General features: G+C 55.7%; 50 protein-coding genes (2 of these 50 running past the window's edge). 23 read left to right on the top strand and 27 right to left on the bottom strand.

Going from position 1 to position 57671, the window contains the following annotated elements; translation table 11 throughout:
* From SERS4_RS0121300 to SERS4_RS0121280, 5 genes are all read right to left on the bottom strand, one after another.
* Window positions 1-233: the beginning of a YqgE/AlgH family protein gene (locus tag SERS4_RS0121300; RefSeq protein WP_026142523.1), read on the bottom strand. 331 nt of this gene lie to the left of the window's left edge; 233 of the gene's 564 nt are visible here — the first part of the coding sequence; the start codon lies at window positions 231-233; the stop codon falls past the left edge of the window.
* A gap of 132 nt (window positions 234-365) precedes the next feature.
* A complete protein-coding gene (gene gshB / locus SERS4_RS0121295) occupies window positions 366-1316 on the bottom strand; it encodes a glutathione synthase (protein WP_012146728.1) in 951 nt (316 codons plus the stop codon).
* 10 nt (window positions 1317-1326) lie between these two features.
* Window positions 1327-2058, bottom strand: a complete 732-nt coding sequence (rsmE, locus tag SERS4_RS0121290) for a 16S rRNA (uracil(1498)-N(3))-methyltransferase (RefSeq protein WP_017893959.1) — start codon at window positions 2056-2058, stop codon at window positions 1327-1329.
* A gap of 62 nt (window positions 2059-2120) precedes the next feature.
* The gene (gene endA / locus SERS4_RS0121285) at window positions 2121-2816 is read right to left on the bottom strand and encodes a deoxyribonuclease I (RefSeq protein ID WP_017893958.1); all 696 of its coding nucleotides are present in this window, start codon (window positions 2814-2816) and stop codon (window positions 2121-2123) included.
* 101 nt (window positions 2817-2917) lie between these two features.
* Complete coding sequence (locus SERS4_RS0121280; protein ID WP_012146725.1) at window positions 2918-3430, bottom strand: SprT family zinc-dependent metalloprotease; 513 nt, start codon at window positions 3428-3430, stop codon at window positions 2918-2920.
* A gap of 370 nt (window positions 3431-3800) precedes the next feature.
* Between SERS4_RS0121280 and fumA the strand changes: the two genes are divergently transcribed.
* Entirely contained in the window at window positions 3801-5447 is a 1647-nt protein-coding gene (gene fumA / locus SERS4_RS0121275) for a class I fumarate hydratase FumA (RefSeq protein ID WP_017893957.1), read from the top strand.
* Between the two features lie 169 nt (window positions 5448-5616).
* Window positions 5617-6483: a helix-turn-helix domain-containing protein gene (locus SERS4_RS0121270; RefSeq protein ID WP_017893956.1), complete on the top strand. Its 867-nt coding sequence runs from the start codon at window positions 5617-5619 to the stop codon at window positions 6481-6483.
* Here the strand turns inward: SERS4_RS0121270 and SERS4_RS0121265 are convergent.
* Window positions 6407-7459, bottom strand: a complete 1053-nt coding sequence (locus tag SERS4_RS0121265) for an XdhC family protein (RefSeq protein WP_012146722.1) — start codon at window positions 7457-7459, stop codon at window positions 6407-6409. The two genes, SERS4_RS0121270 and SERS4_RS0121265, sit on opposite strands and share 77 nt — an antisense overlap.
* A gap of 7 nt (window positions 7460-7466) precedes the next feature.
* Window positions 7467-8051, bottom strand: a complete 585-nt coding sequence (locus tag SERS4_RS0121260; RefSeq protein WP_017893955.1) for an NTP transferase domain-containing protein — start codon at window positions 8049-8051, stop codon at window positions 7467-7469.
* Window positions 8052-8254: 203 nt separating this feature from the next.
* Here SERS4_RS0121260 and SERS4_RS0121255 point away from each other — a divergent pair, with 203 nt between their 5' ends.
* The 3 genes from SERS4_RS0121255 to SERS4_RS0121245 are packed head-to-tail and all read left to right on the top strand — an operon-like array spanning window position 8255 to window position 12827.
* Window positions 8255-11044: a xanthine dehydrogenase family protein molybdopterin-binding subunit gene (locus SERS4_RS0121255; protein ID WP_017893954.1), complete on the top strand. Its 2790-nt coding sequence runs from the start codon at window positions 8255-8257 to the stop codon at window positions 11042-11044.
* Entirely contained in the window at window positions 11041-11595 is a 555-nt protein-coding gene (locus SERS4_RS0121250; RefSeq protein WP_012146719.1) for a (2Fe-2S)-binding protein, read from the top strand. Before SERS4_RS0121255 ends, SERS4_RS0121250 begins: the two co-directional genes overlap by 4 nt.
* Window positions 11592-12827, top strand: a complete 1236-nt coding sequence (locus tag SERS4_RS0121245) for a c-type cytochrome (RefSeq protein ID WP_017893953.1) — start codon at window positions 11592-11594, stop codon at window positions 12825-12827. Before SERS4_RS0121250 ends, SERS4_RS0121245 begins: the two co-directional genes overlap by 4 nt.
* A 198-nt stretch (window positions 12828-13025) precedes the next feature.
* Here the strand turns inward: SERS4_RS0121245 and SERS4_RS0121240 are convergent, their stop codons facing one another.
* The 3 genes from SERS4_RS0121240 to SERS4_RS0121230 all read right to left on the bottom strand — a co-directional run bounded on the left by SERS4_RS0121240 (window position 13026) and on the right by SERS4_RS0121230 (window position 16966).
* Window positions 13026-13976 (bottom strand): family 43 glycosylhydrolase, encoded by a 951-nt coding sequence (locus SERS4_RS0121240; protein ID WP_017893952.1) that lies wholly within the window; start codon window positions 13974-13976, stop codon window positions 13026-13028.
* Between the two features lie 10 nt (window positions 13977-13986).
* Window positions 13987-15387: a glycoside-pentoside-hexuronide (GPH):cation symporter gene (locus SERS4_RS0121235; RefSeq protein ID WP_017893951.1), complete on the bottom strand. Its 1401-nt coding sequence runs from the start codon at window positions 15385-15387 to the stop codon at window positions 13987-13989.
* A gap of 196 nt (window positions 15388-15583) precedes the next feature.
* Window positions 15584-16966 (bottom strand): amino acid permease, encoded by a 1383-nt coding sequence (locus SERS4_RS0121230; RefSeq protein ID WP_017893950.1) that lies wholly within the window; start codon window positions 16964-16966, stop codon window positions 15584-15586.
* 633 nt (window positions 16967-17599) lie between these two features.
* On the opposite strand from SERS4_RS0121230, the gene pdhR reads away from it, so the two are divergent.
* The 6 genes from pdhR (at window position 17600) to yacL (ending at window position 28505) form a co-directional block, all read left to right on the top strand.
* Window positions 17600-18364 carry a pyruvate dehydrogenase complex transcriptional repressor PdhR gene (pdhR, locus tag SERS4_RS0121225; RefSeq protein ID WP_012146714.1) on the top strand — a complete coding sequence of 255 codons (765 nt, stop codon included), beginning with the start codon at window positions 17600-17602 and terminating at the stop codon, window positions 18362-18364.
* 170 nt (window positions 18365-18534) lie between these two features.
* On the top strand, window positions 18535-21198 hold the full coding sequence (gene aceE / locus SERS4_RS0121220) for a pyruvate dehydrogenase (acetyl-transferring), homodimeric type (RefSeq protein WP_012146713.1): 2664 nt from the start codon (window positions 18535-18537) through the stop codon (window positions 21196-21198).
* Window positions 21199-21211: 13 nt separating this feature from the next.
* The gene (aceF, locus tag SERS4_RS0121215; RefSeq protein WP_017893949.1) at window positions 21212-23095 is read left to right on the top strand and encodes a pyruvate dehydrogenase complex dihydrolipoyllysine-residue acetyltransferase; all 1884 of its coding nucleotides are present in this window, start codon (window positions 21212-21214) and stop codon (window positions 23093-23095) included.
* A gap of 233 nt (window positions 23096-23328) precedes the next feature.
* Entirely contained in the window at window positions 23329-24753 is a 1425-nt protein-coding gene (gene lpdA / locus SERS4_RS0121210) for a dihydrolipoyl dehydrogenase (protein WP_012146711.1), read from the top strand.
* Window positions 24754-25405: 652 nt separating this feature from the next.
* Complete coding sequence (acnB, locus tag SERS4_RS0121205; protein ID WP_017893948.1) at window positions 25406-28003, top strand: bifunctional aconitate hydratase 2/2-methylisocitrate dehydratase; 2598 nt, start codon at window positions 25406-25408, stop codon at window positions 28001-28003.
* A 139-nt stretch (window positions 28004-28142) separates the two neighbouring features.
* Window positions 28143-28505, top strand: a complete 363-nt coding sequence (gene yacL, locus SERS4_RS0121200) for a protein YacL (protein WP_012146709.1) — start codon at window positions 28143-28145, stop codon at window positions 28503-28505.
* A 43-nt stretch (window positions 28506-28548) separates the two neighbouring features.
* On the opposite strand, the gene SERS4_RS0121195 is transcribed toward yacL, so the two are convergent.
* The 7 genes from SERS4_RS0121195 to SERS4_RS0121165 form a co-directional block, all read right to left on the bottom strand.
* Window positions 28549-29784, bottom strand: coding sequence for a phosphopentomutase (locus SERS4_RS0121195; protein ID WP_017893947.1), 1236 nt, complete (start codon window positions 29782-29784; stop codon window positions 28549-28551).
* The gene (locus SERS4_RS0121190; protein ID WP_017893946.1) at window positions 29777-30943 is read right to left on the bottom strand and encodes a YhfX family PLP-dependent enzyme; all 1167 of its coding nucleotides are present in this window, start codon (window positions 30941-30943) and stop codon (window positions 29777-29779) included. The genes SERS4_RS0121195 and SERS4_RS0121190 overlap by 8 nt, the downstream gene beginning before the upstream one ends.
* Window positions 30944-31003: 60 nt before the next feature.
* The gene (locus tag SERS4_RS0121185) at window positions 31004-31372 is read right to left on the bottom strand and encodes a PRD domain-containing protein (protein WP_017893945.1); all 369 of its coding nucleotides are present in this window, start codon (window positions 31370-31372) and stop codon (window positions 31004-31006) included.
* 15 nt (window positions 31373-31387) lie between these two features.
* Complete coding sequence (gene yhfZ, locus SERS4_RS0121180; protein ID WP_017893944.1) at window positions 31388-32287, bottom strand: GntR family transcriptional regulator YhfZ; 900 nt, start codon at window positions 32285-32287, stop codon at window positions 31388-31390.
* A gap of 187 nt (window positions 32288-32474) precedes the next feature.
* Window positions 32475-33269 carry an adenosylmethionine decarboxylase gene (speD, locus tag SERS4_RS0121175; RefSeq protein ID WP_012146704.1) on the bottom strand — a complete coding sequence of 265 codons (795 nt, stop codon included), beginning with the start codon at window positions 33267-33269 and terminating at the stop codon, window positions 32475-32477.
* Window positions 33270-33296: 27 nt separating this feature from the next.
* Window positions 33297-34160 (bottom strand): polyamine aminopropyltransferase, encoded by an 864-nt coding sequence (gene speE, locus SERS4_RS0121170; protein ID WP_026142522.1) that lies wholly within the window; start codon window positions 34158-34160, stop codon window positions 33297-33299.
* 110 nt (window positions 34161-34270) lie between these two features.
* The gene (locus tag SERS4_RS0121165) at window positions 34271-34618 is read right to left on the bottom strand and encodes a YacC family pilotin-like protein (RefSeq protein ID WP_037410781.1); all 348 of its coding nucleotides are present in this window, start codon (window positions 34616-34618) and stop codon (window positions 34271-34273) included.
* A 221-nt stretch (window positions 34619-34839) separates the two neighbouring features.
* Here SERS4_RS0121165 and cueO point away from each other — a divergent pair, with 221 nt between their 5' ends.
* The 4 genes from cueO to hpt all read left to right on the top strand — a co-directional run bounded on the left by cueO (window position 34840) and on the right by hpt (window position 37690).
* Window positions 34840-36459: a multicopper oxidase CueO gene (gene cueO / locus SERS4_RS0121160; protein WP_017893942.1), complete on the top strand. Its 1620-nt coding sequence runs from the start codon at window positions 34840-34842 to the stop codon at window positions 36457-36459.
* Window positions 36460-36562: 103 nt separating this feature from the next.
* Window positions 36563-36754, top strand: coding sequence for a hypothetical protein (locus tag SERS4_RS0121155; RefSeq protein ID WP_017893941.1), 192 nt, complete (start codon window positions 36563-36565; stop codon window positions 36752-36754).
* Window positions 36754-37041 carry a type II toxin-antitoxin system RelE/ParE family toxin gene (locus SERS4_RS0121150; RefSeq protein WP_017893940.1) on the top strand — a complete coding sequence of 96 codons (288 nt, stop codon included), beginning with the start codon at window positions 36754-36756 and terminating at the stop codon, window positions 37039-37041. Before SERS4_RS0121155 ends, SERS4_RS0121150 begins: the two co-directional genes overlap by 1 nt.
* Before the next feature lie 112 nt (window positions 37042-37153).
* A complete protein-coding gene (gene hpt / locus SERS4_RS0121145; RefSeq protein ID WP_012146700.1) occupies window positions 37154-37690 on the top strand; it encodes a hypoxanthine phosphoribosyltransferase in 537 nt (178 codons plus the stop codon).
* 37 nt (window positions 37691-37727) lie between these two features.
* Here hpt and can read toward each other — a convergent pair whose 3' ends face one another.
* Window positions 37728-38384 (bottom strand): carbonate dehydratase, encoded by a 657-nt coding sequence (gene can, locus SERS4_RS0121140; protein ID WP_012146699.1) that lies wholly within the window; start codon window positions 38382-38384, stop codon window positions 37728-37730.
* Window positions 38385-38620: 236 nt separating this feature from the next.
* Here can and SERS4_RS0121135 point away from each other — a divergent pair, with 236 nt between their 5' ends.
* The 3 genes from SERS4_RS0121135 to SERS4_RS0121125 all read left to right on the top strand — a co-directional run bounded on the left by SERS4_RS0121135 (window position 38621) and on the right by SERS4_RS0121125 (window position 41813).
* Complete coding sequence (locus SERS4_RS0121135; protein WP_017893938.1) at window positions 38621-39544, top strand: ABC transporter ATP-binding protein; 924 nt, start codon at window positions 38621-38623, stop codon at window positions 39542-39544.
* Window positions 39541-40311 (top strand): ABC transporter permease, encoded by a 771-nt coding sequence (locus SERS4_RS0121130; protein ID WP_012146697.1) that lies wholly within the window; start codon window positions 39541-39543, stop codon window positions 40309-40311. The genes SERS4_RS0121135 and SERS4_RS0121130 overlap by 4 nt, the downstream gene beginning before the upstream one ends.
* A 221-nt stretch (window positions 40312-40532) precedes the next feature.
* Window positions 40533-41813 (top strand): polysaccharide deacetylase family protein, encoded by a 1281-nt coding sequence (locus tag SERS4_RS0121125; RefSeq protein ID WP_017893937.1) that lies wholly within the window; start codon window positions 40533-40535, stop codon window positions 41811-41813.
* 39 nt (window positions 41814-41852) lie between these two features.
* Here the strand turns inward: SERS4_RS0121125 and panD are convergent, their stop codons facing one another.
* The 3 genes from panD to panB form a co-directional block, all read right to left on the bottom strand.
* Entirely contained in the window at window positions 41853-42233 is a 381-nt protein-coding gene (panD, locus tag SERS4_RS0121120) for an aspartate 1-decarboxylase (RefSeq protein ID WP_012146695.1), read from the bottom strand.
* A gap of 298 nt (window positions 42234-42531) precedes the next feature.
* Window positions 42532-43386 carry a pantoate--beta-alanine ligase gene (gene panC, locus SERS4_RS0121115; RefSeq protein ID WP_017893935.1) on the bottom strand — a complete coding sequence of 285 codons (855 nt, stop codon included), beginning with the start codon at window positions 43384-43386 and terminating at the stop codon, window positions 42532-42534.
* Between the two features lie 24 nt (window positions 43387-43410).
* On the bottom strand, window positions 43411-44205 hold the full coding sequence (panB, locus tag SERS4_RS0121110) for a 3-methyl-2-oxobutanoate hydroxymethyltransferase (protein ID WP_017893934.1): 795 nt from the start codon (window positions 44203-44205) through the stop codon (window positions 43411-43413).
* Between the two features lie 169 nt (window positions 44206-44374).
* On the opposite strand from panB, the gene qseB reads away from it, so the two are divergent.
* Both qseB and qseC read left to right on the top strand, forming a co-directional pair.
* Window positions 44375-45037, top strand: coding sequence for a quorum sensing response regulator transcription factor QseB (gene qseB / locus SERS4_RS0121105; RefSeq protein WP_017893933.1), 663 nt, complete (start codon window positions 44375-44377; stop codon window positions 45035-45037).
* The gene (gene qseC, locus SERS4_RS0121100; RefSeq protein WP_017893932.1) at window positions 45034-46392 is read left to right on the top strand and encodes a quorum sensing histidine kinase QseC; all 1359 of its coding nucleotides are present in this window, start codon (window positions 45034-45036) and stop codon (window positions 46390-46392) included. The genes qseB and qseC overlap by 4 nt, the downstream gene beginning before the upstream one ends.
* A gap of 26 nt (window positions 46393-46418) precedes the next feature.
* Here the strand turns inward: qseC and folK are convergent, their stop codons facing one another.
* The 6 genes from folK to thpR all read right to left on the bottom strand — a co-directional run bounded on the left by folK (window position 46419) and on the right by thpR (window position 51399).
* A complete protein-coding gene (folK, locus tag SERS4_RS0121095) occupies window positions 46419-46919 on the bottom strand; it encodes a 2-amino-4-hydroxy-6-hydroxymethyldihydropteridine diphosphokinase (RefSeq protein WP_017893931.1) in 501 nt (166 codons plus the stop codon).
* On the bottom strand, window positions 46919-48469 hold the full coding sequence (gene pcnB / locus SERS4_RS0121090; protein WP_071593043.1) for a polynucleotide adenylyltransferase PcnB: 1551 nt from the start codon (window positions 48467-48469) through the stop codon (window positions 46919-46921). The genes folK and pcnB overlap by 1 nt, the downstream gene beginning before the upstream one ends.
* 61 nt (window positions 48470-48530) lie before the next feature.
* The gene (gene gluQRS, locus SERS4_RS0121085) at window positions 48531-49442 is read right to left on the bottom strand and encodes a tRNA glutamyl-Q(34) synthetase GluQRS (protein ID WP_026142519.1); all 912 of its coding nucleotides are present in this window, start codon (window positions 49440-49442) and stop codon (window positions 48531-48533) included.
* A 71-nt stretch (window positions 49443-49513) separates the two neighbouring features.
* The gene (dksA, locus tag SERS4_RS0121080; RefSeq protein ID WP_012146687.1) at window positions 49514-49969 is read right to left on the bottom strand and encodes an RNA polymerase-binding protein DksA; all 456 of its coding nucleotides are present in this window, start codon (window positions 49967-49969) and stop codon (window positions 49514-49516) included.
* A gap of 183 nt (window positions 49970-50152) precedes the next feature.
* Window positions 50153-50860, bottom strand: coding sequence for a DNA/RNA nuclease SfsA (sfsA, locus tag SERS4_RS0121075; protein WP_017893929.1), 708 nt, complete (start codon window positions 50858-50860; stop codon window positions 50153-50155).
* Window positions 50857-51399 carry an RNA 2',3'-cyclic phosphodiesterase gene (gene thpR, locus SERS4_RS0121070; RefSeq protein WP_012146685.1) on the bottom strand — a complete coding sequence of 181 codons (543 nt, stop codon included), beginning with the start codon at window positions 51397-51399 and terminating at the stop codon, window positions 50857-50859. Before thpR ends, sfsA begins: the two co-directional genes overlap by 4 nt.
* A 79-nt stretch (window positions 51400-51478) precedes the next feature.
* On the opposite strand from thpR, the gene hrpB reads away from it, so the two are divergent.
* The 3 genes from hrpB to SERS4_RS0121055 all read left to right on the top strand — a co-directional run.
* Entirely contained in the window at window positions 51479-53917 is a 2439-nt protein-coding gene (hrpB, locus tag SERS4_RS0121065; protein WP_017893928.1) for an ATP-dependent helicase HrpB, read from the top strand.
* Between the two features lie 99 nt (window positions 53918-54016).
* Complete coding sequence (gene mrcB, locus SERS4_RS0121060; RefSeq protein WP_017893927.1) at window positions 54017-56533, top strand: bifunctional glycosyl transferase/transpeptidase; 2517 nt, start codon at window positions 54017-54019, stop codon at window positions 56531-56533.
* A 181-nt stretch (window positions 56534-56714) separates the two neighbouring features.
* Window positions 56715-57671 carry the 5' portion of a DUF1996 domain-containing protein gene (locus tag SERS4_RS0121055; protein ID WP_017893926.1) on the top strand. 438 nt of this gene lie beyond the right edge of the window, so only the first 957 of its 1395 coding nucleotides appear in the window; the start codon lies at window positions 56715-56717; its stop codon lies off the right edge, out of view.

Raw genomic sequence — 57671 nt, 5'->3', positions numbered from 1 at the left:
AACGGGCCACCGGCAAACACCGGTTTATCGAGGCTGATCGCCGGATCACGTGCCTGTGGCATGATCTTCAGTTTGCTCAGCACCGTTTCCACCGTGAACTGCTCCACCGGTTTATTGATCACCAGGCCCATGGCGCCGTCTTCATTGTGCTCGCAGACGTAAATCACCGAGCGTTTGAAGCGAGGATCCTGAAGTGATGGCATAGCGATAAGAAAATGGTGCTGTAAATTCATGGTGTTATTTAAAATAATCAAGTGGTGGTAAGTTGAACAGCCGCCAGTATGCGGCCATCCCCGTCGCCTTTCAAGCTGATAGCGCCAGTTCGGGGGCAGGGTGGCGGGCGGCAACGCCGCCCGCACTGCGGATTACTTCGCTGCCAGACGCTTTTCGATCGCGTCCATCAGCATACCGGTGACAGACACCGGGAAGGCCGCTTCGATTTCGCGTGCACAGGTTGGGCTGGTGACGTTGATTTCGGTCAGTCGATCGCCAATCACGTCCAGGCCAACGAAAATCAGCCCTTTTTCTTTCAGCGTCGGCGCTACCGCGCGCGCAATTTTCCAGTCGCTTTCGCTGAGCGGACGTGCTTCGCCCCGGCCACCGGCCGCCAGGTTACCACGGGTTTCGCCCTGCGCCGGAATACGCGCCAGGCAGTAAGGCACTGGCTCACCGTCCACCACCAGAATGCGCTTATCGCCTTCCTTGATCGCCGGAATGAAGTTCTGCGCCATGCAGAAACGACTGCCGTGTTCGGTCAGGGTTTCGATAATCACCGACAGGTTAGGGTCATCCTGCTTCACGCGGAAAATCGACGCGCCGCCCATGCCGTCCAGCGGCTTGAGGATGATGTCGCCATGCTGCTGGTGGAATTTACGGATGTGCGCCGCACTGCGGCTGACCAAAGTGTCCGGCGTCAGTTCCGGGAACCAGGCGGTGAACAGCTTTTCGTTGCAGTCACGCAGGCTCTGCGGCTTGTTGACCACCAGCGTGCCCTTGACCTCTGCGCGCTCGAGAATATAGGTCGCGTAGATGTATTCGGTATCGAACGGCGGATCTTTACGCATCAGGATCACGTCCAGATCCTGCAGCGCCAGATCCTGCTCGCTGCCAAAGCTGAACCAGCTCTCTTTATCTTCTTTCACGCTCAGCAGGCGGGTGCGGGCGCGGCCGTCACCGGCGTGCAGATAGAGATCGTCCATCTCCATATAGTGCAGTTCCCAGCCACGGCGCTGCGCTTCGAGCAGCATGGCGAAGCTGGTGTCTTTCTTGATGTTGATGGAAGCGATAGGGTCCATCACGATGCCGAGCTTAATCATCTTTTCTCCTTTAACCCAGATCGCCGAAACGTACCTGCAAAGCGGTAATTGCGGTGAGCGCTGTGGTTTCTGTACGCAGAACGCGTGGCCCCAGCAGGATATCAGTAAATCCGTGGCCTGTGGTCATCGCAATTTCGCCTGTTGATAAACCGCCTTCCGGCCCAATCAGTAACCGGACGTGTTCCACCGGCAGCGGCAGGGTATTAATGCTGTGGCTGGCGCGCGGGTGCAGGTTCAGCTTGAGGCTGCCATCCTGCTCGGCACACCAGGCTTCCAGCTGCATGGCCTCGCGGATTTCCGGGATGCGGTTGCGGCCGCACTGCTCGCAGGCGGCGATGGCAATCTTCTGCCACTGCTGAATTTTTTTCGCCAGGCGTTCTCCGTCCAGCTTCACGCCGCAGCGTTCGGAAAATAGCGGGGTAATGACGTTAACCCCCAGCTCGATGGATTTCTGAATGGTGAACTCCATCTTCTCACCGCGAGAAATCACCTGGCCCAGATGCAGATTGAGCGGTGATTCGCGGTCTTCCAGCTGGCCGGCGCTGAGCTGCACCTGCACGCTTTTCTTGTCGACCTGGGCGATCACGGCGTCAAACACCTGATTGCTGCCGTCGAATAACTGCAGCGCCTGGCCGGCGTTCATGCGCAGTACACGCCCGATATGGTTGGCGGCGTCTTCGCTTAAGAAGATTTCCGCGTTGTCGATCAACGGCTGCGGATGATAAATACGGGGTATGCGCATATGAAAATTCGATCCTGACTAAAGGGTGTAGGCGGCTTGAAAGCGACGGCTATTATAGTAGGTTAGCCCTTTCGTTGCTGGCAAGCCTGCTGAATATACGGATTATGGTTGCCCTGTACCTTAGCGATGCGTGCCTCGCGCAGGCATTCCCATTGGTTGACCGGGTATTGGCGATCCCATACCTCAAAAAGCTGGGTCTGCTGGCGTGAAAGCCGCAGTTGATAACGGTCGCGCATATAGAAGTAGGTGCGGGCGATCGTACCGCGGGCGCGGGCCGGCGGTTCGGCCTGCTTATTTTTGAAGTCCACTTTCATCGGGCACTGGCCGTACTGGCCCTCGCCGCCTTTCCATTGGCTGTACATAAAGTTATTACGATCGCCGTTCACTTCACCTATCGCCGGCTGCAGGTTGTGCAAATCGGTTTCGATTTGGCGGTAACCGGCGTCTTTATTGCAGTTTTTGCGCCCGCCCTGTTGCCAGCACTGTAATTGGTGACCGAATTGCCAGGCCGGTACCACATGTTCCCATTCGATACGTTGCGCACGTTGGGCGTTTTTACGCGCCTGGTAGCCACAACTGTTGAGATCGGGGATGCCTTTTTTACCCTGCCAGTCTATCCGGCAGCCGCAGTAGAAGGAGCCGGGGGCGTCCTGATTGATTTTGGCGGCAGCCGCCTTGGCCTGAGAAAAGTTGTTGATACCCTGCGCCTGTGCGGCACCGGCAGTGAGAACCACCATAAATAAAATTTTGCGAAGCATATTCCAAAACAGCTCAAAATTGGAAAAGCAGGCAGGGTAGCGGAAGTTTGAAGCCGTAGCAAATGGCGATATTTACTTGTTTTAACGTATAAATCGTTACGCTAAACAGGCTCGCCGGCGAAAAATTTCAGTTTGTCGCCACACTGACGGCAGCGATATTCACTTTCTCCGCGCATCACCCGATTGTGGCGGCGCACGGTAAGCTGGTGCAGTTGGCAACCGCAGCGGTAGGGGTAGGTTTTGCTCTGCACCGAGGCAATCTCAAACTGATGGGTACGGCTGGCCGATACCTGTAATACGCTTTCCATCATCCAGCGCCATTCGTTGCCGTGTGGTGGCACGCGGCCAAACTGGCGAAATACCAGCAGGTGCGCCAGTTCATGCGGTACCACTTCATCGATAAACGGCTGCTGATTTTCCATCAGCAACACCGGATTCAGCCGGATTTCCCAGGCTTGCAGCCAGGCGGTGCCAGCGCTGGTTCCGCGTTGCTGGTAAAGGATTTTTGGCTCAGGGAACTCGACGGAAAAATGCTGACGGGCCAGCTGCAGTTTTTCTCGCAGACAGCGCATCACCGCCTGTTGCAGCGCAATGGGGATTCTTGCTTTGTTCATTGTGGCTAGCTTAAGCAAAGGCGCGCCGGCTGGCAATAAGAGGCAAAGCTAATTTGTCAGGGGTTTACCAGGCAGGTTTTTCACCGCATTGATAACCCGATCGACGCTGATGGATTGTAATCATTGTGTTAACTGCGGGATAATGAACCGTACATGCTGAGTCCCTGCCTGTAGGGGACGAATATATTCGTCCCGATTAACACGGGCGCAGTATACAGCGCCCCTACAAATCAGAGGGAATTATGCGATTTAGCGCAATAACCGACTGATTAAAAATACGTAAGGTGTGGGGAGTTTTTTGACGCGGCCTGCCCCGAGCTGGCTGAGTAAGTGTGAATTTAACGCAGCTGATGTTGCAAGTGAGAGATTAATGTCGAATAAACCGTTCCATTATCAAGATCCGTTCCCACTGAAGAAAGACGATACTGAATACTATCTGTTGAGCCGTGACCACGTTTCCGTGAGTGAGTTTGAAGGCCAGGAAGTGCTGAAAGTAGCCCCCGAAGCGTTAACCCTCCTTGCTCAACATGCATTCCATGACGCCTCATTCATGCTGCGCCCGGCGCATCAGCAGCAGGTGGCCGATATCCTTAAGGATCCGGACGCCAGCGAAAACGACAAGTACGTTGCGCTGCAATTTTTACGTAACTCAGAAATCGCCGCCAAGGGTATTTTACCGACCTGTCAGGATACCGGTACCGCCATCATCGTCGGCAAAAAAGGCCAGCGCGTCTGGACCGGCGGCGGTGACGAAGCGGCATTGTCGCGTGGGGTGTACAACACCTTTATCGAAGACAATCTGCGCTACTCGCAAAACGCCGCGCTGGATATGTACAACGAGGTCAACACCGGCAGCAACCTGCCGGCGCAGATCGATCTCTACAGCGTCGACGGTGAAGAATACAAATTCCTGTGCATCGCCAAGGGCGGTGGTTCAGCCAATAAAACCTATCTCTACCAGGAAACCAAAGCGTTGCTGTCACCGGGCAAGCTGAAGGATTATCTGGTCGAGAAAATGCGCACGCTGGGTACCGCGGCCTGCCCGCCTTACCACGTGGCATTCGTTATCGGTGGTACCTCGGCCGAAGCGACGTTGAAAACCGTCAAACTGGCCTCGACCAAGTACTATGACGGCCTGCCGACCGAAGGCAATGAGCACGGTCAGGCATTCCGCGACGTGGTGCTGGAAGAAGAGTTACTCAAAGAAGCGCAGAATTTGGGGTTGGGCGCGCAGTTTGGCGGCAAATACTTTGCGCACGACATTCGCGTGGTGCGTCTGCCGCGCCATGGTGCTTCCTGTCCGGTAGGTATGGGTGTTTCCTGCTCCGCTGACCGTAACATCAAGGGCAAGATTAACCGTGACGGCATCTGGCTGGAGAAGCTGGAGCACAATCCGGGCAAGTTTATTCCGCAAGAACTGCGTCAGGCGGGGGAAGGCGAAGCCGTCAAGATTGACCTCAACCGCCCAATGGCCGATATCCTCAAGCAGCTGTCGCAATTCCCGGTGTCCACCCGCCTGTCGCTGAGCGGCACCATTATCGTGGGGCGTGACATCGCACACGCCAAGCTGAAAGAGCGGCTGGATAACGGCGAAGGTCTGCCGCAGTACGTTAAGGATCATCCGATTTACTACGCCGGCCCGGCCAAAACGCCGGACGGTTACGCTTCAGGTTCTCTGGGGCCAACCACCGCCGGGCGTATGGACTCTTACGTTGATCTGCTGCAGTCCCACGGCGGCAGCATGATCATGCTGGCGAAAGGCAACCGCAGCCAGCAAGTGACCGACGCCTGCCACAAACACGGCGGTTTTTACCTCGGCAGTATTGGTGGCCCGGCGGCGGTGTTGGCGCAACAAAGCATCAAAAGCCTGACCTGCGTCGAATACCCTGAACTGGGGATGGAAGCCATCTGGAAAATCGAAGTGGAAGATTTCCCGGCGTTCATTCTGGTGGATGATAAAGGCAATGACTTCTTCCAGAAGATCCAGGCCGGTCAGTGTTCACGCTGTGTGAAATAACTTTCGTCAATACTTGCCGTCCGCTTTCGGGCGGCAAGTTTCAGGCTTGCTCAGGCCCTGTGTAAAGTCCTGTAGCCCGCTGGACGCCGCGTTTTAACCTGTATACCCTACGTGCGCAGCAGTAATACACGAATAAAGGCATATTTGGCACAGAAGGCTCGGCAACTACATGGAAACGCAAGAAAATCATATCAGGGAACTACTGGTCTGGATTGAAGACAACCTGACCAACCCGCTATCATTGGATATCGTTTCTGCCAAATCAGGCTACTCGAAATGGTATCTGCAGCGAATGTTCAAGACGCAGACCGGTCTGTCGCTGGCCTCCTATATTCGCGCCCGCCGTTTGTATCTCGCCGCTTTTGCCCTGCGCTTCACGCAAAAGAGCATTCTTGATATTTCCATTGAATATCAATTTGATAACCAGCAAACCTTTTCCCGCTGCTTCAAAAAGCACTTTGCCGAATCTCCCAGTGTCTATCGTCATGCCCGCAAGCAGGACTTCAGTCATCTGGTTCGTTCGCTGTCAGCCAACCATCCTGGTGATATTCAGGTTGACCGCATCAAGGTGGCCAAAGGGCAGTATGCGATCAAGGGGAAAAGTTACGCTTACCACCTCGATATTGCCGATTTGGATAAGTCGCATCTGCACATCCGCAGCAAAATCAGAGAGCAGTTCTATCACTCGGTGGCCAGCCGACCGGCGTTGACCTATGCATTGACCCAGTTTATTCCAGATGGAGAGCAGGTCAGAGTGGAATATGCGCTTGGCGTTGCCGAGGACTGCCCGGCCAGTGATGCCGCCGGGCTTGAGCCATGGCCGGAAATTCACGGCGATTATTGCCGCTTTTGTTACTCCGGCAAGCCGGTGGCCTTGCACGACCATGTGGTGCAGATTTACACCCAGGCACTACCGGAATTGGGCCTGGCCCGAAGAGTAGGGCCAGACCTGACGATGTTCAACTATTCGCTGAACGAGCGGGAGGAGTTGCAGCTTGAGCTCCAGCATCTGGTGCCAGTGACTCCAATTGGTTGACCGATCGGACCGCGGTAGTGCGGTTTTTCTGCTGCACGATATCCGCCATTACCGCCAGCGCGATTTCCGCCGGGGTTTTACTGCCGAGTGGTAACCCGATCGGAGCATGAATACGTTCCAGTTCCTGTGGGCTGAATTCGGCAATCTGCTGCAGACGCTGGCGGCGGCGTGCGCTGTTGCGCAATGACCCCATGGCACCGATGTAAAATGCCGGGGTGTGGATCGCTTCCATCAGCGTCAAATCGTCCATGCGCGGATCGTGGGTCAGCGCCACAATCGCCGTATTGGCGTGGCAGCCGCCGTCTTCAATAAACTTGGCCGGGAACTGGCGCAACAATGTGACGTTGCCTCTGAGCTGAGGGGCGAAATTATCCAGCGCCTCCGGCCGATTCTCACAAACCAACACTTCAAAGCCCAGTGAGCTGGCGAAGTCGGCGCAGTACAGCGCTACGCTGGACAGCCCGGCGATCAACAAACGCGGTGCCGCGGCGATATGCAAAGTGACCTGCGGACCACGACGTTCCACCTGGGTGGCGCTGGCGAAATCGGTCAATGTCAGGCTGGTACAGGCATCGGGCAAGGTCAGGCGTTTGACCAGCGCGTGGTGTCCGTTCAGTGCACCGGCAATTTTTGTCAGATAGGCAATACTGTCGTCACCGGCTGGCAGGGATTCGATCAGCACTTCCAGTACGCCGCCGCACGGCAGTGCTACATTCGGCTCCAGACCCCCTTCACCATAACGGATCACCTGGCTGGCCGCCTGATATTCCCCGGCCGCTACGCGCCGCAGAAAATCCTCTTCCACGCAGCCACCCGACAGCGAACCACAGTAATGCCCATCCTGGGTGGCCACCAGCAGCGCTCCTGGCGATCGCGGTGAGGAGCCGTAGGTGTTCAGTACGGTGCACAGCCACACCGGCTGTTGCTTCAGCCAGCTTATCGCCTGGTTGACCACGGTGATATCGAGATGTTGCATAGATGATTTACTCGCTGGCCGGTAGCTGTGACGGAAGATCAATATCCTGCACCACTTCGGACGTTTCAAGAGAAAGCAGGAACACTGGCTGCCCTTTAAGCAGCTCACGTGCGCCATTATCACCGCGCAATTGGCCCAGTTGTTTGCGCAAAATGGCGGAAAACCCGACCGGGTGGCCCGGCTGCTGCTGGAAAGCGGGGCGGACGATGGCGTGTTGCCGTAGGGCGGCCGCCACCTGCCGGAAAACCGTCGGCGTAACGAAGGGCATATCCGCTAAATGGATTAGCCAGCCTTGCCAGTACGGGGTGGCGTTAACGCCGGCGGCGATGGATTCTCCGAGGCCAGAGCTTGGCAGTAGTGTGAACGGAACCTGATAGGCCGCGCAGACCTGCTGTACCAGAAGATTGTCCGGGCGGGTGACCACCCATACCGGCAGATCAGAGGCCAGCGCCTGACGCAGCGTTTGTTCAAATATCGAGCGTCGCTGACCAGAATTATCCGCAAACTCGGCATTCAATTTATTGCCCTCGCCCCCGGCCAGAGAGAAACGCTCTCCACGTCCGGCAGCGGCGATCACTATGCCCGTTGTCATCTTATCCGCCCGAATTTGCGCAACTTATATTACCTTACTAAAAATATGTGTTCTTGAGATGTGTTTTTCTTGAAAACAGCATGTTAATCATCACATAATTTTAGTTATAAGCATATGCTTATGACGTCTACGGCAAGGTCGTCAGCGTTTGCGCAACACCACCGCTGAATACAAAAATACAATAAAGAAGCAAAGGACTTTTTATGAGCAATTTTAGCCCGTCGCGGCGCCGCTTTATCAAAAGCGCCGTGATTGCGGGGGTATCCGTGTACCTCGCGCCACTGTACAGCCGTGCTTATGCCGCGCTGTTTGAGCAAAAAATCCTTCAGTCCCCGAACTGGGATGCCCATGAAAAGCGTATTCGCTTTCGCATCGATGGTCGTGCCAAGGTGATGGGGCAAAAGGTGTTCGCCCGCGACATTCGCGCGGTCGATATGCCGCACTGGCCGCAACAACAGGCGCACGCCTTTATTTTACGCGTCACCAAGGCCGACCGGCTGTTCGAGGGCATCGATCTCTCGTTGCTGGGAGACGATCTGCAGCCCGACCGGCTGGTAACAGCAGAGGATCTGGCGCGTGACGGCCTGGCCTTTCCGGCGTTCTACGGCGACGACATGCTGCTGCCGATCGGCAAAACTCCGGCCTATCTTGGCCAGGCGGTGGCAATTCTGATTTATCACGATTTCGCCCGTTTCCGCTTTGCCAAAGACAAGCTGAAATTCCGTGAGGAAACTCTCAAGTACGGGGCGGAAACCGGCCCGCTGGAGCGGGATCCCTGGGGCACTTTCCGCTATGTGCGCGTGGGTGGCGATAAGCCGTTCGACGACGATCGCTTCTCCAGCCTGAAAGACACGCCGATTTTCCCGGTATCGATGAAGAAACACCTGCCGGTCTGGCCGGAAGGTCGCGAGGGCGGCAAGCTGGATCAGGAAGGGATGTATTACGCCGGCATGATAGCCAATGAGCTGCAAACGCCACCGGAAGACTGGCTGGTGATGTCGCGTCGCTATACTACGCAATCCGTTGATACTTCGGCGCTGGAGCCGGATAACGCCAACGGCTGGTACGATGCCACGACGCAGACCCTGCATCTGGTGGTGCCTACCCAGTCGCCGCAGGAAGTGGCCGACGAAATGCCACGCATGTTGGCCAAACACAATCCGCCGGTGAAACAGCTGATTTTGCACCCGTGCTACACCGTCGGTTACGGTTCGAAAGATCACTTTAACTTCCCGTACTACGGTGCGGTGGCGGCGATGTACGGCGACGGGCACCCGGTACGCCTGGCCAATGACCGTTTCGAACAGTTTCAGACGGCGCTGAAGCGCCATGCCTTCGATATGAATTACCGTATTGCGGTCAACCGTCAAACCGGCGTACTGCAATCATTCCACGGCGAGATGACGGCAGATGGCGGTGGTCGCAGCAACTTTACGCCGTCGGTGGTGATGGTAGCGGCGACGGCGGCACAGTCGATTTACTACTTCCCGAAAAGCGATTTGTCGGCGGTGGGGCTGGCTTCACGCGCCATTGATGCCGGCTCTGCTCGTGGCTACGGCACGCTGCAAAGCATGGCCGCTACCGAGATGATGGTGGATGAACTGGCTGCCGAGCTGAAGATCGACCCGATCGAGTTCCGTTTGCGCAACGTACTCAAATCCGGCATGAAAAATACCCAGGGCGCTATCCCGGCCGGGGCCATTCGTGCCGATGAAGTGCTGGAAAAGGCAGCGAAGCATGAGATGTGGTTGCAACGTGCCCAGCGGAAGGCGGAGTTTGAGAGCCGGCACCCGGGCAAGCGTTATGGCGTTGGCTTTGGCTGCGTGCAAAAAGACTTCGGCACCGGGGCCGAGACCTCGTTCGCTCGCGTCGAGCTGGGGGAAGATGGGCGCATCATGCTGCATCACAGCGGTGCCGAAATGGGAACCGGCATGTCGACCTCACAATCGGTGCTGTGCGCACAGTGGCTGGGCAAACCGGCGGATGAGGCGCACTTCTCGGTGACCGACTGGTCGGTACTGCCGATGGTCACCAGCGGCGATCCTTACATTATGTCGCAGGCCGAACAGGACAAGTTGCAAGCCAACCCGGCCTGGACGCCAAGCTATTGCTCACCGTCCAGCGCCAGCAACTCGGCGTATTACTTTTCCCACAGCACGCGCGAAGCGGCACGTCTGATATTCGATCACGGCCTGTGGCCGGCGGCGATGGCCATTTGGCAATCCGGCCCCGGTGGCGGCCAGGCAGCACCATTAGTGGTGCGCAGAGAAGACGCACGTTGGGTGGAAGGCGGGCTGACCGCGGCCGGCATGGAAGTGCTGAGTCTGGAGCGGTTGGCGAAACAAGCCTACCAGATGGGCGGTATCACCGGTGCGGCGGTACACGTATTTAACCGCTGGCAGTGGGCCGAGGCGGAGTTCACCCTGAGCGCTAAAAGCGAGCGTCTGCCGATTGACGGGCTGGCGGTGCGCAATGCCAATGGCGAGTTTAAAACCTTGTCGCGCAGCCAGGCCTACTATCCACCGACCCAACGCAATAACGCGGCGGTCACCTATTACAGCGCCGTCGGTACCCTGGCGGAAGTGGCGGTGGATATCGCTACCGGTCAGGTGGAGCTGCTGAACCACCATTCAATCATGGAGTGCGGCAATCTGATTGTGCCTGAGCTGGTTTCCGGCCAATTGCAGGGCGGCCTGGCAATGGGGATTGGCCATGCACTGCACGAATATTTACCGCTGTACGAAGACGGGCCTGGTAACGGTACCTGGAACTTTAACCGTTACCATCTGCCGCGCGCCAGCGATGTGGCGGTCTGGAAACAGACCGATGACATCCTGCCCGCGCTGTCGGAAACCGATCCACCCAAAGGCATGGCCGAAGTGGTGATGATCCCGGTAGTTGCGGCACTGGTTAACGCTATCGCCGACGCTACCGGCCACCGTTTCCGTGATTTGCCCGTTCGTGCAGAAAATATTCGTGAGGTATTACAATGAGCATTAAAACCCAGCCGATTTCCCTGACCATCAATGAAAAACAGTACGGCCCGATCGAAGTACCGGAAGGGCTGATGATGATCGACTTCCTGCACGAATATCTCGACCTGACCGGTTCGCGTCTTGGCTGCGGTCAGGGGATCTGTCACGCCTGCGTGGCGATTGTCGATCACCCGAGCGGCACCAGTGAGGAAGTGCGTACCTGTATCACCGGCGCGCATTTCTTCAGCGGCAAGAAAGTGCGCACCGTCGAAGGCCACGCCAAGGTGGATGATCAGGGAGAAGTGGTCGAGCTTTCGCCGATCCAGCAGGCTTTCCTGGAGCATTACAGTTTCCAGTGCGGTTACTGCACGCCGGGCTTTGTTAACGCCGCCACTATTTTTGTCGAGAAGCTCAAGCGCGAGCCGATTGCCCGCGATCAACTGGAAAGCGCGATTGAACAGGCGCTGGACAGCCATATCTGCCGCTGTACCGGCTATGTGCGTTACTACGAAGCGGTACGCGACGTGGTGCTGAAGACCCCAGGTCTGGTGAAGGAGACGGCGCAATGAAAAAACGTCTCGCACTGCTGATCCTGCTGGTGGTGATTATCGTCATCGCCGTGCTGTGGTGGCGTGAAAATCGCCATTACGACGGCCCGGTACAGCAGGTAACCGCCAGCACCGAACAGGTTGCCCGTGGCCGCTATCTGGCTCAGGCCGCCGACTGTGCCGCCTGCCATACCGCCAGTGGTGGCGCGCCAATGGCAGGGGGGTATCCGCTGGATACGCCGTTCGGCACTATCTATGGCAGTAACCTGACGCCTTCGGCCGATCAGGGGATCGGCCGCTGGACCAAGGACGATTTCTTCCTGGCGGTGACCCAGGGCGTGGCACCGGGCGGTCGTCATCTGTATCCGGCGATGCCTTATACCTCGTATAAAGGCATGTCGCGTCAGGATGCTGATGATATCTATGCCTATCTGATGACCCGTCCGGCGGTGGATGTTGCCATTCCGGAAAATGCCATGCCGTTCCCGTTTAACCAACGCATGGCGCTGATTGGCTGGAATCTGTTGTTCCGCAGTCAGGATCCGCTGCCGGTCAGTTCGCAGGGTGATTCGGCGCAGTGGCAACGCGGCCGTTATCTGGCGGATACGCTGGGCCACTGTGGGGAATGCCACACGCCACGCGGTATGCTGGGTCAAATGAATCTGACTAAACCTATGCAGGGCGGTGATCTTGGGCGCTTTATGGCACCGGACATCACCCCGCACGGGTTGGCGCAGCGCGGCTGGACGCCGGACGATCTGAACCGCTTCCTCTCGACCGGCCTGGCACCGCAGGGTTCCGCCTTTAGCGAGATGCATATGGTGGTGAGTCTCAGCACCCGTCATCTGACGCCGGAAGATGGTCAGGCGCTGGCGACCTATCTGATGGGTGAACAGCCGCCGGCGGCTGTGCCGGTTAAAATCGGTCAGGGCAGCGATGCCGGACGCATCAGTTATCAGGATCAGTGCTCCGGTTGCCATGCGCGTGAAGGCCAGGGTAAGCCTCATGTGGCGGTCGCGATGCGTGATAACGCTACGCTGCGCCAACCGGACGCTAAAAACCTGATTGTCTCGATACTGGACGGTTTACCGGCCCAGCAATTCCCTAACGGCGAAAGCATGCAGAGCATGCCGGCCTTTGGCGAACGTCTCGATGATGCACAGGTGGCGGAACTGGTGAACTACCTGCGTGTGACCTGGGGCGGGTTGCCGGCGGATGTGACGGCCGAGCAGGTGAAAGCGCTACGTAAGTAAGGTTCAATGGAAAAATGGCTCGGCATATCGAGCCATTTGAGTTTGATGACAAAGTTGTCTTTGAATCCGAGATACCCGGGCCTAGCGCACCGAGGGGCGCTCCGGCGGGCAAGCCGCTACGACCCCTTCGGCACGTTCTCCCTAATAACGGGCTTTGTCAGTAGTCTGAAATGGCTCGGCATATCGAGCCATTTTTTATTAACGATTATCTGCCGGGGGTTCACCCAATACCGGCATTCCTTCCTCATCCCATTCCAGCGGTTTAATCCGTGTATGACGATTTGGGTCATAGAGCGGATCCCCTTCGATTTCCGTGTAATTACGCGCATGGTAAACCAAGATATCTCGCCCCTGTTCATCCAGGGTAAAACTGTTGTGCCCGGGGCCGAACTGGCGGTTTTTTACGCTGGTGCGAAACACGGGCTGTTCGAGCTTATGCCATTGGGCGGCATCGGTGATGTCGCTGTCGATATCGGCCCATAACAGACCGAGGCAATAATTCTCGTCGGTCGCGCTGGCGGAGTAGCTGATAAATATTCTTTGGCCATGGGCGATCACCGCCGGTCCTTCATTGACCGAGAACCCGACGGTTTCCCAAGGGAGTTCAGGTTGGCTGAGCATCACCGGCCGGCCCTTCAGCGTCCAGGGATCTTCCATTTCGGCCAAATACAGGTTGGAGTTGCCGTGGATCGCAGGATCCTTCTGCGCCCAAAGATAATAGTGTTTGCCACGATGTTCGAAGTGGGTGGCGTCGAGGGAGAAACTGTCGATATGGGTATAAATTCGGCCTTTTTCCTCCCACTCTCCGGTCAGCGGGTTGGCAGCGCTGCATTCCAGAGCAAACATTCGGTGCTGGAACAGGCCATTGGCAATCTCCGGGCTATGGGCTGCGGCGAAGTATAAATACCATTTGCCGTTAATAAAGTGCAGTTCCGGCGCCCAGATTAAATGGCTCATCGGTCCCTGCTGTGGTTTTCGCCATACCACCGTCGGGCTGGCTTGCGCCAGTTCGCTGAGGCTACGCGCGCGCCGAAGTTCTAACCGGTCATATTCCGGTACCGAGGCGGTGAAGTAGTAATAGCCATCGCTGTGGCGCAAAACAAAGGGATCGGCCCGCTGTTCAATCAAGGGATTAGGGTAGTCGCGCATCGCAGGCTCCTTACGGGGTTCGGGTTTTTAGTTGCTGCTCAGAGTAGTCGGTTAGCTCGCGGTAATTAATGCGTCGCTTTTCCAGGTCGATCTGAATCTGACGCATCAGTTGGCGATCAACCTTCAGCAGGCGTACCACGCCGGCAGTGATCAGATATCCGATACCGGGGATCACGGTGAACAACAGCACGATGCTGTTAAGTGCGCCAGCGCTTTGGCTGACCGCATCGGCCTGATAGCCGGACAGCGACATCAGGAAGCCCACCATGGCGCCGGCCACCGCCAGCCCGACTTTAAGGAAGAACAGATTGCCGGAAAAACTGATGCCGGTGATGCGCTTGCCGGTTTTCCATTCGCCGTAATCGTCCACGTCGGCCATTAACGACCAGTGCAGCGGCGAAGGGATCTGATGCAGGATATTCAGCAGGAAATAGGCGGCGACGATCAGCGAAGTGAACTGAGGGTTGAGGAAATAGAAGCCGCACGAAAACGCCGCCAGCAAAATATTGGTCCAGAAGAACACTTTCAGTTTGCAGAAGCGATCGGTCAGGGGCTTGGCCAATGCGCTGCCAACCATCATGCCAACGACGCCCAGCGCGATAAACAGACTGGCAAAGGAGGTTGATTGTTGCATGACGTAGGTGACGTAATACATGGTGGCGGCCATGCGGATAAAACCGGGGCAGACGTTGCAAAACGTCAGCAGCAGAATGCGCACCCACTGATCGTTTTTCCACACGTCTCTCAGATCGGATTTAAGGGCGTCATGGGTTGGCACTGCCGGACGTATACGTTCTTTGACCGTGGCAAAGCAGAACAGAAACATGAACAGGGCAATCAGTGCCAATACACCCATTGCCATCTGATAGCCACGCGCCTTGTTTGCGCCGCCAAACCATTCAGCCATTGGCAGCAGCGTCAGGGACAGGATCAGGGTAGCGATACCGACCAGGATAAAACGGTAGGACTGACAGGAGACCCGTTCGTGCGGATCGGCGGTGATCACGCCGCCCAGCGAACAGTAGGGGATATTGATCGCCGTGTAGGTCAGCGACATCAAGAAGTAAGTGGCGAAGGCATAGACCACTTTGCTGTTGTAGCTCCATTCCGGTGTCGTAAACATCAACACGCTGAATAATACATATGGCAGGGAGATCCACAGCAACCAGGGGCGAAAGCGACCCCAACGGCTTTGGGTGCGATCGGCTATCGCTCCCATAATCGGGTCGGTGACGGCATCCAGCACGCGAACCGACAGCAGCAGCACGCCGACCAGCGCAGGCGTCAGACCGTAGATGTCAGTATAGAAATAGTTGAGAAACAGCATAATCGCTCCGCCGATCATGTTGCAGCCGGCATCTCCCATGCCGTAGCCAATCTTTTCTTTTATTGAAAGGGCATTGCTCTTCATGGACATTTTCTCCGAACTGGCAGGATCTGACTGAGTGGCAACGATTATTGTCCCGGTTGGCGGCGAGTTATCAGAAGTGAATGGTTGTAGAGATGGACAAATCCACCGTGGCGGGGAAACTGTGAGCCAGCTGGCAAAATAGTCGGCAATAAAAAGGCCCACAGTTTGCACTGCGGGCCTTGTTTTTTCGGCTTGGTTACCCGCGACCGGCTGCGCTCACGGCACGCTGGCTGCGCTGTTTAATGGCATAGCCGATGCCTAAAATGGCGACCCAAACCGGGATCAGCAACACCGAGATTTGGATCCCCGGCGTCAGGTACATGATCACCAGAATAGCGGCCATAAACACCAGGCACAGATAGTTGCTGAACGGGTACCAGAAGGCTTTGAACTTCGGTTCAACACCTTCGCGGTTCTTGGCTGCGCGGAACTTCAGATGTGCCAGGCTGATCATCGCCCAGTTGATCACCAGTGCCGACACCACCAACGCCATCAGCAGTTCGAAGGCACGGCCGGGGATCAGGTAGTTAATCAGTACGCAGAACGCCGTGGCGGTGGCGGAAACGGCAATCGCAATGACAGGGACGCCGCGACCGTCGACTTTCAGCAGGCTTTTCGGCCCGTTGCCCTGTTTTGCCAGGCCGTACAGCATGCGGCTGTTGCAGTAGACGCAGCTGTTGTATACCGACAGCGCGGCGGTCAACACCACCACGTTCAGCACCGTTGCTACCAGGTTGCTGTTCAGCGCGTGGAAGATCAGTACGAACGGGCTACCGCCTTCAACCACTTTACCCCACGGGTACAGCGACAACAGAATGGTCAGTGAACCGATATAGAACAGCAGGATGCGGTAGATAACCTGGTTGGTCGCTTTGGGAATGCTTTTCTGCGGGTTGTCGGCTTCTGCCGCGGTGATGCCCACCAACTCCAGCCCACCGAACGAGAACATGATCACCGCCATCGCCATCACCAGCCCCATGACGCCGTTCGGGAAGAACCCGCCCTGCGCCCACAGATTGGTCACTGTGGCTTCCGGCCCGCCCATGCCGCTGAACAGCAGGTAGGCACCGAACACGATCATGCCGATAATCGCCACGACCTTGATGATGGCGAACCAGAATTCCATCTCGCCATACACCTTCACGTTTGCCAGGTTGATGGCATTAATCGCCAGGAAGAATACGGCTGCCGACACCCAGGTCGGGATCTCCGGCCACCAGTACTGCACATAGATCCCCACCGCGGTCAGTTCCGCCATGGCTACCAGGACGTACAGCACCCAGTAGTTCCAGCCGGAAGCGAAGCCGGCGAAGTTACCCCAGTATTTATAGGCGAAGTGGCTAAAGGAACCGGCCACCGGCTCTTCGACCACCATTTCACCCAGTTGGCGCATGATCAGAAATGCGATAAAGCCGCCAATGGCATAACCGAGAATGACCGAAGGGCCGGCCATCTTTATTGTTTGCGCGATGCCGAGAAATAGCCCGGTACCAATAGCGCCCCCTAGTGCAATAAGCTGAATATGGCGGTTTTTAAGGCCGCGTTTCAGCTGGTCGCCATCATGCTGTTGACCATCCATCAATCAAACCCTCTGTCGTTGCAGAATTACTCACATGCTGTAAAGCAGTGGTTACGATGTGTGTTTTGTTTTATTTACGGCGTTATATCTATTAATTCCACGGAGCCGCTACCGTTTGGCAAAGAATAATGTTATGCGCGCCAGTTTGCACCTGCTTTATGTAGTGAGTGATTAAGATTTCAGCAGTTTAGGAAACAAAATGCGGGTTGTGTGACGACAGGGGGGATTCAATGCATGAAATAAGCATTAACTCACATAATGCGCAAAAATAATTTAGCTCTGGCGGTTTGTCGGTGGCGAAATATTAACCGGCTGAACGCACCTTTTGCGATGTAAATAGGTATTCGTCAAAGTTTAATAAACATGCAATAGAATTCTACTTTAGAGACTTCAGTCTGCCTGACGGCAGGTTTCGCAAAAGTTAAATCAAAAACCTACCTCGTAAATGGTATTACCAAGCGCGCGTTAGCGGTTTGCAGCAGGTCTGGTATTGAGGTGTTAAAATGTGCGGGTAACCTGATTTCGATCAAGGCCCATATGGACAGGAGGTGAATACTTTGTTACTTTACCGTCACGTTTTTGAAATTGGTATTACCAATTGACTCCGCGCCATTCGCAGAGAAGAAATCACCCATGGCCTACAGCAAAATCCGCCAACCCAAGTTGTCAGACGTCATCGAGCAGCAGCTCGAACACCTGATCCTCGAGGGAACACTGCGTCCAGGCGAAAAACTGCCACCGGAGCGTGAACTGGCGAAACAATTTGATGTTTCCCGTCCTTCTCTGAGAGAGGCTATCCAGCGCCTGGAAGCCAAAGGGTTGCTCCTGCGCCGTCAGGGCGGTGGCACCTTTGTACAAACTAATCTGTGGCAGAGCTTTAGCGATCCACTGGCTGAACTGCTGGCCGACCATCCTGAATCACAATTCGATCTGTTGGAAACCCGTCATGCCCTCGAAGGCATTGCTGCCTATTACGCGGCGTTGCGCGGTACCGACGAAGATCTGGCACGCATCCGCGATTGCCATATGCTGATTCAGCAGGCCCAGGACAGCGGCGATCTCGACGCCGAAGCCGACGCGGTCATGCAATACCAAATCGCCGTGACCGAAGCTGCCCACAACGTTGTGTTACTGCACCTGCTGCGCTGTATGGGGCCGATGCTGGAACAGAACGTGCGTCAGAACTTTGAATTGCTCTACTCGCGCCGTGAGATGTTGGCAAAAGTGAGCAGCCACCGCGCCGGAATTTTTGAGGCGATTGTGGCACGCGAGCCAGAAAAAGCTCGTGAAGCCTCGCACCGCCATTTGGCGTTTATCGAGGAAATCTTGCTGGATCTCAGTCGGGAGCATACCCGACGCGAGAGATCGCTGCGGCGTCTCCAGCAACGCAAGGATTAAGAGCGGTTCTCTTCAGGGCACACCAGCCTGCGGGGTTTACGTTCGAAGTGCTTAATTAAGCATTTAAGTAAGCGGCAACTAAACTGATGGGCCTGTCTTCGTGTGTTTTGTCTCAGAACACAGGAAGACAGGCTCCAAAACAAACCATTAGACAGATAAGGAATACCACCATGTCAGAACGTTTAAACAATGACGTGGATCCGATCGAAACCCGCGACTGGCTGCAGGCGATCGAATCGGTCATCCGTGAAGAGGGTGTTGAGCGAGCTCAGTTTCTGATTGATCAGGTTCTGGGTGAAGCCCGTAAAGGCGGTGTTAGCGTTGCAGCCGGTGCTGCGGCTCACAACTACGTCAACACCATCGCGGTGGAAGACGAACCTGCTTACCCTGGTAACCTGGATCTTGAGCGTCGTATCCGCAGCGCTATTCGCTGGAATGCGGTAATGACCGTTCTTCGTGCTTCCAAAAAAGATCTGGATCTGGGCGGCCACATGGCTTCCTTCCAATCTTCTGCGACCTTCTATGAAGTCTGCTTCAACCACTTCTTCCGTGCACGCACCGAACAAGATGGCGGCGATCTGGTTTACTTCCAGGGCCACATCTCTCCGGGCGTTTACGCACGTGCCTTCCTTGAAGGCCGCTTGACCGAAGACCAAATGAATAACTTCCGTCAGGAAGTTCACGGTAAAGGCCTGTCGTCTTACCCGCATCCTAAATTGATGCCGGAATTCTGGCAGTTCCCGACCGTTTCCATGGGCCTGGGCCCAATCAGCGCCATCTATCAAGCGAAGTTCCTGAAATATCTGGAACACCGTGGCCTGAAGAACACCTCTGCTCAAACCGTTTACGCCTTCCTGGGCGACGGCGAGATGGATGAGCCGGAATCCAAGGGCGCGATCACCATCGCTACCCGTGAGAAGCTGGACAACCTGGTATTCGTCATCAACTGCAACCTGCAGCGTCTGGACGGCCCGGTCACCGGTAACGGCAAGATCATCAATGAGCTGGAAGGCATCTTCGCTGGCGCAGGCTGGCAGGTACTGAAAGTGATCTGGGGTGGTCGTTGGGATGAACTGCTGCGTAAAGATACCAGCGGCAAGCTGATCCAACTGATGAACGAAACCCTGGACGGCGACTACCAGACCTTCAAATCCAAAGACGGCGCTTACGTACGTGAGCACTTCTTCGGTCGCTTCCCGGAAACTGCTGCGCTGGTCAAAGATATGACCGACGAAGAGATCTGGGCGCTGAACCGTGGCGGTCACGATCCGAAGAAAGTCTTTGCTGCACTGAAAAAAGCGCAGGACACCCAAGGCAAACCAACCGTTATCCTGGCCCATACCATCAAAGGTTACGGCATGGGTGAAACCGCGGAAGGTAAAAACATTGCTCACCAGGTGAAGAAAATGAACATGGAAGGGGTTCACCACTTCCGCGATCGTTTCAACGTGCCGGTTGCCGATGCTGACATCGAAAAACTGCCGTACGTCACCTTCGAGAAAGATTCCGAAGAGTACAAATATCTGCACGAACGTCGTCAGGCGCTGGCAGGCTATGTGCCTACCCGTATGCCGAAGTTCACCGAGAAGCTGGAAATGCCGGCTCTGGCAGACTTCAGCTCCTTGCTGGAAGAGCAGAACAAAGAAATCTCTACCACCATCGCCTTCGTGCGTGCCCTGAACGTGATGCTGAAGAACAAGTCGATCAAAGATCGCCTGGTTCCAATCATCGCCGACGAAGCTCGTACCTTCGGCATGGAAGGTCTGTTCCGTCAGATCGGTATCTACAGCCCGAACGGCCAGCAGTACACTCCGCAGGACCGTGAGCAGGTTGCTTACTACAAAGAAGACGAGAAAGGCCAGATCCTGCAGGAAGGTATCAACGAACTGGGTGCAGCCTCTTCATGGTTGGCCGCAGCGACTTCCTACAGCACCAACGATCTGCCAATGATCCCGTTCTACATCTACTATTCGATGTTCGGTTTCCAGCGTATCGGTGACCTGTGCTGGGCAGCAGGCGACCAACAGGCGCGCGGCTTCCTGGTAGGCGGTACTTCAGGCCGCACCACCCTGAACGGTGAAGGTCTGCAGCACGAAGACGGCCACAGCCACATCCAGTCTCTGACCATTCCTAACTGTATCTCTTACGATCCAGCTTACGCGTACGAAGTGGCAGTGATCATGCACGACGGTCTGGTTCGCATGTACGGTGACGCGCAAGAAAACGTCTACTACTACATCACCACGCTGAACGAAAACTACCACATGCCGGCTATGCCGCAGGGTGCAGAAGAAGGTATCCGTAAAGGTATCTACAAGCTGGACACTCTGGCAGGCAGCAAAGGCAAGGTTCAGTTGCTGGGTTCAGGTTCTATCCTGCGTCATGTTCGTGAAGCGGCGAAGATCCTGGCTGACGATTACGGCGTGGGTTCTGACATCTACAGCGTGACTTCCTTCACTGAACTGGCGCGTGATGGCCAGGATTGTGAGCGTTGGAACATGCTGCACCCAACCGAAACTCCGCGCGTACCTTACATCGCTCAGGTGATGAACGAAGCGCCGGCGGTTGCGTCTACCGACTACATGAAGCTGTTCGCAGAACAGGTTCGTACTTACGTTCCAGCCAGCGACTATCGCGTTCTGGGCACTGACGGCTTCGGTCGTTCAGACAGCCGCGAAAACCTGCGCCACCACTTTGAAGTTGATGCTTCTTACGTTGTGGTTGCTGCACTGGGTGAACTGGCTAAACGCGGTGAAATTGAAGCTTCTGTGGTAGCTGATGCGATTAAGAAATTCGACATCAACCCAGAAAAAGTTAACCCGCGTCTGGCATAAGAGGTACAGAAGAATGTCTATCGAAATTAAAGTACCGGACATCGGTGCAGACGAAGTGGAAATCACCGAAATTCTGGTGAAAGTGGGCGATAAAGTTGAAGCAGAACAATCGCTGATCACCGTTGAAGGTGATAAAGCTTCCATGGAAGTCCCATCCCCGCAGGCGGGTGTGGTTAAAGAAATCAAGGTTGCCGTCGGTGATAAAACCGAGACCGGCAAACTGCTGATGATCTTTGAAGCAGAAGGGGCGGCTCAGGCCGCACCAGCTGCCAAGGCTGAAGAGAAACCGGCCGCAGCACCTGCTGCTGCACCGGCTGCCGCTGCTGCCAAAGACGTTGCGGTACCGGACATCGGTGCTGACGAAGTTGAAGTGACCGAGATCCTGGTGAAAGTGGGCGACAAGGTGGAAGCCGAGCAGTCCCTGATCACCGTTGAAGGCGACAAGGCTTCAATGGAAGTCCCGGCACCGTTCGCAGGTACCGTGAAAGAGATCAAAATCGCCACCGGCGACAAAGTCACCACCGGTTCTATGATCATGGTGTTCGAAGTGGCTGGCGCCGCTTCTGCTGCCGCTCCGGCTGCGGCACAGGCTCCGGCTGCTCCTGCAGCACCGGCGGCTTCTGCGGCCAAAGACGTTGCAGTACCGGACATCGGCGGCGACGAAGTAGAAGTCACTGAAGTGATGGTTAAAGTGGGCGACAAAGTTGCCGCTGAGCAGTCACTGATCACCGTTGAAGGTGACAAGGCTTCTATGGAAGTGCCGGCACCGTTCGCAGGTACCGTGAAAGAAATCAAAATCAGCGCCGGCGATAAAGTAAAAACCGGTTCCCTGATTATGGTGTTCGAAGTAGAAGGCGCTGCGCCTGCTGCCGCTCCAGCCCAGAAGGCAGAAGCTGCACCGGCTCCGGCTGCAAGTTCTGCACCGGCCCAACAGGCTGCACTTGCTGCCAAAGGCGAGTTCGCTGAGAACGACGCTTATGTGCACGCTACCCCGGTCATCCGCCGTCTGGCGCGTGAGTTCGGCGTAAACCTGGCGAAAGTGAAAGGCACCGGTCGTAAAGGCCGCATCCTGCGCGAAGACGTTCAGACTTACGTGAAAGACGCGGTCAAACGTGCAGAAGCGGCTCCGGCTGCTGCTGCCGGTGGCGGTCTGCCAGGCATGCTGCCTTGGCCGAAAGTGGACTTCAGCAAGTTCGGTGAAATCGAAGAAGTGGAACTGGGCCGTATCCAGAAAATCTCTGGTGCCAACCTGAGCCGTAACTGGGTGATGATCCCGCACGTGACTCACTTCGACAAAACCGATATCACCGATCTGGAAGCTTTCCGCAAGCAACAGAACGAAGAAGCTGCCAAGCGTAAGCTGGACGTGAAGTTCACCCCGGTGGTGTTCATCATGAAAGCCGTTGCTGCTGCTCTGGAGCAGATGCCGCGCTTCAACAGCTCTCTGTCCGAAGATGGCCAGAAGCTGACGTTGAAGAAATACATCAACGTGGGTGTAGCGGTTGATACGCCAAACGGTCTGGTGGTTCCGGTGTTCAAGGATGTGAACAAGAAGAGCATCACTGAACTGTCCCGCGAACTGATGGCTATCTCCAAAAAAGCTCGTGACGGCAAGCTGACCGCAGGCGAAATGCAGGGCGGGTGTTTCACCATCTCTAGCCTGGGCGGTATCGGGACGACTCACTTCGCACCGATTGTGAATGCACCGGAAGTGGCCATTCTGGGCGTCTCCAAGTCTGCTATGGAGCCGGTCTGGAACGGTAAAGAGTTCGTGCCGCGTCTGATGATGCCAATGTCGCTCTCCTTCGACCACCGTGTGATTGACGGTGCAGATGGTGCGCGCTTTATTACCATCATCAACAACATGCTGGCAGACATCCGCCGTATGGTGATGTAATGAAAAAAGGGCGCAGCATGCTGCGCCCTTACCACTTCAGTAGCAGTTTTGTCGGTTTTTGCACGACTCGACAAAATTGTTGAGACACGGGTCACTCGAACACGCTTTGCAGATTATTAACAATTCTGTAAACTGCTGGCGGTGTAAGCGTCCCGGTGGATGAAGGGCGTTATGAGATCGATTAGCTATAAAAATGACGTCTGACCCGCCGGACAATCAATTAAGAGGTCATGATGAGTACTGAAATTAAAACTCAGGTCGTGGTACTTGGGGCGGGCCCGGCAGGTTACTCTGCTGCCTTTCGTTGCGCTGACTTAGGTCTTGAAACCGTTCTGGTTGAACGTTATTCCACTCTGGGCGGGGTTTGCCTGAACGTGGGATGTATCCCTTCCAAAGCCCTGTTGCACGTTGCCAAAGTGATCGAAGAAGCCAAAGCGCTGGCCGAACACGGCATCGTTTTCGGCGAGCCGAAAACTGACATCGACAAAGTGCGCGTCTGGAAAGAAAAAGTCATCAATCAGCTGACCGGCGGTCTGGCTGGTATGGCTAAAGGCCGTAAAGTGAAAGTGGTTAACGGCCTGGGCAAGTTCACCGGCGCTAACACCCTGGTTGTTGAAGGCGAAAATGGCCCAACCACCATCAACTTCGACAATGCCATCATTGCCGCAGGTTCCCGTCCGATCCAACTGCCATTCATTCCTCATGAAGATCCACGCGTGTGGGACTCTACCGATGCACTGGAACTGAAAACTGTCCCAGAGCGTCTGCTGGTTATGGGCGGCGGCATCATCGGCCTGGAAATGGGCACCGTATACCATGCGTTGGGTTCACAGATTGACGTGGTCGAAATGTTTGACCAGGTGATCCCGGCTGCTGACAAAGACGTGGTGAAAGTCTTCACCAAACGCATCAGCAAGCAGTTCAACCTGATGCTGGAAACCAAAGTAACCGCGGTAGAAGCCAAAGAAGACGGCATCTATGTCACTATGGAAGGCAAAAAAGCGCCTGCAGAACCACAGCGTTACGACGCGGTGCTGGTGGCTATCGGTCGTGTGCCGAATGGCAAACTGCTGGAAGCGGGTAAAGCCGGTGTTGAAGTTGACGAGCGTGGCTTCATCAACGTCGACAAACAACTGCGCACCAACGTGCCGCACATCTTCGCTATCGGCGACATCGTCGGTCAACCGATGCTGGCGCACAAAGGCGTGCATGAAGGCCACGTTGCCGCAGAAGTTATCGCCGGCATGAAGCACTACTTCGACCCGAAAGTGATCCCATCGATCGCGTACACCGAGCCGGAAGTTGCGTGGGTGGGTCTGACCGAGAAAGAAGCGAAAGAGAAAGGCATCAGCTACGAAACTTCCACCTTCCCGTGGGCAGCTTCTGGCCGTGCTATCGCTTCCGATTGTGCAGACGGCATGACCAAACTGATCTTCGACAAAGAAACTCACCGTATTATCGGTGGCGCGATTGTCGGCACCAACGGCGGCGAGCTGCTGGGTGAGATCGGTCTGGCTATCGAGATGGGTTGCGACGCAGAAGACATCGCGCTGACTATCCATGCTCACCCAACCCTGCACGAATCCGTAGGTTTGGCGGCTGAGATCTACGAAGGCAGCATCACCGACTTGCCTAACCCGAAAGCCAAGAAGAAGTAATTCTGCTGGTTTGAACGGTTGATAAGCGGCTCCTGAAAAGGGGCCGTTTTTTTATGCGTGGAATGCCCGATGACCGACGGCTAAACCGGCAGAACAGACCCATAGAAAGAATATCTACAAAACGAGATTGATAACATTGTTTAGTTGATTTTTTGAACGATGTTGCGCACAATGTTTTGGCTCGGTAGCGCTTGTATCGTTCTTTAACGATGTAAGAAATCCGTAAGGTGCCTGCTAACACCGAACGGAACAACAGAACCGCCTTAACGGCGGTTTTTTTGTGCCTTACGCTCCCAAATTTTACTATTCGCGACCAATAACCATTGTAAGTGAGTGGGTATTGTGTTGTGCTCGTCAGGCTTGATTTTGTTGTAGACGGACCCAACCTGCAGCCGCGGCTAGCCTGTGCCGCAGCCGATTACACTGTACTCAACGATTCAGCAAAGATTTAATGTTGCTTTTATGTGAACGAATTAACAACCAATTCAAATCCTGATATGCTGGCTGAGCGGAACCGGGCACTGTAACTTACAGTCCAGGACATCGACAGCAGTGCCCCGTCAGGATCAATGGCATCAATACCGTGCGCTAAACCCGGTTTGAATAGAGAACGCCAGGCACAATAAATGACAATGAGAGCGAGGAGAATGTCGTGCTAGAAGAATACCGTAAGCACGTAGCCGAGCGTGCTGCAGAGGGCATCGTCCCTAAGCCGTTAGACGCCACCCAAATGGCAGCGCTGGTTGAATCATTAAAGAATCCGCCAAAAGGCGAAGAAGAATTCCTGTTAGACCTGCTGATTAACCGTGTACCCCCAGGCGTCGACGAAGCCGCCTATGTTAAAGCAGGTTTCCTGGCGGCCATCGCCAAAGGCGAAGCAACCTCCCCCCTGATTACCCCTGAGAAAGCCATTGAACTGTTGGGCACCATGCAGGGCGGCTATAACATTCATCCGCTGATTGACGCGCTGGATAACGAAAAGTTGGCTGCAATTGCCGCCAAAGCGCTGTCTCATACGCTGCTGATGTTTGATAACTTCTACGACGTAGAAGAGAAAGCCAAGGCGGGTAACCCACACGCCAAACAGATTATGCAGTCTTGGGCCGATGCCGAGTGGTATCTGTCGCGTCCGCAGTTGGCGGAAAAAATTACCGTTACCGTGTTTAAAGTCACCGGTGAAACCAATACCGATGATCTGTCACCGGCACCGGATGCCTGGTCGCGCCCGGATATCCCGCTGCACGCCCTGGCAATGCTGAAAAACGAACGTGAAGGCATAGTGCCGGATCAGCCGGGCAGCGTTGGCCCGATCAAGCAGATTGAACTGCTGAACAAAAAAGGCTTCCCACTGGCTTATGTCGGTGACGTGGTCGGTACCGGTTCATCCCGTAAGTCCGCCACCAACTCGGTGCTGTGGTTTATGGGCGACGACATCCCGCACGTGCCTAACAAGCGCGGTGGCGGTGTGGTGCTGGGTGGCAAAATTGCGCCTATCTTCTTCAACACCATGGAAGATGCCGGTGCGTTGCCGATTGAAGTGGACGTCAATGACCTGAACATGGGTGATGTGATTGACATTTACCCGTACAAGGGTGAAGTGCGTAACCATGAAACCGGTGAACTGATTGCCAACTTCGAACTGAAGACCGACGTGCTGCTCGACGAAGTGCGCGCCGGTGGCCGTATTCCGCTGATCATCGGTCGTGGCCTGACCACGAAAGCACGTGAATCTTTGGGTCTGCCGCACAGCGATGTGTTCCGCATTGCCAAAGAAGTGGCAGCCAGCAACAAAGGCTTCTCGCTGGCGCAGAAAATGGTTGGCCGCGCCTGTGGCGTTGCCGGCGTGCGTCCGGGGGAATACTGCGAGCCGAAGATGACCTCCGTCGGTTCTCAGGACACCACCGGCCCGATGACCCGTGACGAGCTGAAAGACCTGGCTTGCCTGGGCTTCTCCGCCGATCTGGTGATGCAGTCGTTCTGTCACACTGCCGCGTACCCGAAACCGGTTGATGTGACCACTCACCATACGCTGCCGGACTTTATCATGAACCGTGGTGGCGTATCGCTGCGACCTGGCGACGGCGTTATCCACTCCTGGCTGAACCGCATGCTGCTGCCGGATACCGTGGGTACCGGTGGTGACTCCCACACCCGTTTCCCGATCGGTATTTCCTTCCCGGCGGGTTCAGGCCTGGTCGCCTTTGCTGCCGCCACCGGCGTGATGCCGCTGGATATGCCTGAGTCGGTGCTGGTGCGCTTCAAAGGTAAAATGCAGCCGGGTATCACGCTGCGCGACCTGGTGCATGCCATTCCTTACTACGCCATCCAGCAGGGTCTGCTGACGGTTGAGAAGAAGGGCAAGAAGAACATCTTCTCCGGCCGTATTCTGGAAATCGAAGGTTTGCCGGAGCTGAAGGTTGAGCAGGCGTTCGAACTGACCGACGCCTCCGCCGAGCGTTCCGCTGCCGGTTGTACCATCAAACTGGACAAGGCACCGATCGAAGAGTACCTGAACTCCAACATCGTACTGCTGAAGTGGATGATCTCCGAAGGTTACGGCGACCGCCGTACGCTGGAGCGTCGTATCCAGGGCATGCAGAAATGGCTGGCAGATCCGCAACTGCTGGAAGGCGATGCGGATGCAGAATACGCTGCGGTGATCGAGATCGATCTGGCAGAGATCACTCAGCCAATCCTGTGTGCGCCAAACGATCCGGATGACGCGCGTCTGCTGTCTGACGTAGCCAACAGCAAGATCGATGAAGTGTTCATCGGGTCCTGCATGACCAACATTGGCCACTTCCGTGCTGCCGGCAAGCTGCTGGATCAGCACAAGGGCCAGTTGCCGACCCGTCTGTGGGTAGCACCGCCAACCAAGATGGACGCAGCTCAGTTGACCGAAGAGGGCTACTACAGCGTATTCGGCAAGAGCGGTGCGCGCATCGAGATCCCGGGTTGTTCACTGTGCATGGGTAACCAGGCGCGTGTGGCTGATGGTGCGACGGTAGTTTCCACCTCTACCCGTAACTTCCCGAACCGCTTGGGTACTGGCGCTAACGTCTATCTGGCGTCTGCAGAACTGGCAGCGGTGGCTTCATTGCTGGGCCGCCTGCCAACGCCGGACGAGTACCAGACGTACATGGCGCAGGTTGATAAAACGGCGGCGGATACTTACCGCTATCTGAACTTTGACCAACTGGGTCAGTACACTGAAAAAGCCGACGGCGTGATCTTCCAAACCGCTGTTTAAGTCGCTATATTGCGCAACTGTTTAACGGGAGGCCTTGGCCTCCCGTTTTATTTTTCTCAGTTGCCAACTTTGCGAGCGCTCACTGAGTTAGTCATGAATTAATGTTTACACTAAGAGAAAGGGCTCAGGAGGGCGTGCTATGGATTACGAATTTCTGCGTGACGTGACCGGACAGGTGATCGTCAGATTTTCGATGGGGCATGAGGTTATTGGCCACTGGATCAACGAAGAACTCAAAGGCGATTTTAACCTGCTGGATCGCATTGAAGCCGGTGCGGCGGAAGTGAAAGGCAGCGAGCGTCAATGGCAGTTGGAAGGCCATGAATACACATTGCTGATGGACGGCGAAGAAGTGATGATCCGTGCCAATCTGCTGGAGTTTGAAGGCGAAGAGATGGAGGAGGGGATGAATTATTATGACGAAGAAAGCCTCTCATTCTGCGGCGTCGAAGATTTTCTGCAGGTGCTGAAGGCCTACCGTTCTTTTATGCTGAAATACTGATTGTGCCGGCAGGGGCAGTGAGAGTGCCCCTGTACATTAGGCGCTAAGCGTTAAGCGCGGCCAGAAATGAGCGGCCGTTGTAGGGAGCTTTAGCGTTGAAGAACTCACAAACTGTTGCCCCCACGTCAGAAAGCGTGGTGCGAATACCGAGTGAGCAAGCCGCTTGTCCTGGGCGAAAAATCAACAGGGGAACCTGTTCTCGCGTGTGTTTGCTGTGACCGACGGTTGGATCGTTACCGTGGTCAGCCATGACGACCAGACAATCGCTTCCATCCATCGCGGAGATGAGTTTTGCCAGTGAAGCATCGACCAGCTGCAGGCGTTCGGCGTAACGTTCTGCATCTTGCGCATGACCGGCAAGATCGGTTTCCTGAATATTGGTGCAGATAAACGCCGGCGCCGGGCGCTGCAATTCATCGAGGGTGATATCCAGAATGGTTTGCGAATCAACCAGCTGCTGATAATTACGCCCCTGCGGGTTTTCGACAATATCGGCCACTTTCCCTACCAGGACGGTCAAAATGCCTTGCTGGTATAATTGTTGCGGTACCTGAACGCTGGCATCGACCCCATAGCCCAAGTGGATCACCTGGAAGCCGTTCCGATAAACCCCGGCCTTTGGGCTGTTGATGCCGATAAAGCGGTTATCTTTGACTTCCACCGCCGCCAGGATTTGTTCACTGCTTTCCAGCAAGCCGCCGTAGGCGATAACCCGGCCCACTTCGACACAACTGCGCACCACCCGACCAATTTTTTCAACCTGTTCAAAACTGATGGCCGAGAGATTGCCACAGACATTAAACACCTGGCCTAAATCCGCTTCGAGGTTGTCACCAATGGCGACAGCGTCGTTGACCCAAAGTAAATGCAATTCGCTGTTGTGAGCCTGATAGCGTTCGACCTTAAAACCTTCGGTCTTTAGTGCCTGTTCAACCTTTTCAAGCCGGGTAGAGAAGGGCATGCGCACCGGAGGAAGCGGCAGGGTTCCCATGATCTCCTGATGCCCCATGAAGGTATCACCGCCCTCGTGTTGCAGCAGCGCAACGCCAAAAGCCGCTGTCGGGCTTTCGTGCATGGCGCTGACGCGATGGCCGGGTTCGGCGATATGCAGCGCATTGATCAAACCGAGCTTTTCCAGCATAGGCAGTTGCAGATTGGGCAACCGTTGCAAAATATGGCCGCAAGTATTGGCCCCAATGTCCTGTGGGCGCACTTCGGGAACATCTCCCATCGCGCCCACGCCAAAACTATCAATGACCAAAACCACAAACTTATCCATGATGGCTCCTTGCCAGGTCGTTACCGAGACTATCAAACACCCCCAACAGTTGAGGGTTACCCATTTGAATACCGCTTATCAGCGCCACATCGCTGCGTGTTACAAAAACCTGAGTGCGAAAACACATAATCACCGGGCTGCTGACAGGCCAGCGTCCTGCTAATGGCAGCGTATAATCGATGCTGTCGCTATCTATCGGCAGTACGCGACAGCGCTGCCATTGGCCGTCGAGCACCAGCGCGTTTTGCAGGTGGCCGCGGCGATAGTAACCACCGCCGTAACAGAAACTGATGTTGTCCTGGCCGTGCGAAATTTCAGAAAGATAAAGCATGGCTATTTTTTCCGGTCCGCCGCCGTACTGATTCGCGGGCTGCGTGCCCGTCAGGGCATGGCCGGGTTCGGTATGGGTCACGCCGGCAGCGGCCAGTTTGGGCAGGGTTTCAATGCAGGTTGCCGAAGCGGCATTCATTTGGCGAACTTCAATACCCTGTTGTTCCAGCAGGTTTTTTGCCCTGGCTAATGTGGCGAGATTGGGGGTTGCCTCGGTAGTTTGCCGTTGCTCGTTGAATAGCATGCAGGGGAAGTGAGTGACCCCAATAATTTCAACGCCTGCCATCCTGCTGATTTTATTAATCACGTCCGGCAGTTCTGCCAATAAGAAACCCGCCTCCTGGCCCGGATAGACCACGTCGCCTTTATCCTGAACTTTCAGTAGCAGCGCCTGCCGGTGATTTTGGCGCAGCGCCGCAGTGGAGATCTGCTGTGCTTTTTCAACGCTATAAACGGTAATGACTTCTGGACGCTGGGCAATGGCTTCATCAATCATATTGACGGGCGTTTGCACCAGATGGCCAATGTGGGCTATCGGTAAACCCTGCTGCCAAAGTTGACGCGCCTCTTTAAAATCAACGGCGACAATGCCCTGATAACCCTGCTTCAACAGCAGCTGGCATAGCAGCGGATTGCGGCCAAACTGTTTGCTCATCAGGTACAGCGAAAGGCCCAGTTTCTCAGCGCATTCCTGTAACAGCCGGGCATTCTCCAATACCAGGTCGACGTCGATAACGTAGCAATCCGGCTTGATAGCGCCGTTACGCCAAAAGTGAACAGCGGCATCAATCAGGGCAGGGTTTTGTTTTTCCAGCGCATTTAGAAACATAGGTCCCTCGATGTGTGCTATTAATTCATTTTTTTGAATATTTAAGGCGTAACCAAAACTTCACACTGTGCTGCTGTCTGCCTGAGCGAGATACAGGCCAAAAACGTTAGCCAGTAGGTAGCCGAGTTCAGAATCTGGAATCGCAAATGGGAATAGACTCAGCAGGTCGCTGTTGATTTCCCGGATGTTGGCAAAGACGTTTGATGCTTCTATCTCATCTAATAGCTCCGGATCGATTGCCGCGATGATTTCCCCGCGGCGTGCGCGCGTCATGGCATTGGCCATATGGGTAATCATCATTTCGCCCTGGCTATGGCGGATATTAAGCTGCCAATGCTGCTCGAGCCGTTTAACGACCTCAAGCATACCGATATAGACCTCAGTATCGATGACCTGGGCATCATGTAAAATCTGCAGACGTGCTTCCATTTTGCTGCTCCTGAGTTAGTAACTGGGTTCTCTGGTGCCTTTTTTGACTTCTTGCTGATGTGCCAATAGCTGTTGCAGGTTAACCAGCGTCTTGACCAGATGAGGGATCACCCGGTCATCATTGCGCACCAGCAGGACGGCTTCGGAAGCCTTAATGCTTACCGGGTAATGATTGAGGGGTTCCTTGACCAGATTCAGACTGTCGAGATCTTCGGTTACGTTCCACACCGTTGCATCTATTTCTCCCCGCTCAATCCGCGTCAGCGATTCGTTATAAGGCAGGTTAATGCGTTCAATATCCTGCCCGGCAAATACCACTTCCGTGAGCAAACGCTGATCGGGCGAACGAGAGTCCAGACCAATACGACGGATATTCTGTTTTTCGCCTTTGCGATAAACCAACTGATGCCCGTCAACGTAAGAACCGGCCCCCAACATCATTGCCGCAGTGACTTTGCCATCGCGCAAGTAGCTTTCTGCGGCAAGATGGGAGACGACCGCCATGTCATAAACGCCGTCGATCAGGCATTCAATGCGGACATCTGCACCGCGCATATGGGCGTAATAGAGTGGGTAACCCTCAAACTGGGCCTTAAGCGCGCTGGCCAGTCCTTCATACAGTCGGGTGTAGGGCAATGGCATGGCACACACTATATTGCCGATATCCGCTTGCTCCAGCAGGGCCGGATAATTCATGTTGCTAAGCAGGGTACCATTCCTGCCGCGACGCTCCAGCGTAACGCAAGACGCGGTTTCCAGGGTCTTCAAGGCGTGTTGTACCACGCCGACCGAGAGATTCAGTTCGCTGGACAGCTCATCAATGGTTTTCAGACGGGCACCCGGTGCCAGTCCGAACAGGTAGCGTGCCAGGCTGACTAACGCCAGACCTTCCTTCTTAATAAATGCCTTGCTCATCTTTTTTAATTTTCATTTTTGTGAAGATTTAAATCTTCTATCTTCCCGGCCGATCAGGCAATCGGCAAAAAATGATAATGGGAGAGGGATCACATAACTCAGAGAGGTAGACGAATGAGGCTTATGGTTTGGGCGAAAACAGACAGGCATTTAAGAGTAGGGTGCGGCATGCCGCACCCGTTACTTATCACAGATGCGGAATATTGCGCCCGTAATAGATTTCCTGCATCTCTTTCCACAGCAGATCGGTAATCTCTTTACGTTCGGCGGCACTCAGCGCATCCGGTTTGGCGTTAAACAGGTAGTGCTTCAGATCGAAATCCTTCAGCAACATCTTGGTATGGAAGATGTTCTCCTGATAAACATTCACGTCCATCATGTGGTACAGCGCCTTCATATCATCAGACATAAAGTTCTGGATCGAGTTGATCTCATGATCGATGTAATGCTTCACGCCGTTCACGTCGCGGGTAAAGCCACGCACGCGGTAGTCCATGGTAACGATGTCGGATTCCAACTGGTGGATCAGGTAATTCAGCGCTTTAAGCGGTGAAATCACGCCGCAGGTCGACACTTCGATATCGGCGCGGAAAGTGCACAAACCGCCTTCCGGATGGCTCTCCGGATAGGTATGAACGCAGATGTGGCTCTTGTCCAGGTGGGCAACCACCGTTTTTGACAGCGGGCCTGGGTGTTCCGAGGTATCGACATCGTTCGGATCCACCGGCTCTTCGCTGACCAGAATGGTCACGCTGGCACCCTGAGGTTCATAGTCCTGGCGGGCAATGTTCAGAATATTGGCGCCAATGATCGAGCAGGTTTCGCTCAGGATCTCGGTCAGGCGATTGGCGTTGTATTGCTCGTCAATGTAGGCGATATAGCCAGCGCGGTCATCCGCGGTTTTGGCGTAACAAATATCGTAAATACAAAAACTCAGGCTCTTGGTCAGGTTGTTGAAGCCGTGCAGTTTTAGCTTATGCAATTTGGTTCACCTCCTTTATCTTCTCGCTTAACGTGAAACGTTCAGTGCGTCGAGCAAATACTGCGGCAGAGCAAAGCTGCCCGCGTGAATTGCCGGGTTGTAATAACGACAGTTTAAGCCGCTTTGATGAAAGCGATGTTGCAGCGTGGTCAGATCAAGCTGGCGCAGCGCCGGATCCTGGCTCACCCAGGCGAAGGTCATGATACCGCCGTAATAGGTCGGGATCGCCGCCTGATAGAAGCTGACGTCCTTGAAGTACTGGCTCAGCCTGGTGTGGCTATTGACCGCTTCGTCTTGCTGCAGGAAGCACACGCCGTTCTGCGCAACAAAAATGCCGCCTTCGTTCAGGCAGCGCGCGCAGCCTTCGTAGAATGCTGAGGTGAACAGACTTTCGCCGGGGCCGATGGGATCGGTACAGTCAGAGATAATCACATCGAATTTTTCATCGGTCTGATTAACAAAGTTGACGCCGTCGTCGATCACCAGCTTGAAGCGCGGATCGTCATAAGCACCGGCATTGTGGTTAGGCAGATATTGGCGACAGAACTCGACCACACCGGCGTCGATCTCAACCATGGTGATCTGCTCTACGCCCTGATGACGGCTGACTTCGCGCAGCATGGCGCCGTCGCCACCGCCGATGATCAGCACTTTCTTCGCCTGGCCGTGGGCCAGCAGCGGTACGTGGGTCATCATTTCGTGATAGATGAACTCATCGCGCTCGGTGGTTTGCACCACGCCGTCGAGCGCCATCACGCGCCCCAGAACCGGGTTTTCAAAAATCACCAAATCCTGATGCTCGGTCTTCTCACGATACAGCACGTTCTCTACCGAGAAGTACTGGCCGAAGTTGGCATGCAGCGTTTCATACCAAATTTCTTTCTGGGTCATGTGCGGGGACTCCGTAATAACAGCCATGAAAAATTGGCGCAACATCATAGCTAACTCTGCCTGGTGATGCACGGCTGAATTTCAAACAGAGGTAGCGCAAGGCGGGGGGATTAGTTGGCGTATGCCAGCAGGCTCAGCGAGTCGCGCGCCAGGGATTTGCACTTGTTGGGGGTAGGGATGGCGATCCCGCTGAGATCGCGATAGCTGTCTTCACCCAGCGCCTTCATATTAAAACTATTATAGTTGGTCAGATCCCAACGGTTTTGCTGAGCGAAATAAACGATGGCGCGCTTGATTTGTGCATTGGGCAAATCGTTGTAGCCGCAGTCATTTTTCAAATAAATAAAGACCGCCGTCAGATCGGCCAGATCTTCCGCCTCAGACTCATTCAGCGCCAGACTGGCGTTGGAGAACCCCAGCATGGTGAGCAGCAGCACCAGTAACGTTGTTTTTTTCATCATGAAAATAGACCTGTTTATTGTCCACAGACGTTATCACACTTGCCTGTAAAGGCACCAAATTTTATTACCGGCAGGTAACATAACCAGCAGCAAAGGCTTGACCTTCCGCTAAGGGGAGGGTTTAGGCTGCGAACAGATCAATCTATACCCATACTCTTTCAAGTTGCAGTGCAGCTTGTGCCGCATTAAGTGCCGATCACTGAAAAAGGGAGTCAGCGATGTTACGCCGTGATTTTATCAAATTGACCGCCGCGCTGGCCGCGGCAAGTGCTTTACCCTTGTGGAGCCGGGGCGTGTGGGCAGCCGAGCTGCCGGCGTTGCCGATCCCGCCGCTGTTGATGCCGGACGCACAAGGGAACATTGCGCTGGCGCTGCAAACCGGCGAAATGAACTGGCTGCCGGGCAAGGCGACCCAAACCTGGGGCGTTAATGGGGCGTTATTGGGGCCTGCGGTGCGATTGCAGCGCGGCAAACCGGTGACGGTGGATATTCGCAATGGCTTGCCGGAGGCCAGTACCGTTCACTGGCACGGCCTGGAAATCCCCGGTGACGTTGATGGCGGCCCGCAGGCACTGATTCAGCCAGGTACCACGCGCAGGGTGCAGTTCAAGGTCGAACAGCCCGCAGCCACCTGCTGGTTCCATCCGCATACTCACGGCAAGACTGGCCAGCAAGTGATGATGGGTTTGGCGGGGCTGGTTCTGCTGGAAGACGACGAGAGCAGCAAGTTGCCGCTGCCTAAAACCTGGGGGCAGGATGATATTCCAGTGATCCTGCAGGACAAGCGGTTGGGTAAAGATGCACAGATTGAATACCAACTGGACGTAATGAGTGCCGCAGTAGGCTGGTTCGGTGACCGTATGTTCACCAACGGTGCCCAGTATCCACGGCATGTGTCACCGCGCGGTTGGCTGCGCTTGCGTTTCCTCAACGGTTGTAATGCGCGTTCACTGAATCTGGCAACCAGCGATAATCGGCCGCTCTACGTGATCGCCAGCGACGGCGGCTTTTTGGCCGAGCCGGTCAAGCTGACCGAACTGTCGATGCTGATGGGCGAACGCTTTGAAGTGCTGGTGGATGCCTCCGACGGCAAGCCTTTCGATATTGTTACGCTGCCGGTTAAACAGATGGGCATGACGCTGGCCCCGTTCGACCAGCCGCTGCCGGTATTGCATATTCAGCCTTCGCTGGCGCAGGGTATCAAGAGCATGCCGGACAGCCTGGTCAAATTGCCCGCAATACCGGCGGTAAGCGGGATCCAGGAGCGCTGGTTGCAACTGATGATGAACCCGCAGTTGGATAAGCTGGGTATGCAGGCGTTGATGGACCGCTACGGCCATCAGGCCATGGCCGGCATGAGCATGGACCACGGCAGCATGCCTAAAGACGGTGGTGATATGGCCGGCATGAAAGGCATGGACCATGGCAGTATGAAGGGGATGGACCATGGCAATATGAAAGGGATGGATCATGGTGCCAAGTCGTTCGACTTCAGCCATGCCAATATGATCAACGGCAAGGCCTTCGACATGACCAAGCCGATGTTTGAGGCCAAGCGCGGCAAATACGAAAAATGGACCATTTCGGGTGAGGGCGACATGATGCTGCATCCGTTCCATATTCACGGCACCCAGTTCCGCATCCTGTCGGAAAACGGCAAACCTCCGGCGGCTCACCGCAGCGGCTGGAAAGACACGGTGCGGGTCGAAGGTTGGCGCAGTGAGGTATTGGTGCGCTTTGATCACTCAGCCAATAGCGATCATGCCTATATGGCCCACTGCCACCTGCTGGAACATGAAGATACCGGCATGATGCTGGGCTTTACCGTCACCGACTGATCACCCCCATGGAAAACCGGGCGGCGCACTCGCGTCGCCACGCTTGGTTTGGCCTTGGGAAGTGGCTATACTGCTTAAAATATCAGCTATGGAGGGAAGCATTATGTCGACAAAATTGGACCCTATCGTCTCGGAGTTTGAAACTCAAGAGCAGGCTGACCACTACGACCGTTGGTTTCGGAGCCAGGTTGAAGCTGCAATCAATAGTAGCGCCCCTTTGATCCCTCATGATGAAGTCATGGCCGGTGCCCGCAAGATTATCGAAGAAGCTAAAGCTAAAAGAAAATCAGCCTGATGCTGACCGTCAAATGGACTGACGAGGCAAAAACGGGTTTATATACCCTGATCGCTTTTATCGCGGAACAAAATCCAGTTGCTGCTGAGTCGCTGATGCAGCGTATAGAAGAATCGGTCATTCCAGTAACTGAACATCCGTATTTGTTCCGAACCGGGCGCGTAGCCGGAACTCGGGAAATAGTGGTACACCCAAATTATATAGTGATTTATCGCGTATTAGCGGAGCATATCGAGGTGTTAAGTGTGCTTCATGCCCGTCAGGAATACCCTCGAGCTATACCCTAAACTTAGTTGATACCTGAACCCGCCAGATTCAACGGGCGGCGCACTCGCGTCGCCAGCGGCTTCAGGCTATGCTAAACTCTGCGCCCTTCTTCCGGCAACTGACCTGAAAACTATGAAACACACTGTAGAAGTAATGATTTCCGAGCAGGAAGTTAAGACCCGTATTGCTGAACTTGGCCGCCAGATCACCGAAGATTACCGCGATAGCGGCAGTGATATGGTGCTGGTCGGGCTGCTGCGCGGTTCCTTTATGTTCATGGCCGATCTGTGTCGCACCATTGAAGTGCCGCATGAGGTCGACTTTATGACCGCCTCCAGCTACGGCAGTGGCATGTCCACCACCCGTGACGTGAAAATCCTCAAGGATTTGGATGAAGACATCCGTGGCAAAGACGTGCTGATCGTCGAAGACATCATTGACTCTGGCAATACGCTGAACAAAGTGCGCGAAATTCTGGCGCTGCGCGGGCCGAAATCACTGGCGATTTGCACCCTGCTGGACAAGCCTGAACGTCGTGAAGTCGAAGTGCCGGTGGAGTACGTGGGCTTCCCGATCCCGGACGAGTTCGTGGTGGGTTATGGCATCGATTACGCTCAGCGTTATCGCCATTTGCCGTACGTCGGCAAAGTGGTACTGCTGGACGAGTAATATGCGGTGGGCGCGGTTTGCCGCGCCCCTGACAGGATTAAATACCCTTATCCTGCTGCAGTGTAGCCATCGCCTTGCGATAGCCCATTTCCAGGCTTTCCCGGCTGGTGGCTGCAACTTCCAGATCCCGCAGACGTCCGTCTTGGATCCCGTACACCCAACCGTGAATCATCACTTTCTGCCCGCGTTTCCACGCTGACTGCATGATAGTGGAATGGCCCAGGTTATAGACTTGCTCAATCACGTTGATTTCACAGAGTACGTCGAGGCGCTGTTCTGGCTCCAGCTCACCCAACAGTGAACTGTGCTTGTACCACAGGTCACGAATGTGCAGCAGCCAGTTGTTGATCAGCCCCAGCTCAGGGTTCTCAACCGCGGCCTCTACGCCACCACAGCCCAGGTGACCGCAGATAATAATATGCTCAACTTCCAGAACGTCGACGGCGTACTGCACCACCGACAGGCAGTTTAAATCGGTGTGAATCACCAGGTTGGCCACGTTACGGTGAACAAAGAGTTCACCCGGTTCCAGCCCGGTCAGTCTTTCCGCGGGAACGCGGCTGTCTGAACAACCTATCCATAAAAAGCGAGGCTTCTGCGCCTGGGCCAAACGTTCAAAAAAGTTCGGGTCTTCCTTGCTGATGTTAGCCGACCAGGTATGGTTATTAGCGATAAGCTTTTCGATTTCTTTCATGGAGGTTATAGACCTGTAACGGACAGATTGCGTTGGGGTAATATAGGACAAGCGTCACAGTTTGGAAATCGGAACAGCTACGCTAGAGGGTATTCAGCCACTTTTTATACAGTAAGGCGGGATGGAACCTGAATTTTCCGCACGGATTTGCCTCAGTGAAAACGCTGCTGATGATAACATCACCTTCATTACAAGACGCAGCAGCATACTCATCGTCACAAGGTACTTTTTAACTTATGAATTATGCACTGGAAATAGCGCAGCTCACCAAGACTTACGCCGGTGGCGTCAAGGCATTGCGCGGGATCGACCTGAACGTCGAGGCGGGGGATTTCTACGCCTTGCTGGGGCCTAACGGCGCCGGAAAATCCACTACCATCGGCATTATCAGCTCGCTGGTTAATAAGACGTCCGGCAGCGTACGGGTGTTCGGCTACGACATCGATAAAGACATCGTCAACGCCAAGCGCCAACTTGGGCTGGTGCCGCAGGAGTTCAACTTTAACCCGTTCGAAACCGTGATGCAGATTGTGGTCAATCAGGCCGGCTACTATGGCGTGACCCGCCGTGAGGCACTGGTGCGGGCGGAAAAATACCTGACCCAGCTGGATCTGTGGGGCAAGCGCGACGAACGTGCCCGCATGTTATCTGGCGGGATGAAGCGCCGCCTGATGATCGCTCGCGCATTGATGCATCAGCCAAAATTGCTGATCCTCGACGAACCGACCGCCGGGGTAGATATCGAGCTGCGCCGCTCGATGTGGGGCTTCCTGAAAGAGCTTAATGCCCAGGGCACCACCATCATTCTCACCACCCACTATCTGGAAGAAGCAGAAATGCTGTGCCGCAATATCGGCATTATCCAAAACGGTGAGCTGGTGGAAAACACCTCGATGAAAGGCCTGTTGGCCAAGCTGAAGTCTGAAACCTTCATCCTCGATCTGGCGGCGAAAAGCCCGTTGCCGCAGCTGGACGGTTATCGCCATCGCCTGACGGACACCTCAACGCTGGAAGTGGAAGTGATGCGCGAACAGGGCCTGAATGGCCTGTTTGCCCAGCTCAGTGCGCAGGGCGTTCAGGTACTGAGCATGCGTAACAAGGCCAACCGGCTGGAAGAGCTGTTTGTCACTCTGGTTAACGGTAATGGAGAAAAAGCATGATGCGTTTGTATTGGGTGGCCTTGCAGAGCATCTGGGCTAAAGAGATCAACCGTTTTGCCCGCATCTGGATCCAGACGCTGGTGCCGCCGGTGATCACCATGACGCTGTATTTCATCATCTTCGGCAACCTGATAGGTTCACGCATTGGCGAGATGCACGGTTTTGATTACATGCAGTTTATCGTCCCCGGCCTGATTATGATGGCGGTGATCACCAACTCGTATGCCAACGTGGCGTCATCGTTCTTTAGCGCCAAATTCCAGCGCAATATTGAAGAGCTGCTGGTGGCACCGGTACCGACGCACGTGGTGATTGCCGGTTACGTCGGTGGTGGCGTAGCGCGCGGTATTTGCGTCGGCGTGCTGGTGACCGTGATTTCGCTGTTCTTCGTGCCGTTGCAGGTGCATGCCTGGTGGGTGATTGTCGCCACGCTGCTGCTGACGGCGATTTTGTTCTCGCTGGCGGGGCTGATCAACGCGGTGTTTGCCACCACCTTTGACGACATCAGCCTGATCCCGACCTTCGTGCTGACGCCGCTGACCTATCTGGGCGGGGTGTTTTACTCGCTGACGCTGCTACCGCCGTTCTGGCAGGCGGTGTCCAAACTGAACCCGATTGTCTACATGATCAGCGGATTCCGCTATGGCTTCCTGGGCATCAGCGACGTGCCGTTGACGCTGACCATGACGGTGCTGGTGGCGTTCATTGCGGTGTTCTACCTGCTGTCCTGGTACCTGATTGAGCGCGGTCGCGGTCTGCGTACCTGATTAACCAGCGTCCCCGGACATTGCGTACGGGGACGCTTTACCTGACCTGAAGCAAGTAGCCTGTAAATCAATAGAATTGCTCAAATAACCCCTTTCTCCCCGCCATTCAAATCGTGCTATGCTGGCGCTCCACATTTTCTCCATTTTGTTATATACCCTATGAATTTCAAGTTGCGGCTGGAAAAGCGACGGGTATACGCACTCGTAAGCAGAACATAACCATGCGGTCTACACACAAGATAGCGGCTGGGTTACTCGGCATTCTGTTGTCCCTTGTCGCCCCGGCAAGCCTGGCCAATTTGTTGTCGGAAGACAGTGCCGTTAAATCCGAATATATGGAAGCGCAACGCGACAGTGAGGTTTATTCGCTGATTGGCGAGCATGTCATTCCTGTCGGTGAAGTGAAGCAGGGGCAACTGATCCAGGTGTTCCCGGCGGATGCGGAATATTACGAGTTCAAATTCGGCCACGGCACGGGTTTTATCGATAAAGACGATGTGCGAGAGCTTAAAAAATCACGCAAGGTGAAAGACGATCTGGGGGAGTTGAATAAACCGCTGACTAACCAGAACCTGATCACGCAGAAGGCGATCAACGTCTATACCGATGCGGATAACACCAGCGATGTGTTTGGTGTACTGGAACAGAACCTGCGCTACCCGATTATCGGCAAGCTGAAAGATCGGCTCAACAACACCTGGTATGAGGTCAATATTGGCGATCGCCTGGGTTATGTCAGTGAGCTGGACTGTGAGATTGACACCGGTATACCGATACTGACCTATCATCATCTGCTGAAAAACGAAGAGAACAAGCGCTTCCGCCATACCTCGACGACCACCTCTGACGTGGCGTTCAGTAACCAGATGACCTATTTGAAGCAGGCGGGCTACGACACTATTTCCCTGTATCAGTTGGAAGCCTACCTGAAAAACCAGATCAATCTGCCGGGCAGGGCGGTGGTGCTGACATTTGATGACGGGCTGAAATCGGTCTATCGCTACGCTTACCCGGTCTTGAAGAATTACGGCTTCCGTGCCACGGCGTTTATTATTTCTTCACGCATCAAGCGTCACCCGCAGAAGTGGAACCCAGATTCGCTGCAGTTTATGAGCATTTCCGAGCTGAAGCAGATTCAGGACGTGTTCGACGTGCAGTCACATACCCATTTCCTGCATCGTACCGACGGTAATCGTCAACCGATCCTGCTCAGTCGTTCACTGCACAATATTGAATTCGATTTTGAGCGCTCACGCCGCGCGCTGTCGCAGTTTAATCCGCATGTGCTGTATGTCTCCTACCCATTTGGCGGCTACAATCAGCGGGCGATACAGGCTGCGAAAGACGCCGGTTTTCATATGGCGGTGACCACGGTGCAGGGCAAAGTGAAACCGGGGGATAACCCCTATACGCTGAAACGGCTGTATATCTTGCGCACCGACTCGATTCAGACCATGGCGGACAGAATAGCCAATAAGCCAGGAACGCTGGTGGTGCAATAATCAGGAAGGAACGGGCGCCGACAGCGCCCGTTTTTACTTTTATGCGACCTGAACCGGCACGGCTTTTGCCTTGCGCTGCAGGTGGTTGTCACCCTCGAAGTAGCCAACTTTCGGGCGGTGTTGGCGGGCATCGGCATCGCTCATCTGTACGTAGGAGCAGATGATCAGTTTGTCGCCCACGCAGGCGCAGCGTGCTGCCGCACCATTGACCGAAATAATGCGCGAACCGCGTTCGGCGGCGATGGCATAGGTTGAGAAACGCTGACCGTTATCAACGTTATAAATATCGATAGCTTCATATTCCAGAATGCCTGCGGCCTCCAGAAAGTCCTGATCAATCGCGCAGGAGCCTTCATAGTGCAAGTCGGCCTGAGTCACTTTCACCCGATGCAGCTTGCCTTGCAGCATAGTACGTATCATAACTTTACCTAACTAAGTATCAGCCTTCACAGGCGATTGAGGTGGCGTTTATACCCTTCGTCTTTCAAGCTGCAGCGTTGTTGGCTGCTTTACAAGACCCATCCGTGGGTCTTGCCCCTTAGGGGCCGCTGCAAGCAGCGTTCAAATCTGTTCCCGACAGATTTGTCGCTCACCCCAGTCACTTACTTGAGTAAGCTCCTGGGGATTCCCGTACTTGCCGCCTAGCTGCAACTCGAAATCCATTAGGGTAGATTTTTTATTACTTTCCCGGTAACAGCGGTACCAAATATGCAAAAACCTACAGCGTCAGGTCAACCTGTTGATTGTCGATCAGCCGCGCTTTACCCAGCCAGGCGGCCATTAACACCACGGCACGTTGGCTTTCAACACCCAGCGGTTGCAGGCTGTCGGCGTCGCGGATAAATAGCTCATCCGGGGTGAACCCGGCGTTGCGCAGGTGCTCTGCGGTTTGTTCCAGCAGCTCGTCGACGTGGCGTTCACCGTTGCTGAGCTGTTCGGCCAGCGCATTCATGATTTTGCTGAGCTGTGGGGCGATTTTCCGCTCTTCGGCAGTCAGGTAACCGTTACGTGAGCTGAGCGCCAGACCATCTTTGGCCCGTACTGTCGATACGCCAACAATGTTGATGTCGTAGCCCATATCCGCCACCATCTTGCGGATCAGCGCCAGTTGCTGATAGTCCTTCTCGCCAAAACAGGCCAGATCCGGCTGCACCAGATTGAACAACTTGCTGACAATAGTGGCGACGCCGCGGTAGTGGCCCGGACGGCTGGCACCCTCCAGCATGGTGGAAATCCCCGGTACGTCGACATAGGTTTGCTGTTCCAGCCCCTGCGGATAGACATCGGCCGGCGCCGGGGCGAACACCAGTTCGACGCCGCGGCGGGTTAGTTTCTCGCTGTCTTCCTGCAGGGTGCGTGGGTAACTGGCCAGATCTTCAGGGCGTTCGAATTGCATCGGATTGACGAAAATACTGACTACCACGATATCGGCACGCTCGCGGGCTTCATCGATAAGCCGCATATGACCTTCGTGCAGGTTGCCCATGGTCGGCACCAGCGCGATGCGTTTCCCATCCTGACGCCAGCGGCGGATCTGCTGACGCAACAGCGGCAGGGTTTCGATAATTACCATTCCATAACTCCTAACGCGGACACTTTAGTTGAAAGAGTGCTCTTCAGCGGGGTAAATGCCTTGCTCTACGTCCTGAATATATTGTTGCACCGCCGAGCGGATATCGCCGCTCTGTGCCAGGAAGTTTTTAGCGAATTTTGGCGTGTGGCCACCGGTAATGCCGAAGGCGTCGTGCATCACCAGGATTTGTCCATCGGTGGCGTTACCGGCACCAATGCCGATCACCGGAATGGTCAGGGCTTCGGTGACCTTGCGCGCCAGTTCGGTTGGTACGCACTCCAGCACCAGTAGTTGGATACCGGCCAGCTCCAGATTTTTTGCATCTTCCAGCAGTTGCTTGGCGGCAAGTTCATCGCGGCCTTGCACCTTGTAGCCACCGAATACGTTGACTGACTGCGGCGTCAGGCCGAGATGGCCGCAGACCGGTACCGCGCGTTCGGTGAGTGTTTTCACCGTTTCACACAGCCAACTGCCGCCTTCCAGCTTCACCATATTGGCACCGGCCTGCATCAGCTCGGCGGCATTGGCGCAGGCCAACTGTGGGGTGGCATAGCTCATAAAGGGCAGGTCGGCCAACAGCAGACAGGCCGGAGCACCCCGGCGCACGGCACGGGTATGATAGGCGATATCGGCGACGGTGACCGGTAGGGTGGAGTCGTGGCCCTGCAGCGTCATGCCCAGTGAATCGCCCACCAGCAGCACTTTAACGCCTTGCTCTTCAAACAGTTTGGCAAAGCTGGCATCGTAGGCGGTGAGGGAAGCAAACTTGCGCTGTTCCTGCTTCCACTGGTGCAAATGGGTCACGGTGGTGGGTTTCATCACGTCGTCTCCTGAATAGGGTCGCGCGGCGTGCGCAGGGCCCTGGCTGCAAAAAAGTGCTGTCATTCTACTGTAACCCTAACGGGGTGGGTAGCGCAGATCATAATGCTTAAGTGGTTCTTAAGAACCTTGTGGTGTAATGGGCGGCAATGGCTAAAAAAGGACGCACATGCGAATTCTGCTGATAGAAGATGACAAGTTAATCGGCGACGGTATCAAGGCCGGGCTGACCAGGTTGGGCTTTAACCTGGACTGGTTTACCGATGGACTGGTTGGCAAAAATGCGCTGGAAAGCGCGCCTTACGATGCGGTGATCCTCGACTTGAGCCTGCCGGGCCTCGATGGCCTGGATCTGTTGCGTCAGTGGCGGCAGGCCGGCCATGACGTGCCGGTGCTGATCCTGACCGCGCGTGATGCACTGGAGCAACGGGTTAGCGGCCTGCAAAGCGGTGCCGATGATTACCTGTGCAAACCTTTTGCCCTGACGGAGGTTGCCGCGCGCCTGCAGGCCTTGATCCGCCGTCGTCACGGCCAACTGATGCCGCAACTGGTCCATGGCAATGTGGTGTTCGATACCGCAACCCGTAGCGTGAGCTGCGACGGTGAGGCAGTCACGCTGACCCCGCGTGAATTGGCGGTGCTGGAGCTGTTTTTGCATAACAAGGGGCGGGTATTGGCACGGCCGCTGATCCAGGAAAAACTGTACAACTGGGACGACGAAGTCAGCAGCAACGCGGTGGAGGTGCATATCCATCATCTGCGGCGCAAGCTGGGTAACGGGTTTATCCGCACCATACACGGCGTGGGTTATACGCTGGGGGACAACGCGTGAAACATCTTAGTCTGCGGTTGAGATTGATCCTGATTTTCAGCCTGCTGGCGTTATTGACCTGGTGTGCTGCCAGCCTGGTGGCCTGGAAGATGAGCCGCAATACCATCAACGAAGTCTTCGATACCCAGCAGATGCTGTTTGCCAAACGGCTGGCAACCGCCAATCTGGGCGATCTGTTGGCAGACGAGAGCGTGCGCAGCCTGCCGAAAACCAAAAAACTGGTGCATCACGGCAAGCGTGGCGAGCAGGATGATGATGCGCTGGCGTTCGCCATCTTCGACCGCAGCGGCAAGATGCTGCTCAACGACGGGGAGAACGGGGCAGATTTCCGTTTTGACGGCGACCGTGAAGGTTTCACCGACGGAGAACGTAAGGGCGATGACGACAGTTGGCGGCTGCTGTGGCTGACCAGCCCGGATGGCCGTTATCGCATCGTGGTGGGGCAGGAATGGGATTATCGCCGGGATATGGCGCTGGGTATGGTAACCGGGCAACTGGTGCCGTGGCTGGTGACGCTGCCGATGCTGATGCTGCTGATTGCGCTGATGGTCGGGCGCGAGCTGCGGCCATTGCGCACCGTCGCTGCCGGGCTGCGTAAACGCGCACCGGACGATGCCACGCCGCTGGATGGCGGTCAGGTACCGACCGAAGTCCGGCCATTAGTCGATGCGCTCAATGCTCTGTTTGCCCGAATCAATGCGCTGTTGGTGCGTGAACGCCGTTTTACTTCTGACGCCGCCCACGAACTGCGTAGCCCGTTGGCGGCGCTGCGGGTGCAAACGGAAGTGGTACAACTGGCCGGTGATGACGAGCAGATGCGTGAGCATGCGCTGGGCAATCTGACTGTAGGTATCGATCGCGCCACCCGGTTGGTGGATCAACTGCTGACGCTGTCGCGGTTGGATTCCCTGTCAGACCTCGCCGAGCTGGAAGCTGCCGACTGGAGCCAACTGGTACCGATGACGTTGGCCGAGCAGGATCGCCATGCTCATGCGGCCGGCGTCACGCTACGTTACGAACAGCAGGGCATGCCTCCACCGTTACAGGGGCAAGCGTTGCTGCTGTCGCTGCTGGTGCGCAATCTGGTGGATAATGCGGTGCGTTACACCCCGACGGGCGGTACGGTCACGGTGAGGCTGACAGAGCGTCTGTTGACGGTGGTAGACGATGGCCCGGGCGTGACGACGGAACATCTGGCGCGGTTGGGGGAGCGTTTTTATCGTCCACCGGGTCAGGAACAGACCGGTAGCGGGTTGGGGTTGTCAATTGTGCAACGCATTGCCGGTTTACACGGACTGCGGGTTAGCTTTGCCAATCGGCCTGAAGGGGGCTTTGTTGCTCAGGTAGCGCTGTAGGGGCGCTCTGTATATCCTGCGCTGACTCAGGCTTTTTGCCTGGGTTGGTGCCAGAGCTCCATGCCGTTTTGCGGCACGCGCTTCAGGCAGCTGACCAGCGATTCGCCGTCCGGGAAGACTAACTCGGGGGCGATTTCTGCCAACGGATAGAGCATAAACTCACGCTCTTTCAGACCGTAGTGCGGCACCGTCAGGCGATCGGTATGGATCACTTGTTCGCCATACAGCATGATATCCAGATCGAGGGTGCGTGGGCCCCAGCGCTCATCTTTGCGCACGCGGCCCTGATTGCGTTCAATCGCCTGGGTGTGATCGAGTAACTGTTCGGCGGGCAGCAAGGTATCCAGTGCCACCACCGCATTGAGAAAGTCCGGCTGGTTCTGCGGCCCCAGCGGCTTGGTGCGGTAAAACGAAGAACAGACGATCAACCGGGTGCGCGGGAGATGCTCCAGCGCTTCCAGTGCGGCTTTCACCTGCTGTAGCGGGTGCGCCAGGTTACTGCCCAGCGCGATATAAACGCGGATCATTATTCTCCTTCTTTACGCGGCGTCCGACGGCGAGGGCGGCGCTGACGCGCACGGCGCGGTGCCGGATCGTCACCCAAAGTACTTAACATGGTTTTCTGTCGTGCCGGTGTGGCTTCCTGGAACTCGCCCCACCATTCGGTCAGACGCAGCATCTCCTGGTTTTCTTCTACTTCGGCACGCAGCGCCAGCAAATCGTAAGCGGCGCGGAATTTCGGATGTTCCATCAGCTTGTGCGCACGCTTGCCCTGACGACGGGACAGACGCAGCTGCAACTGCCAGATATCGCGAACCAGCGTGGTGATGCGTTTCGGGATGGCCAGCGAACGACACTGCTCGTCCAACACATCATTCATTGCCAGCGCGAAGGCGTCGTAGTACGCCAGCCCACTTTCCTGCGCCAGTTTCTGCGCATGTTCCAGCAGCGGATACCAAAGCATAGCAGCAAACAGGAACGCCGGATTGACGCGCATGTTGTTTTGCAGACGGTAGTCGGTGTTCTTCAGCACCTGCGCCAAAATACGCTCCATTGGCGTGTCCTGACCCGGCGTGAAGTGACGTGCAATCTGCGGGAACAGCGGTTGGAACAGCTGGTATTCACAGAGTTTCAGATAGGTCGGGTAACCGTAGCCTGCCTGCAGCAGCTTGAGTGACTCCTCAAACAGACGCGCCGGCGGGATCTCATGCAGCAAGGACGCCAGGCGCGGGATTGGCTCGGCGGTTTCATCGCTGATGGTCATGTCCAGCTTGGCGGCAAAACGCACCGCGCGCAGCATACGCACCGGGTCTTCACGGTAACGGGTTTCCGGATCGCCAATCAGGCGGATCACGCCCTGTTTAAGATCGCGCAGGCCATCGACGTAATCACGCAGGGTGAAGTCTGCTACGCCGTAATATAGGCTGTTGATGGTGAAGTCGCGGCGCTGGGCATCTTCTTCGATCGAACCAAAGATGTTGTCGCGCAGCAGCATGCCGTTTTGGGCCTGCTGGGAAGAGTTTTTGTCAGATTCCGGCGTTTGCTGCTCGTGGTGACCACGGAAGGTGGCAACCTCAATGATTTCCGGCCCGAACATCACGTGGGCCAGGCGGAAGCGGCGGCCAACCAGACGGCAGTTGCGGAACAGCTTGCGCACTTGCTCCGGCGTCGCGTTGGTGGTGATGTCGAAATCTTTCGGTTTTTTGCCCAGCAGCAGGTCGCGTACGCCGCCACCGACCAGATAGGCTTCGAAGCCGGATTTGTTCAGGCGATACAGCACCTTCAGCGCATTCTCACTGATGTCTTTACGTGAGATGGAATGCTGGTCGCGTGGGATCACGGTCATTGAGCCGGTTCCCTCTGCGGCAGGAAAAGGGGGGCGTTTACGCGGTGCCGGCCGGCGGGCAGGGCTTTCTCTGCCGCGTTCGACGGAACGTCGCTGCGGCGCGGCCGGCTGTTCCGCCACCACGCTTTCTTCGCGGACTACGTTTTTATCGCTGACCGGCGCATCGTCGCGCGGTTGCTTGTCATCGCGGATTAGCACCTTACGGCAGAAATTGGCTACTCGGGTAAAAATGGTACACCTCGATAGTGTCTGATAAAAATGGCGCTAACAAAAAATAGCGGCTAATCATAGCTCACCATGGCTCTTTTGAGAATGCCGATGTGTTTTCGTCCAGGGAAATAGCCTCCCGGCGTGGCACATCCTCCAGCTTCCAGTGAGCGACTGCCCAGCTCAATAATAACGACAGGTCAAGATCTTGCCAGCTTTCCGGCAGCGGTTGACGCAGAAATTTCAGCGCGGCCACCAGTATCGGCCGTGGATCGCCGTCGGGGAGAGCGGGAGCATGGTTTTGCTTCGACAGTTTGCTGCCGTTAGCGCCCAGCGCCAGCGGCAGATGTACATAGGTGGGTACCGGCGCCTGCAACTGGTGGTACAGCGCTATCTGGCGCACCGTCGGTTCAATCAGGTCGGCACCACGCACAATTTCGGTAACGCCCTGAAAATGGTCGTCCACCACCACCGCCAGATTATAGGCGAACAGCCCATCGCGTCGGCGGATGATAAAGTCTTCCCGTGCCAGCGCCGGGTCGGCCTGCAACTCGCCCTGCAGGCGGTCATGAAAGGCGTAAACCGGGGTGGACTGGCGTAAGCGAATGGCGGCACCCTGCGGGCCAAGATTCAAATGACGACAGTGGCCGTCATACAGACCGCCTAGCTGCTGGATACGGCTGCGGGTGCAGTTGCAGCAATAGCTGAGCCCCTGCTGATGCAGTAGATCCAAAGTAGCGCGGTAGGCTTCATGACGTTGGGATTGATAGATGACCTGGCCGTCCCAGAGGAGACCATAGTGTTCCAGAGTGGATAAGATACGATCGGCCGCACCGGCGACTTCGCGCGGGGGATCGATATCTTCAATGCGAACCAGCCACTGCCCGCGTTGGGCACGAGCCTGGAGGTAGCTTCCCAGAGCGGCAATCAGCGAACCAAAATGCAGGCTTCCGGAAGGCGATGGGGCAAAGCGCCCCACATATTGTCTTTCTTGCATATCAGAGGGGAAACTTTCCCTTTTCTCTGTGCGGCGCACGCAGAACGCACGCCGCAGCGGTAACAACTGTATTAGCCTGCCATCTGCTTTTCGCGGATTTCGGCCAGAGTCTTGCAGTCGATGCACAAATCAGCAGTCGGACGCGCTTCAAGGCGACGAATGCCGATCTCCACGCCGCAGGATTCGCAGTAGCCGAAATCTTCGTCTTCTACTTTCTTCAGCGTTTTCTCGATCTTTTTAATCAGTTTGCGTTCGCGGTCGCGGTTACGCAGTTCAAGACTGAACTCTTCTTCCTGAGTGGCACGGTCGGCCGGATCAGGGAAGTTGGCTGCCTCTTCCTGCATATGAGATACAGTACGATCCACTTCATCCCTGAGCTGGTTGCGCCATGCTTCAAGAATGCGCTTGAAATGCGACAACTGGGCGTCGTTCATGTACTCTTCGCCCGGCTTCTCTTGGTACGGCTCCACCCCAGCGATGGCGAGAATGCTCAAGGACGAGGTTTTACGGGTTTGCCCTTCTTGCATGTTGCTTCTCCTACATACACACGCACTATCGAATCCCCAATGTGGGGGAAAAACAGGCCGCTATAAATAACAGATGGGAAGTAGGTTGGCAATTATTCCTGTCGCCTGCTTGACAATGGTGTGAAGGAAGGCGTATTTGGCGACGCGTTAACCGGTTGTCGAATTATTGGTGCCCGGTCAGTGCTAATCGATAAAAAACGGTAACTTATCGCAGAGATATATACCGTCAGGTGATAATTTAGCCCCATAGCAAACCACTTCTACGCCCAACTGCTGAACCTGTGCCAACAGTGTCGCATAACGCTCATCTATATGATGTGCCGGTGCGACCTGCTCAATACCGCTATGTAACACAGCAAAGAACAATACCGCCCGTTGCCCGCTTTCAACCACGCTTAGCAACTCACGTAAGTGCTTCTGTCCTCTGAGCGTTACCGCATCAGGGAAGTAACCACGTTGTTGTTGCAATAATGTGACTGACTTAACTTCAATATAGCAGTTAGCGCGATCTTCTGCCTGTAATAACAAATCGATACGACTGCTTTCGCTGCCATATTTTACTTCGCTGCTTATTTTACTGTAACCGGATAATTCATTGATTAGATTCTGTTCGATCGCCTCACGTACCAGGGTGTTGGCACGCAGGGTGTTCACGCAGATCCAGTCCCCCTGTTGGGTATGCGTCAGTTCCCAGCTGTGGGCATATTTACGTTTGGGGTTATCCGAGGTGGAATACCAGACGGTATCGCCAGGCGTGGCACAGCCGGTCATGGCACCGGTATTGGCGCAGTGCAGGGTGAAGGTTTCCCCTTCCGGGGTAATGACGTCCGCCAGAAAGCGTTTGTAACGTTTAATCAGCGTGGCGTGGCGCAACGGTGGCGAAAAAATCATGGCGTATCCTGATGGGCTAAAGACCATTGCTCAAGCATCTGATAACGCGTGCGGCCGTTTTCAAACACTGACTGGTACAGGGCGAATTCGTTAGCGCTGAAGTTCCAGCCCGGCGTAGCGGGCGGTACGGCGACCGGCTGCGTTGCGCTGCGCAGCAGGGTGATATGCGGATGAAACGGCATGGGGTTTTGATAGCAGCCGCTGCGGGCCGCTTGCGAACGCAACAGCTCCGCCAATTGCAATAGCCCACGCGGCGCACGGCGGGTGCCGAGCCAAACCACGCCGGGACGCGGCCAGTGGCCGAGGTCATCGAGTACCATGCTAAAACCGGGCTGGCTGATACGGGCGGCCAGCTTTTTCAATGCGGATTCTTTTTGCGCCGAAACGTCACCAAGAAAGGCCAGCGTCAGATGTAAATTGGCTGCCGCGACCGGCCGGCCGACTTCCGGCGCGAAGGCTTCGGCGCGCCAGCGGATCACCTGTTGCTGCAGCGCATCAGGCAAGGTCAGGGCGAAAAACAGGCGGCGCGAGCTGGACATAGGTTCCCGGCAAGTAATGAAAGGCGGAGTCTAATGCTACAATGTGCGCCGCCCAATGTTAACCACTACGGAGAGTTCTGTGTCTTCACTGCCCGTCAGCGCGGTTCTTGATGAATTACTCACTGCGCTGCAATCCGCCCCGCAGGTATTGCTGCATGCGCCGACCGGTGCCGGTAAATCCACCTGGCTGCCATTACAGATCCTGGCCAGGGCCGGACTGCCGGGGCAAATTATCATGCTCGAACCACGGCGATTGGCGGCGAAAAACGTGGCTTATAGGTTGGCACAGCAACTGGGAGAAGAGCCTGGCCAGACGGTGGGTTACCGCATGCGCGCCGAAAGCAAAAGCGGGCCGAATACCCGATTGATCGTTGTTACCGAAGGTATTCTTACCCGCATGCTGCAGCAGGACGCCGAGCTGCAGGGCGTCTCGTTGGTGATCCTCGACGAATTCCATGAACGTAGCCTGCAGGCCGATCTGGCATTGGCGCTGCTGCTGGACGTGCAGCAGGGGCTGCGTGACGATCTCAAGCTGCTGATCATGTCGGCGACGCTGGATAACGCCCGCCTGTCGCAGTTGCTGCCGCAGGCCCCAGTGGTGGTCTCTGAAGGCCGCAGTTTCCCGGTTGAACGCCAGTATCAGCCGTTGGCCAGCCATCAGCGGTTGGAGGACGGCGTGGCCGCGGCGGTCAAACGCCTGCTGTCGGAACAAACAGGATCGCTGTTGCTGTTTCTGCCGGGCGTAGCGGAAATCAACCGGGTGCTGGAGCGGTTGAACGGTGAGCTGGCGGCCGATACCGAGCTATGCCCGCTGTACGGTGCCTTGCCGTTGGCACAGCAGCAAAAAGCGATTCAACCGGCCCCCGCCGGGCGACGCAAAGTGGTGCTGGCGACCAACATCGCCGAAACCAGCCTGACCATCGAAGGTATCCGGCTGGTGGTAGACAGCGGCCTGGAGCGAGTGGCGCGTTATGACGTGCGTAACGGTCTCACGCGGCTGATCACTCAACGTATCAGTCAGGCGTCAATGATCCAGCGTGCAGGCCGTGCCGGGCGTCTGGAGCCGGGTATCTGCTGGCATCTGTTTGCCAAAGAGCAGGCAGAACGGGCGGCAGAGCATGCCGAACCGGAAATTCTGCAAAGCGATCTCGCCGGTTTTTGGCTTGAGTTGCTGCAATGGGGCTGTCATGACGTCGGGCAACTGACCTGGCTCGACAGGCCACCGGAAACGGCGCTGGCGGCAGCCCGCAGGCTGTTGCAGCGGCTGGGGGCCATTGATGACGGCGATAAACTCACCTCGCGCGGTCGGCAGATGGCCAAACTGGGCTGTGAGCCACGGCTGGCGGCGATGCTGACCCACGGCGCGGAGCTTGGCGCTGATGGGCTGGCAACGGCCGCCGCGCTGGCGGCGTTACTGGAAGAACCTCCGCGCAGCGGACAAATGGATATCGGCTACTGGCTGAGCCGCCCACAGCCGAACTGGCAACGCCGTGCGACCCAGCTTGCCCGACGCTTGCCAGGAAAAACCGGGCAGGTTGATGTTGAGATGGCACCGCGCCTGCTGGCGTTAGCCTTCACTGACCGCATCGCTCAACGGCGCGGTCAGGATGGCCGTTATCTGCTGGCCAACGGCATGGGGGCGGCGATGAATCAGGACGAGGCGTTATCGCGTGCGCCATGGTTGATCGTTCCCAGTCTGCTCCAGGGGCATAACAGCCCCGATGCTCGTATCCTACTGGCGCTGCCGGTGGATATCGAGGCGCTGGCGGCACAGTTGCCGGCGATGGTTTCCCAGCAAACCGCCGTAGAGTGGGATGAGGAAAAAGGCACGCTGCGCGCCTGGAAACGCCAGCAGATTGGTCGCCTGACGCTGCGTGCGCAGCCGCTGGCCAAACCGGCTGCCGAAGAGCTGCAACTGGCGCTGCTCAATTGGGTACGTGCCCAGGGGGTAGCGGTGCTCAACTGGGACACCGCCGCCGAACAGTTGCGTGTACGCCTGCAGTGCGCACAGAACTGGCTGCCGGAGGCTGACTGGCCATTGGTCGACGATGAGTCGTTGTTGGCATCCCTGGAACAGTGGCTGCTGCCGTCGCTGAGTGGTGTACGTGACATGCGTGGGCTGAAACAGGTGAATATCGCCGAGGCGCTGGCGCGGTTACTGAATTGGCAGCAAAAGCAGCGACTGGATAATGCGTTACCCACTCATTACACTGTGCCGACCGGCAGCAGGCTGCCGATCCGCTATGATGCCGGCAAACCCCCGGCGCTGGCGGTGCGTTTACAGGAAGTGTTTGGTGAACAACGTAGCCCGATGCTGGCCGAAGGTCGCATCCCGGTGGTGCTTGAGTTACTCTCACCGGCGCACCGGCCGTTGCAAATCACCGGCGATCTGGCGGCGTTCTGGCAGGGCGCTTACCGGGAAGTGCAAAAAGAGATGAAAGGGCGTTACCCGAAGCACGTGTGGCCGGACGACCCGGCAAATACCGCTCCTACGCGGCGCACGAAAAAATATCAGTAAATGAATTCAGATGTTTCTTCTGTTCAGCGGCGTCACGCCACGACAGATTAAGCGACTTATAATGGCCGGCAGTGCCGCCAAGTCTGGAGATTAACAGCAATGGCTGGGGATGACCGCGAGCCCATCGGGCGCAAAGGGAAACAACCAAAACGCACCGCGTCGCGCAAACCGTCGCGCCGTCGTCGAGATGACGATTACGATGATTACGAGGAAGACGAGTACCAGGATGAAGATGATGATTATGAAGACGAGGAAGAACGCATGCCGCGTAAGGTAAAAGCGACTCCGCCGCGTAAAAAACGCCGCTGGCTCGGCTTGCTGATCAAACTGATTCTGGTGGTTGCCGTGCTGTTGGCAATCTACGGCGTTTATCTGGATTCGCAGATCCGCAGCCGCATTGACGGCAAGGTCTGGCAGTTACCGGCGGCGGTGTATGGCCGCATGGTCAACCTGGAACCGGGCATGCCGTACAGCAAAAAGGAAATGGTCGATCTGCTGCAGGGCATGCAATACCGCCAGGTTAGCCGCATGACCCGTCCGGGCGAATTTACCGTACAGGCCAACAGCATTGAGATGCTGCGCCGTCCATTTGACTTCCCGGACGGTAAAGAAGGGCAGATCCACGCCCGTCTGGATTTCCAGAACAACCGCCTGGCGAAAATCGAGAACATGGAAAACCAGCGCAGTTTCGGGTTCTTCCGCCTCGATCCGCGCCTGATCACCATGTTGCAGTCACCTAACGGTGAACAACGTCTGTTCGTGCCGCGCGCCGGTTTCCCGGACCTGCTGGTGGACACGTTGATCGCCACCGAAGACCGTCACTTCTATGAACATGACGGCATCAGTCCTTACTCCATCGGCCGTGCCGTGCTGGCTAACCTGACCGCCGGGCGTGCGGTGCAGGGCGGCAGTACCCTGACGCAGCAGTTGGTAAAAAACCTGTTCCTGACCAACGAGCGTTCGCTGTGGCGTAAGGCCAACGAAGCCTATATGGCGTTGCTGGTGGATTACCGTTACAGCAAGGATCGTATCCTTGAGCTGTATCTGAACGAGGTTTACCTCGGCCAGAGCGGTAACGACCAGATCCGCGGTTTCCCGCTGGCCAGCCTGTATTACTTCGGCCGCCCGGTGGATGAATTGAGTCTGGATCAGCAGGCGCTGCTGGTTGGTATGGTTAAAGGGGCGTCGCTGTATAACCCTTGGCGTAACCCTAAACTGGCGCTGGAACGCCGTAACCTGGTACTGAAACTGTTGCAGAACCAGGGGGTTATCGATGCCGAACTGTATAACATGCTCAGCGCCAGGCCGTTGGGCGTGCAGCCGAAAGGTGGGGTGATCACACCACAGCCGGCGTTTATGCAGATGGTGCGTCAGGAACTGCAAGCCAAGCTGGGCGACAAGGTTAACGATCTGTCCGGTGTGAAAATCTTCACCACGCTGGATCCGGTTTCGCAGGATGCGGCGGAAAAAGCAGTCGAAGACGGTATTCCGGCATTGAGGGCGGCTCGTCACGTGCAGGATCTGGAAGCGGCGATGGTGATTGTCGATCGTTTCAGCGGCGAAGTCCGCGCCATGGTCGGCGGTGCCAACCCGCAGTTCGCCGGGTTTAACCGTGCGATGCAGGCGCGCCGTTTGGTCGGTTCACTGGCCAAGCCACCCACTTACCTGACCGCGTTGTCCGAGCCGGATAAATACCGTCTGAATACCTGGCTGGCGGATCAGCCGTTGACGCTGAAACTGCAGAACGGCACCGTCTGGCAGCCGAACAACTATGACCGTAAGTTCCGTGGGCAGGTGATGTTGGTGGATGGGTTGGCCTTCTCACTCAACGTGCCGACGGTGAACCTGGGTATGGCGGTTGGGCTGGATCAAATCAGTGCCACGTTGCAACGTCTGGGCATTCCGAAAGCGGAAATCAATCCGGTACCTTCCATGCTGCTCGGTGCCATTGGCCTGACGCCGATGGAAGTGGCGCAGGAATACCAGACCATCGCCGGTGGCGGTAATCGTGCGACGCTGTCTGCGGTGCGCTCGGTGATCGCCGAAGACGGTTCGGTGCTGTACCAGAGCTTCCCGCAGGCGGAACGCGTGGTGCCGGCACAGGCCGCTTATCTGACGCTGTACGCCATGCAACAGGGTGTCGCACGCGGGACTTCTCGCTCGTTGTCGGTGAAATTCCCCAACTACAATCTGGCGGCGAAAACCGGTACCACCAACGATCTGCGCGACAGCTGGTTTGCCGGTATTGATGGCAAGGAAGTGGCTATCGCCTGGGTGGGTCGTGATAACAACGGCCCGGCCAAACTGACCGGTGCCAACGGTGCGCTGACCCTGTATCGCCGCTATCTGGAAAACCAGACGCCGCTGCCGCTGATGCTGCAGCCGCCGGAAGGTATCAACCAGATGGGCATCGATTCAGGCGGTAACTTTGTCTGTGGCGGCGGCGGGCGCACCATTCCGGTGTGGACCGATAATCCGCAAGGATTGTGCCAGGCAAGTCAGACAGCTCAGCAACAGCAGCAACAGCAGCAACAGCAGCAACAGCAGCAGGATGCGGGTGAGCAAAAAGATGCTGACGGCGTTGCCGGTTGGATCAAGGACATGTTCGGCAAGTAAACATTGCTGAAACCTTCCCTAAAGGGCACAAATTTTTGTGCCCTTTTTCATGTTTATATCAAGATGTTGGCATTTTCTATTCCCTATTATCGGTGTCGATGAAGGGCGGTCACACCTGAGAATTAACCTTCAAAAGGTCTCGACGTCGCCTTCTCGCTAAAACGTAATAAGGAACATAACGATGCGATATTTTTCTGCTTATTCAGCGCTAACCATCGGCATGGTCGGTTGGTTACCCCTCAGTACTTTTGCCGTACAGCCCAGCGGGCCGCAGGCCGACGTGCAATGCCATTACAGCCATACGCTGGCCGACGATGCCATTATGATGCCGGGCGAGGCCGGTATGGCGATGTGGCATGATTTCTTTGGCAACACGGCAACCGATGCCAATTCTACCTCCGATACTTTGTTGGCTACCCCGGAAACCACCTGTAATAACCTGGCCGACCATTCCGCGTACTGGGTGCCTGCACTGCGGTTGGAAGACGGCACGGTGGTGCGCCCGGCCTATCAGAAAACCTATTACCAGGCGAAAAACGTAGAGCAGTTTCCGCTGCACCCGTTTCCGCATGGGCTGGAATTGTTGGTGGGTGACCATCAAGGCACTAAACCCACGCCTGGCGTGGTGAACTATTTTTGTCAGGGGCAAGGGTATTCTTCTGTGCCGTTTAAAAACTGTCCGCCGTATGCGCCAGGTAAACTGCAATTCAATATTGCTCTGGCATTCCCTAATTGTTGGGATGGTAAAAACCTCAAGCCAGGCAAAACGTTGAAAAATGCGGTCTACGCAGTGAAGGATGCGTGCCCGGCGGCCTATCCGGTGAAACTGCCAACCATCAACATGAACGTCGCCTATGAGCTGGATAGCGATACGGCGGTGGATCTCAGCAAGGCGCAGTTGTCGCTGGATCCAGTGATGGAAAACGGCAAAATGGTGGAGAAATGGGGTTCGATCTATACCGCACACGGCGACTTTATGAATGGCTGGACTGAACAGGCCGCCGTCTTTATGACCGAGCAGTGCATGAATTTCCCTATGGATTGTGGCAAAAAAATACCTTATAGCTATTCAGCCCCCCTGGCTGAGGCTACGGTTGCCGCTGATGGCAGCATAAATGAAAATCCTGCAGAGCTGTTG

The sequence above is a fragment of the Serratia sp. S4 genome, from assembly GCF_000347995.1.
Classification (GTDB): Bacteria; Pseudomonadota; Gammaproteobacteria; order Enterobacterales; family Enterobacteriaceae; genus Serratia; species Serratia quinivorans.
Note: the sequence above shows the minus strand (reverse complement) of the source record. Positions and strands in the feature narration are given on the sequence as shown.

What these genes read in the sequence shown, in the direction of transcription:
- gshB (WP_012146728.1), bottom strand. Translation starts at nt 1,316, where the DNA reads ATGATTAAGCTCGGCATCGTGATGGACCCTATCGCTTCCATCAACATC.
- rsmE (WP_017893959.1), bottom strand. Translation starts at nt 2,058, where the DNA reads ATGCGCATACCCCGTATTTATCATCCGCAGCCGTTGATCGACAACGCG.
- endA (WP_017893958.1), bottom strand. Translation starts at nt 2,816, where the DNA reads ATGCTTCGCAAAATTTTATTTATGGTGGTTCTCACTGCCGGTGCCGCA.
- SERS4_RS0121280 (WP_012146725.1), bottom strand. Translation starts at nt 3,430, where the DNA reads ATGAACAAAGCAAGAATCCCCATTGCGCTGCAACAGGCGGTGATGCGC.
- fumA (WP_017893957.1), top strand. Translation starts at nt 3,801, where the DNA reads ATGTCGAATAAACCGTTCCATTATCAAGATCCGTTCCCACTGAAGAAA.
- SERS4_RS0121270 (WP_017893956.1), top strand. Translation starts at nt 5,617, where the DNA reads ATGGAAACGCAAGAAAATCATATCAGGGAACTACTGGTCTGGATTGAA.
- SERS4_RS0121265 (WP_012146722.1), bottom strand. Translation starts at nt 7,459, where the DNA reads ATGCAACATCTCGATATCACCGTGGTCAACCAGGCGATAAGCTGGCTG.
- SERS4_RS0121260 (WP_017893955.1), bottom strand. Translation starts at nt 8,051, where the DNA reads ATGACAACGGGCATAGTGATCGCCGCTGCCGGACGTGGAGAGCGTTTC.
- SERS4_RS0121255 (WP_017893954.1), top strand. Translation starts at nt 8,255, where the DNA reads ATGAGCAATTTTAGCCCGTCGCGGCGCCGCTTTATCAAAAGCGCCGTG.
- SERS4_RS0121250 (WP_012146719.1), top strand. Translation starts at nt 11,041, where the DNA reads ATGAGCATTAAAACCCAGCCGATTTCCCTGACCATCAATGAAAAACAG.
- SERS4_RS0121245 (WP_017893953.1), top strand. Translation starts at nt 11,592, where the DNA reads ATGAAAAAACGTCTCGCACTGCTGATCCTGCTGGTGGTGATTATCGTC.
- SERS4_RS0121240 (WP_017893952.1), bottom strand. Translation starts at nt 13,976, where the DNA reads ATGCGCGACTACCCTAATCCCTTGATTGAACAGCGGGCCGATCCCTTT.
- SERS4_RS0121235 (WP_017893951.1), bottom strand. Translation starts at nt 15,387, where the DNA reads ATGAAGAGCAATGCCCTTTCAATAAAAGAAAAGATTGGCTACGGCATG.
- SERS4_RS0121230 (WP_017893950.1), bottom strand. Translation starts at nt 16,966, where the DNA reads ATGGATGGTCAACAGCATGATGGCGACCAGCTGAAACGCGGCCTTAAA.
- pdhR (WP_012146714.1), top strand. Translation starts at nt 17,600, where the DNA reads ATGGCCTACAGCAAAATCCGCCAACCCAAGTTGTCAGACGTCATCGAG.
- aceE (WP_012146713.1), top strand. Translation starts at nt 18,535, where the DNA reads ATGTCAGAACGTTTAAACAATGACGTGGATCCGATCGAAACCCGCGAC.
- aceF (WP_017893949.1), top strand. Translation starts at nt 21,212, where the DNA reads ATGTCTATCGAAATTAAAGTACCGGACATCGGTGCAGACGAAGTGGAA.
- lpdA (WP_012146711.1), top strand. Translation starts at nt 23,329, where the DNA reads ATGAGTACTGAAATTAAAACTCAGGTCGTGGTACTTGGGGCGGGCCCG.
- yacL (WP_012146709.1), top strand. Translation starts at nt 28,143, where the DNA reads ATGGATTACGAATTTCTGCGTGACGTGACCGGACAGGTGATCGTCAGA.
- SERS4_RS0121195 (WP_017893947.1), bottom strand. Translation starts at nt 29,784, where the DNA reads ATGGATAAGTTTGTGGTTTTGGTCATTGATAGTTTTGGCGTGGGCGCG.
- SERS4_RS0121190 (WP_017893946.1), bottom strand. Translation starts at nt 30,943, where the DNA reads ATGTTTCTAAATGCGCTGGAAAAACAAAACCCTGCCCTGATTGATGCC.
- SERS4_RS0121185 (WP_017893945.1), bottom strand. Translation starts at nt 31,372, where the DNA reads ATGGAAGCACGTCTGCAGATTTTACATGATGCCCAGGTCATCGATACT.
- yhfZ (WP_017893944.1), bottom strand. Translation starts at nt 32,287, where the DNA reads ATGAGCAAGGCATTTATTAAGAAGGAAGGTCTGGCGTTAGTCAGCCTG.
- speE (WP_026142522.1), bottom strand. Translation starts at nt 34,160, where the DNA reads ATGACCCAGAAAGAAATTTGGTATGAAACGCTGCATGCCAACTTCGGC.
- SERS4_RS0121165 (WP_037410781.1), bottom strand. Translation starts at nt 34,618, where the DNA reads ATGAAAAAAACAACGTTACTGGTGCTGCTGCTCACCATGCTGGGGTTC.
- cueO (WP_017893942.1), top strand. Translation starts at nt 34,840, where the DNA reads ATGTTACGCCGTGATTTTATCAAATTGACCGCCGCGCTGGCCGCGGCA.
- SERS4_RS0121155 (WP_017893941.1), top strand. Translation starts at nt 36,563, where the DNA reads ATGTCGACAAAATTGGACCCTATCGTCTCGGAGTTTGAAACTCAAGAG.
- SERS4_RS0121150 (WP_017893940.1), top strand. Translation starts at nt 36,754, where the DNA reads ATGCTGACCGTCAAATGGACTGACGAGGCAAAAACGGGTTTATATACC.
- hpt (WP_012146700.1), top strand. Translation starts at nt 37,154, where the DNA reads ATGAAACACACTGTAGAAGTAATGATTTCCGAGCAGGAAGTTAAGACC.
- can (WP_012146699.1), bottom strand. Translation starts at nt 38,384, where the DNA reads ATGAAAGAAATCGAAAAGCTTATCGCTAATAACCATACCTGGTCGGCT.
- SERS4_RS0121135 (WP_017893938.1), top strand. Translation starts at nt 38,621, where the DNA reads ATGAATTATGCACTGGAAATAGCGCAGCTCACCAAGACTTACGCCGGT.
- SERS4_RS0121130 (WP_012146697.1), top strand. Translation starts at nt 39,541, where the DNA reads ATGATGCGTTTGTATTGGGTGGCCTTGCAGAGCATCTGGGCTAAAGAG.
- SERS4_RS0121125 (WP_017893937.1), top strand. Translation starts at nt 40,533, where the DNA reads ATGCGGTCTACACACAAGATAGCGGCTGGGTTACTCGGCATTCTGTTG.
- panD (WP_012146695.1), bottom strand. Translation starts at nt 42,233, where the DNA reads ATGATACGTACTATGCTGCAAGGCAAGCTGCATCGGGTGAAAGTGACT.
- panC (WP_017893935.1), bottom strand. Translation starts at nt 43,386, where the DNA reads ATGGTAATTATCGAAACCCTGCCGCTGTTGCGTCAGCAGATCCGCCGC.
- panB (WP_017893934.1), bottom strand. Translation starts at nt 44,205, where the DNA reads ATGAAACCCACCACCGTGACCCATTTGCACCAGTGGAAGCAGGAACAG.
- qseB (WP_017893933.1), top strand. Translation starts at nt 44,375, where the DNA reads ATGCGAATTCTGCTGATAGAAGATGACAAGTTAATCGGCGACGGTATC.
- folK (WP_017893931.1), bottom strand. Translation starts at nt 46,919, where the DNA reads ATGATCCGCGTTTATATCGCGCTGGGCAGTAACCTGGCGCACCCGCTA.
- gluQRS (WP_026142519.1), bottom strand. Translation starts at nt 49,442, where the DNA reads ATGCAAGAAAGACAATATGTGGGGCGCTTTGCCCCATCGCCTTCCGGA.
- dksA (WP_012146687.1), bottom strand. Translation starts at nt 49,969, where the DNA reads ATGCAAGAAGGGCAAACCCGTAAAACCTCGTCCTTGAGCATTCTCGCC.
- sfsA (WP_017893929.1), bottom strand. Translation starts at nt 50,860, where the DNA reads ATGATTTTTTCGCCACCGTTGCGCCACGCCACGCTGATTAAACGTTAC.
- thpR (WP_012146685.1), bottom strand. Translation starts at nt 51,399, where the DNA reads ATGTCCAGCTCGCGCCGCCTGTTTTTCGCCCTGACCTTGCCTGATGCG.
- mrcB (WP_017893927.1), top strand. Translation starts at nt 54,017, where the DNA reads ATGGCTGGGGATGACCGCGAGCCCATCGGGCGCAAAGGGAAACAACCA.